This window comes from Pantoea sp. NPDC088449 (assembly GCF_044753225.1).
Lineage (GTDB): Bacteria > Pseudomonadota > Gammaproteobacteria > Enterobacterales > Enterobacteriaceae > Pantoea > Pantoea floridensis.
In genome coordinates this window covers 1-57,671 of sequence record NZ_JBIVMT010000004.1, presented here as the reverse complement: position 1 = coordinate 57,671, position 57,671 = coordinate 1, and the positions used below count along the sequence as shown (strand labels likewise).

The following is a 57,671-nucleotide window of genomic DNA, read 5'->3' as shown; positions in this document are numbered from 1 at the left end:
AACCATAATCGGTAAAACTTGTTAGCTGCACATATACCTCAGTGAATCATCGGTCGTTATGACTATGCGCCGGTCGGCGTGATGTTTAAGTATGATGATAAACCAGAGCGTGGTGGCCGGTGCGTTTTTTTCCGGCAAGTATCGATATTTGCAAGAAAAAATAGAGTGAGTGGAGTCAAAGATTAGAAATACAAAGGCCGGGCGATACCCGGCCTTGAGAGATTATGCGTCGAATGGATCGCGCAGAATCATCGTCTCACTACGGTCTGGGCCGGTAGAAATAATATCAATCGGCACACCGGTGACTTCTTCTACACGTTTGATGTAATCACGTGCAGCCTGCGGCAGACCTTCCAGCGTCTTCACGCCAAATGTCGTTTCGCTCCAGCCTGGCATCGTTTCATAGATCGGCTCAATGCCTTCCCAGCCTTCAGCGGCCAGCGGCGTGGTGGTCATTTCGCGGCCATCAGGCATGCGATAAGCTACACAGATTTTTACTTCTTTCAGCCCATCCAGCACGTCCAGTTTGGTCATGCAGAAACCAGACAATGAGTTGATCTGCACTGCACGGCGAACGGCAACCGCATCCAGCCAGCCGGTACGACGACGACGACCGGTTGTCGCGCCAAACTCGTGGCCTTGCGCACACAGGAACTCACCCGTTTCGTCAAACAGTTCGGTCGGGAATGGACCTGCACCTACGCGGGTTGAATAAGCTTTAACGATACCCAGCACGTAATCAACGTAGCGCGGACCAATACCTGACCCGGTTGCCACGCCACCTGCGGTGGTGTTGGATGAGGTGACGTACGGATAAGTACCGTGGTCGATATCCAGCAGCGTACCCTGTGCACCTTCGAACATGATCAGGTCGCCACGCTTGCGCGCGCCGTCCAGCAGATCAGAGACGTCAACCACCATGCTAGTGATAATATCGGCAACCGCCAGCGTATCACTCAGCACTTTTTCGTAGTCGACAGCATCCGTTTTGTAATAGTTAACCAGCTGGAAGTTGTAGAAATCGACGATCTCTTTCAGCTTCACGGCGAAGGTTTCTTTATTGAAGAGATCGCTCACGCGCAGACCGCGACGGGCAACTTTATCTTCATAGGCTGGACCGATACCACGACCGGTAGTGCCGATAGCTTTGGCGCCGCGCGCTTTTTCGCGCGCTACATCCATGGCTACGTGGTATTGCAGAATCAATGGGCAGGCTTCAGAAATCAGCAGACGTTCACGTACCGGCACACCGCGCTCTTCCAGACCTTTCATCTCTTTCATCAGCGCTTCAGGCGACAGTACAACGCCGTTACCGATGATGCTGGTGACGTTTTCACGCAGGATGCCAGATGGAATTAAGTGGAGGACGGTTTTTTCACCGTTGATGACAAGTGTGTGGCCTGCATTGTGGCCACCTTGGTAACGCACGACGTAATTCGCGCGCTCTGTCAGAAGGTCTACGATCTTGCCTTTACCTTCGTCACCCCATTGGGTGCCCAGTACGACGACGTTCTTACCCATTTTTTCAAAATCACCGATTGCTTAAAAATGGATTCTACCACCTGACTTTTACTCTTTCAGCACTTTTAGCATACGATTGCGCTGTTTTTTGCCTGAGTTTTGATCATCACAACATGTTGGGGGGAACAATGGCCACCAGACACAATTGGGTTGCGAGATATCACGCAAATTTGTGTTTATCAACCTGCGTGCATACTGATCATGGCGTAAATCACCACGCCCGCTACCACCAGTCCGCCACCAAAACGGTGCAGCAGACGATCGGGCAGTTGGGTCATCGCCAGAATCATGCGACGCCAGACGCGTGGCATAAACATGGGGCCAAGTCCTTCCAGCACCAAAACCAAAGCCAGCGCCATCCAGATGGTTGTGTTCATGTTTTTTTCCCAAAAAAAAGGCCGACAACATTGTCGGCCTGGACTTTATATCAGTTCTTAACGCGTGGCGTTAGTCGGCGCTTTCATATAGCGGAAGAAATCGCTATCCGGGCTCAGCACTAACACATCCTGATTGTCAGAGAAGCTATTCTCATAAGCGCGCAGGCTGCGGATAAAGGCATAGAAATCCGGATCCTGACTGAAGGCATCAGCAAACAGTTTTGCTGCTTCACCATCACCTTCACCGCGTGAGATCAGCGCCTCACGCTGAGCTTCTGCCAGAGTACGCGTAACCTGATAATCGGCTTGCGCGCGCAGTTTTTCTGCCTCTTCCTGACCTTGTGAACGCTGACTACGGGCAACCGCTTCACGCTCGGCGCGCATACGGTTGTAGATAGCGTCAGACACTTCTGTTGGCAGGTTGATCTGCTTAATGCGCACGTCGACAACCTGAATACCTAAAGCAGCCATACTGTTCGGGTTGGGTGCCGGTTCGCTGCTATTGGTTTCACGCTCTACGCGTGCCGCTGCATTGGCAATCGCATCATCTGCTGCTGGCGTCTGCACTTCATCGTCATTGCCCGCGCTGCCGGTATTCAAAGCATCTCGAACATCGGTGGTTAAGCGGCCACGTGAATCGGTCACGATGTCTTTCACATCCAGACGACCCATTTCAGAACGCAGACGGTCACTGAACTTACGTTTCAGCAACACTTCGGCCTGAGAAACGTCGCCACCACCGGTTGCCAGGTAGTAACGGCTGAAATCACTGATGCGCCATTTGATATAGGAATCAACGATCAGGTCTTTCTTCTCTTTGGTAACAAAGCGATCCGCCTGGTTATCCATGGTCTGAATGCGCGCATCCAGAGATTTCATGGTTTCGATAAACGGGATTTTGAAATGCAGACCCGGTGCGTACACCAGCGGTTTGTTTTCATCGTCACGCAGAACTTTGCCAAAGCGCAGCACGATGCCGCGTTGGCCTTCCTGCACCACGAACAGTGACGCGTAAAGCACCACCAACACTACAATAATTACGGCGATGATTGGCTTACGCATCGATTACTCCCTCCCTTGACGCTGGGTATCGTTGCGCAGCGCATTGGCGCGACGCTGATCCATGATGCTGTCTGGACTGTATGATGAGGTATCACCACGGCTCGCATTACTTTCGGAAGACGAAGGTGATTTCATGAGATTCGTCATTTTTTGACCGCTCTGGCCCGAGGCCTGACCACCGCGCATCAGCTGATCCAATGGCAGAACCGTCAAGTTGCTGCCACGATCGCTGATCAAAACTTTGCGAGTATGGCTGAGCACGCGTTCCATCGTTTCAATGTAGAGACGCTCTTTGGTGATTTCAGGTGCGGCCTTATATTCTGGCAGCAGGCGCGCAAAACGAGCCACTTCACCCTGCGCTTCTAGCACCGTACGTTCTTTATAGGCGCGACCTTCTTCAAGGATACGCTGGGCCTGGCCATTAGCGCGCGGCTGAACTTCATTCGCATAAGCTTCGGCTTCACGCACGTACTGCTCGCGGTTTTCACGCGCAGCAATCGCATCATCAAATGAGGCTTTGACCTCTTCCGGTGGACGCGCCGCCTGGAAGTTCACGTCTAGCAGGGTAATACCCATGTTGTACGGACGAATGGTTTCGTCGAGCTCACGCTGCGTTTCGCTACGTACCACGGTACGACCTTCCGTCAGAATGCGATCCATGGTTGAGCGGCCTATGACGCCACGTAAGGCGCTGTCCGTTGCCTGACGCAGACTATCGTCGGCGCTGGTCACCGCATACAGATAACGCTCCGGATCGGTCACGCGGTATTGCACGTTCATTTCAACGCGCACAACGTTTTCATCCGACGTTAACATCACGCCAGACGCCGCCAGTTCGCGCACGGCTTCGACGTTAACGGCGCGAACCTGATCGATAAACGTTGGCTTCCAGTTAAGACCGGGCTCAACCAGATGGCTAAATTTGCCAAAACGCGTTACCACACCGCGTTCTGCTTCTTTGATGGTGTAGAAACCACTAGCCGCCCAGATAACGACCGCTGCTACGGCAACAATGCCCACTATTTTGCCACCGCTGCCGCCGCTGCGTTGGCCATTGTCATTCTGTTTGCCACCGCCCAGTCCACCGAGTTTTTTGCTCAGTTTACGGAAGATATCATCCAGATCAGGTGGTCCCTGATCGCGACCTCCTTTATTTCCCCCAGAGTTGCCGCCTTGATTATTGCTGCTTCCCCACGGGTCGCGGTCCTGTCCGTTATTTCCGGGCTGATTCCACGCCATGTCTCTACTCCATTTATTGTATTTACGGTTTTACCCTTCATCTTTCGGATTGCAGCTGCGTTGGCTGCCTTCACGCACCCCAGTCACTTACAGATGTAAGCTCCTGGGGATTTGCTCAGTTGCCGCCTTGCCGCAATCCGAAATATTCGCGTAAAACCATAATATTTCGGCCTGCAACGATAATTACTACAACCTGAAATCTTTTTTGGGTAAGTGCGATTGGGCAATTTCAAACAATATAACTGGCTAGCGACGGCTCTTGCTTACACAGACGGCGCCAGTCAACGATTGGCATACGCACATGCAAATTCACACAGCCATCCTCTTCATTCCATTCTTTTTCTATTGCATGTAGCTGATAGAAACGGCTGCGTAAACGGCCCGCTTCCGGCGGCAGACGTAAATCATACTGCGCGATCTCTCCGGCCAAACGCTCTGAAAGCGCCTGCCACAGCAGCGGTAAACCTATGCCGCTCTGTGCAGATAACCAAACGCGAATCGGTTGGTTCTCTTCATTGCGATCGATACGCGGCACAAAACCATCCAGCATATCGATTTTATTCATGACCAGCAGAGTCGGAATTTCATCGGCTTCGATTTCTGCCAATACTTCATTTACGGCATCGATGTTGTCATTCACGCGCAAATCAGCAGCATCAATCACATGTAACAACAGCGTTGCCTGGCGGGTTTCCTGCAGCGTGGCTTTAAAGGCCGCCACCAGGTCATGCGGTAAATGGCGAATAAAACCTACCGTATCCGCTAAAACCACTTCACCGACATCGGCGACATTCAGCCGGCGCAAGGTAGGGTCAAGCGTTGCGAAAAGTTGGTCCGCCACGTATACATCCGCAGAGGTAATCGCGTTGAATAGTGTGGATTTTCCGGCGTTGGTGTAACCCACCAGCGAGACCGTTGGCACGTCAGCTTTGGCGCGTGCCTGCCTGCCCTGATCGCGCTGCTTTTCAACGCGTTCAAGACGAGAAAGAATCTGACTGATGCGACCACGCAACAAGCGACGGTCCGTTTCCAGCTGAGTTTCACCTGGACCACGTAAACCGATACCGCCTTTTTGGCGCTCAAGGTGTGTCCATCCGCGAACCAAACGGGTTGCTAAATGGCGTAGTTGTGCCAGCTCGACCTGCAATTTACCCTCATGGGTGCGGGCGCGCTGGGCGAAAATATCGAGAATTAAGCCGGTGCGATCGATTACGCGACATTCGCACAGCCGCTCAAGATTACGTTCCTGAGCAGGAGTTAAGGCATGATCGAATAAAACGACCGATGCTCCACTCGCTTTCACCGCATCGGCAATTTCAACTGCCTTTCCTTCACCGACAAAATATTTGGGATGTGGCGCTTTACGGCTGCCCGTAATAACTTGCAGCGCTTCAACGCCCGCAGAAGAGACAAGAGTTTCGAACTCCTGCAAATCTTCCAGCTCTTTGTCTTGGGAGAACCAGATGTGTACCAGTACGGCCTGCTCACCGGCATCATAACGGTCAAACAAGCTATAACCTCGCTTAAATAAAATAACCAGGACAGGAAAACGTTATCGCTCTCCAGCCCTGGCTTTACGGCAGCGCAAAATTATTCTGCGTTATCGCCGTCTTGTTGTGGCTGCGACTGAGCGCCTTGGTTGCTTCCGCTGTGATGATAGTTGCTGCTACCACCGCTGCCGCCCGCGTTATTGCTATGGTGCGACACTGGACGAGAAGGAACCACTGTAGAGATGGCGTGCTTATACACCATCTGGCTAACCGTGTTTTTTAACAGAATGACGAACTGATCAAAGGATTCAATTTGCCCTTGCAGCTTAATACCATTCACCAAATAGATCGAAACCGGTACACGTTCACGACGCAATGCGTTCAAAAACGGGTCTTGTAAAGATTGCCCCTTAGCCATTCTATCTTTTCCTTATATGCTTGTTGTTTGTTGCTTTAAGAACCGTGGTTCAGAAAAACTGCGTAAAAATTTGCGCACGATAACGAACCAATTGTACACAATCATCCCTGCTACGCACTAACTACCTTGAGCACCGCATTACGCGCTAATTCTGGCTCATCACTGTTTAACCAGTGTACTTCAGGCCAGCCACGTAACCAGGTCATCTGGCGTTTAGCGAGCTGCCGAGTGGCGCAAATTCCCCGATAAACCATTTCGTCATAATCGATTTCGCCTGAAAGATAAGACCACATCTGGCGATAACCGACACAACGAATGGAAGGCATATCCGTATGCAAATCACCTCGTGCAAACAGTGCACGAGCCTCCGCTTCAAATCCTGACGCTAGCATCTGGTCGTAACGCAACGCAATGCGTTGATGTATCAGTTCGCGATTCACAGGTGCAATCGCAAATTGGTACACGTCGTAGGGTAACGCTTCGCCGGAGGTTTTTGTCAGTTCCGTTAAAGTTTTACCCGAAATAAAAAAAACTTCCAGTGCTCGCGAAAGTCTCTGCGGATCATTCGGATGAATACGACTACCGGCGACCGGATCGATTTCACACAGCTGGCGGTGCAGGGCTTCCCACCCTTTCTCCGTCGCCATTTGCTCTATCCGCTGACGCACCTCGGGATCGGCCGAGGGCAACGGTGACAATCCTTCAAGTAACGCCTTGAAATAGAGCATGGTTCCACCAACAAGCAGCGGAATCTTCCCCTTCTGGGTGATTTCCGCCATTTCTGCCAGCGCATCGCGACGAAACTCTGCGGCGGAATACGCTTCCGCCGGATCGCGAATGTCCAGCAAACGATGGGGCGCCAGTGCTAACTCTTCTGCCGACGGTTTCGCCGTGCCAATATCCATCCCGCGATAGATTAAGGCAGAGTCAACGCTAATAAGTTCCACCGGAAGTTGCTGACGCAGCGAAATCGCTAATGCCGTCTTACCGGAGGCGGTAGGCCCCATCAAAAATATTGCCTTTGGCCGGCTAGCCTGGTTTAGTTCACTCATGCTTCAACGCGTTAATCGCGCTCTCAATCTCAATAGTCTGTAATAGACCTGAAGGCGGCGACTTCAGCAGTTGCGGACAAAGCCTTTCCAGCTCTGCCAGCAGCGTAATCGCCTGCGAGTGATTCCAGTGAGCGTCTTCTGCATCATCGCGCCGCGCCAACCATTGGGCTAACGTGGATGCAGAAACTTCTTGCTGCCGGGCCAAGTAGCCTAACAGTTCTGGAATCAAGATTTGTAAATTTTGTGTTCGTAACGGTAAAGGAACGGCACGCAGCGTCACATGCTGTCCTTCTCGTTGTAAATCAATGCCCATTAAACTCAGCAGCGTTGAATGGGAATCGATAACGGCGAGCTCTTGCCCGGCAATTTTCAGGCGAACCGGGATCAGCAACGGCTGCGGTTTTAATCCCTCATCCCCTGGCTGCAGCTGGGCCTGTTTTAGCCAGCGAGCCGCAACCGCCAGGGATAATAATTGCAGTTGGTTACCCCGTTCCAACAGCGCGTAGCGATCCTGCAACACGCTTAACACGCGACCAAAACTTTGTGCGTGAGCACTTAACGGTGCTTCACGTGGCTCGGGCTGACGAACGGGTGCAGGCGCGGCGCGCGGCGCTTCGGCCGCTGGTGTTTTAAGCAGCTGCTTATAGGCAGCGCCTTCGCGCGCACTGTAACTGGGTTCTTTATTCTGCCAATTGGCACTCGCGCCGGCAGCAGATCCGTTGCGCGGCGTGTTGCTCGGCTGGGCAAAGTGATTAGCACCCGCCGCCTGGCGGTTTTCTGGCTGCCATTTGGGTGCGGGCTCTTCAGCGTGTGCAATCGGCAGTTCCGGCGCGCGGCTGGCTTGCAGCGCACTCATCACGCCCTGCCAGATAAAATCATGAACCAGACGCGACTGATGGAAACGCACCTCATGCTTAGCCGGATGGACGTTGACATCCACCTGATGCGGATCGATCTCGAGATACAGCACGTAAGCCGGCTGCTGATCGTCGCCAAGCTGCGTTTGATACGCCTGGCGAATGGCGTGGTTGATCAGCTTATCGCGCATCATACGCCCGTTGACGTAACAATATTGCAGATCGGTAACCTGTCGCGAACCGTTTGGATCGGCCACCCAACCACGCAGTGCTAAATCGTCATGCTGCCAATCAATACGTAACGCATGCTGCATAAACGTGGTGCCACAAATCGCGCCTAAACGCCGCTCGCGCTGCGTCTCCTCGCTGACCGCGCGATACTGACGCATCAACTTGCCGTTATGGCTGAGTGAAATGGCCACATCAAAGCGTGCCAGCGCAATACGACGAATTACCTCATCAATATGAGTAAATTCGGTTTTTTCGGTACGCATAAATTTGCGGCGTGCGGGCGTGTTGTAGAACAGATCGAGCACTTCTAGCGAGGTTCCCACGGGATGCGCCGCGGGTTTCACCGTCACCTCCATATCGCGCCCTTCGGCATAGGCTTGCCACGCTTCAGTTTGATCGGCGGTGCGTGACGTGAGGGTTAAACGAGAAACCGAGCTGATACTGGCGAGCGCTTCACCACGGAAACCGAGGCTGACAATCGCTTCAAGATCATCGAGCGAGGCTATCTTACTGGTGGCATGCCGTGCCAGCGCCATGGCCAGCTCGGCTTTCGCGATGCCGCAGCCGTTGTCACGAATGCGGATAAGTTTGGCGCCACCTTTCTCAATATCAACATCAATACGCGTTGCGCCGGCATCGAGGCTGTTTTCCACCAGCTCTTTTACGACCGATGCCGGACGCTCAACCACTTCGCCTGCGGCAATCTGGTTCGCCAGCTGCGGCGGTAAAATCTGTATTGGCATGGTGGTGATCCTTCTGGCTGGTTGGCTCACGCGGAGCCAACAATCAGGATTGCGGAATTTTTAGGTTTTGCCCCAGCATCACATTGCTCGACTTCATATTATTCGCCTGCATGATCGCTTTTGAGCTCACGCCATAGCGCGCGGCAATCGCCGTTAGCGAATCGCCGCGCACCACTTTGTGCCGCGTAGGACGACTTGCCGCCGCAACGCTGACGCTGGATTTCGCCGGCACTTTCAGGCGCTGTCCCACCCAAACGACATCGCGCTTCAGGCTGTTCAGCTCACGTAACGTTGCCATGCTGACGCCATATTTCGCGGCGATACCTGATAACGTTTCGCCACGCGCAACGGTATGACGCTGCGTCGCGCCGGTGTATTGCACCGTGCCGCTCGCCGGATTGCTGGCGACGCTAACCGCTGGTGCGCTGTCCAGCGGCCGGTTTTCCTCCTTTGGGATCGATTGCAGCGGATGCGTAAGGAAATAATTGCGTAGCCCTTTATAAATCGACTGAGCAATCTTCTCCTGATACGCGCTGCTACCAAGCAGCCGCTCCTCCGCGGCATTACTAATAAAGCCGGTTTCGACCAGTAAAGAAGGGATATCCGGGGAACGTAAGACGCCAAGGCTGGCATGTTCCGGCAGACGTTTATGCAGCGGCGTAATACCGCGCAGCTGCTGCAGGACTTTAACCGCGACGTCATAGCCTACGCGCTGTGAATGACCAAACTGCAGATCCAGCACCGCCTGGCTGAGATAGGGATCGGCCTGGCTGTTTGCCAGCAAATCGCCCGCGCCGCCCAGCAGTTCAGACTGTTTCTCTTTCTGTTCCAGCCAGTTGGCCATTTCGTTGTTGGCACGACGATTAGACAACACCCAAACCGATGCGCCGGTAGCGGAATGGTTGGGCGCGGCGTCGGCGTGGATCGACACTAACAGGTTAGCGTTCTCTTTACGCGCCACTTCGGAGCGGCCCATAACCGAGATGAAATAGTCGCCGCTGCGCGTCAGTACCGGTTTGAACATCGGATCTCTGTCCATTAGCGCCTTCAGCTTACGCGCAATGGAAATGGTGACATTTTTCTCATGCAAACCGTTTTGTCCGGATGCACCTGGATCCTGCCCACCGTGTCCAGCATCAATCGCCACAATCACCACATCATTGCGGCTCAACGATGTGGCTGGACGCACGGTCGTATCGCTGCTGGTAACGGCAGTGACCGGATTGGCGTTGAATGGGTTGCTCGGGCTACTGCTTTGACTCTGACTTTCACGCGCGGTAGTGACTGGCGCAGCGGCAGCGCGTTTTACTGGCTGCGTGCCGCGAATAGTGAACACCACGCGATAATTATTGCCTTCGCGCTGCGTGCTGGCGCGCGTTTGCGCCGGCTGCGTCAACTCAAACACTAAACGCAGGCTTTGCTTATCTTTGGGCTGGCTGTTGCGAATGCGCTGCACAATATTTTCGCCGCTGAAATTCAGCGGCAAGCCTTTAATCGCGCCGCTCTGGCGAATATCCAGCACCACGCGATTGGGATTATGCAGCGGGAAAAAGCCGTAAACCGGCTGGCCGTTGAAACTCAAGGTCACTGTGGCCTGGCTGTCGCCGTTTTCAACTTTAATATCGGATAACGTGGCGGCGAGCGCTGAAGCAGAAAACAGGCACAGCAATGCCACTATCATGATCTTCATCCGTGACATCATGCCGGATTCCTGCCTTGCTGGAATTGGAGTAACAGCGCTTCGCCAGTGGCGGACACCGCGCTGATTTCGGCTTCACGTGCTGCATCGACATAGCGCAACGTCAACGCTAAATCAGGCTCAGGCAGCACGCCGGTGCCCTGCTGCGGCCACTCCACCAGACATAGCGCATCACCGCTGAAATAGTCGCGGATGCCCATAAACTCCAGTTCTTCCGGATCGGCAAGACGATAAAGATCAAAATGATACAGCGTACGCGACCCCAGTTCGTAGGGCTCAACCAAGGTATACGTTGGGCTTTTTACATTGCCTTGATGGCCGAGCGCCTGCAGAAAACCACGGCTGAAGGTGGTTTTACCGGCACCCAAATCGCCATAAAGATAGATCACCAGCGCGCTATTGCAGACGCGCGCCAATTGCGCACCCAGATTCAGGGTTGCCGCCTCATCGGGCAAAGGGATAACACAGCTCTTCATGCTTTATTGTTGGATCATCTCTGGATTAACAAACTGCCACAGCAGCTCGAACAAATCAGTGGCTAACATACCGCGTGTACCGCGCTGATGCGCAACGGCATCGGCTGTTGCCCCATGCGCGACGCAGCCTGCGCAGGCTGCCTCAAGTAATGTCAATTTCTGGCCGATCAGCGCGGCAATAATGCCGCTTAACACATCGCCCATGCCGCCAGATGCCATGCCGGCGTTGCCGACATCCGCAATGGCTAACTCTCCCGCCGCGCTGGCAATCACCGTGCCTGCACCTTTCAGTACCACCACACCGCCGTAGCGTTTCGCCAGGGCGCGTGCTGCATGTAAGCGGTCACTTTCAATCTCACTGGTTTTTACACCCAGCAAGCGCGCCGCTTCGCCGGGATGCGGCGTAATGATGCGATTCTGACGGTTATCCTGCTTGATTGCCAGCAGGTTAAGCGCATCCGCATCCCAAAGCATCGGCTTTTCACTGGCCGCAATCTTTTTCAGTGCCTTCTGAGCCCAGTCCCGCTGGCCAAGCCCCGGTCCAACTGCGATGACATCCGCCCATTCCAGCGCCTGATCGAGGCGTTCGTCACTCAGTGCGTCAACCATCAACTCCGGACGCGCGGTGAGAATCGGGCCAATATTATCTTCATGCGTGAGCACGCGCACAAGTCCGGCACCACTGCGCAATGCTGCTTCTCCCGTCATACGAATGGCTCCCGCCGTGCCGCTATCACCACCGACCACCAGCAGACGCCCCTGATCGCCTTTATGCGATGTGGCACGGCGCGGTTGCAGCCAGCGCGTTAAGTCCGCGGCATCGTAACGTGAAATAGGTGCCTGCTCAGCGGCAAGGTACGGCGACAAGCCCAGCTCATGGTTATGTAAAATACCTACGTGATCACGTGCTTTACCGGTTAATTGCCCGGGTTTCAGTGCAATCATGCTGAGTGTGTGATCGGCGATCACCGTTTCGCCCGGCGCCGTGCCATTAGCCGCGACTAAACCCGAGGGAATATCAATCGCCAGCACCGGTGCGGCATGCATATTGGTCAACTCAATTAAGCGATCGTAAGGTGACGCCGGTGCTCGGTTGAGCCCGGTGCCAAGCAGCGCATCGATAATCACATCAATCTGTTCCGGCCAGACCGCATCTGCGGCATGGATCACGCCTCCCGCCGCCAGCCATGCATCGCGCGCTTGCTGCGCTTCTTCCGGCAAGGCTTTGCTGCCTTCGCAGGCCAGCAGCGTCACGCTCAACCCAGCCGCCTGCGCCAATCGCGCCACCACATAACCATCGCCGCCGTTGTTACCATGCCCGCACAGCACCAACCAGTGTTTCGCCTGCGGCCACAGCTGGCGGGCAAGTTCATAGCTGGCCTGTCCGGCGCGCTGCATCAGCTCATACAGCGTTAAGCCCAGGCTATCAGCAGCATCACGTTCCAGTTGCGCCATCGCCTGCGCAGGCCACACAGAGTGTGTTAAACTGCGTGCGTTTGCTTCAATTGCCTGGTTTCTCATGTCATACCCTCTCGATCTTCATCAGCTCGCTCAACAAATTAAACAGTGGGGACGCGAACTCGGCTTCCAACAGGTGGGTATTTGCGATACCGATCTGAGCGCCGAAGAGCCCAGGCTGCAGGAGTGGCTGGATAAGCAGTACCACGGCGAGATGGATTGGATGGCGCGCCACGGCATGATGCGTGCACGTCCACATGAACTGCTGCCCGGTACGCTGCGCGTGATCAGCGTTCGCATGAACTATCTTCCCGCCAAAGCCGCCTTTGCCAGCACGCTAAAAAACCCCCAGCTGGGTTATGTTAGTCGCTATGCGCTGGGTCGCGACTATCACAAAGTATTGCGCAATCGACTGAAAAAGCTCGGAGAAATGATTCAGGCGCACTGTGGCGAACTCAATTTCCGTCCCTTCGTCGACTCCGCACCCATTCTCGAGCGCCCGATTGCCGTTAAAGCCGGATTGGGCTGGACCGGCAAACACTCGCTCGTCCTGAACCGCGAAGCAGGTTCCTGGTTCTTTCTCGGCGAGCTGCTGATCGATCTGCCGCTGCCGGTCGATCAGCCACAGGAAGAACAGTGCGGGCGCTGCGTGGCCTGCATCACTATCTGCCCCACTGCCGCCATCGTCGAGCCTTACGTGGTCGATGCGCGTCGCTGCATCTCTTATCTCACCATCGAATTGGAAGGCGCTATTCCCGAAGAGTTCCGCCCGCTGATTGGTAATCGGATTTATGGTTGCGATGATTGCCAACTGATTTGCCCGTGGAACCGCTATGGCCAGCTAACCGATGAAGATGACTTTTCACCGCGCGCCGTATTACACGCGCCGCCGCTTACTGAATTATTCAAATGGGATGAAGCAAAATTCCTGCGTATTACGGAAGGTTCAGCGATTCGTCGTATTGGGCACCTGCGTTGGTTACGCAACATTGCCGTGGCTTTAGGCAACGCGCCGTGGGCAGAAGAAAATATGGCGGTATTAGCACTGCGCAGCGGCGAACATCCGATGCTGGATGAGCATATTGCGTGGGCAATGGCTCAGCAGCTAGAAAAACGTGCAGCGCAAGCGGTTGAGGTGCAGCCAGCGAAGAAACAGCGGCTGGTGCGGGCAGTCGAAAAAGGTCTGCCACGTGATGCGTGAATGAGCAGTGGCACAGAATAAAACTCTTTTCCACACGCTGTGAATAAAATTATCCAACTGAATAGTGACAGAGATCGTAATTTTGCCTAAAGGGTAAGATTACAGTCTGAAATAGGTTTAACCACTTATAAATCAAACAATTAAGCGATTATTGTAAATATTTGCGTCGCGTTTAGCAGGCAGGGGTTTGTTCAGAGCCTGTGGATAACTCTGTTCAAAACAGTTTTACAGATGAGGGCAAACGCCGTCAGCAGCATGCGGGCACATTGTGGATAACCTGTAAGATAGCTGCAGCAGACAACCAGCATTATCGGTGCGAGCAAGGCGTGCAAAATTGCCAGAAAAAACGATGTAGCATGCGATCAAAAAAGATCTGCAGCAGTTTTAATTCTGATTGCGCCTGAGGGCAAATAACATTAGTGAATATAAAAATCTGGAGCGGGAAACGAGACTCGAACTCGCGACCCCGACCTTGGCAAGGTCGTGCTCTACCAACTGAGCTATTCCCGCATAATCTTCGTATTTTAGTCTGCTACTTCGTTGGCTGCCTTGTCACAAACTCAAATACTCGATTCTGCATCTTTGTATTTTTGTCACAACAACCACGCTAACGACTAAATCCGTGATTTGGATGGTTTACTACAAACTCTGGAGCGGGAAACGAGACTCGAACTCGCGACCCCGACCTTGGCAAGGTCGTGCTCTACCAACTGAGCTATTCCCGCATTAGAGGTTTACTGCTTAGCGAAATTTGGAGCGGGAAACGAGACTCGAACTCGCGACCCCGACCTTGGCAAGGTCGTGCTCTACCAACTGAGCTATTCCCGCATAATCTTCGCCTGTTTATTTGCTGCTGCGTTAGCTGCCTTCACTCGCACAGGTCACTTACTGAAGTAAGCTCGCTGTGACTCGTTCAGTTGCCGCCTTGCATCAAATGAACATGCTCGATTCTGTATTTCGCTGTACTGCTCCGTGCCACATGAAATTCTTCACCGGTACGGGGTGCGCATTATACGAGAAATCCTTTCAGTCGCAAGAGTCTAAAAGCAAAATTTTGCGCTTTCCGCGCGATCGCTGCTTTAATCGACAACCTGATGATTTCCTGCGCACCCACAGTCGATTAAAGCTGCAGGAAGTGTTCGCGGTAGTACGCCAGCTCTGCGACAGATTCACGAATATCATCCAGCGCCTGATGGCTGCCAGACTTTTTAAAGCCTGGGAGAATGTCTGGCTTCCAGCGGCGCGCCAGCTCTTTCAATGTGCTGACATCGAGATAGCGATAGTGGAAATAGGCTTCGAGTTCAGGCATGTACTTAAACAGGAAGCGACGATCCTGACCGATGCTGTTGCCACAAATCGGTGAGGTATTCGCCGGCACCCACTGTTTCAGAAATTCAATGGTGGCCAACTCCGCCGCGCGGTCGTCGTGCTGGCTGGCCTTCACCCGCGCCACCAAACCACTGTTGGTATGGGTACGCACGTTCCAGTCATCCATCAGCGCGAGCTGCTCGTCAGATTGATGCACGGCGAACACCGGCCCTTCCGCCAGGATATTGAGGTTAGCATCGGTGACGATAGTAGCGATCTCAATAATGCGATCGCGTTCCGGATTCAATCCGGTCATTTCGAGGTCGATCCAAATCAGATTGTTTTCATTGCCAGCTGTCATGCGTTTCCCGCCTGTTGCCAAAGTCGTCATTAAACTCATTTCAGGTGTATCATAGACGTTTTGCCCAACAGGGCGAAGCCTGGCGAAAGCCGTGAGAGGATGCGTGAGTAAAAACAAACTGTCGAAAGGTCAACAACGTCGCGTAAGCGCCAACCATCAGCGTCGTCTGCAGCAACGGAGTGAAAAGCCGGAGCCGGATGATAGCCTGTTTGGAGAAGCGGCTGATGGCGTGGTGATCAGCCGTTTCGGCATGCACGCAGACGTGGAAGATAGCGCGGGCGTTGTTCATCGCTGTAATATCCGCCGCACCATTCGATCGCTGGTCACCGGCGATCGCGTATTGTGGCGCGTGGCGATTGGCGGCGGCAAAGGGATCGTCGAAGCGGTACACGATCGTAAAACGGTACTAACGCGCCCCGACTTCTATGACGGCGTTAAACCGATCGCTGCCAACATCGATCAGATCATCATTGTTTCGGCGATCCTGCCGGAACTGTCGCTCAACATCATCGATCGTTACTTGGTTGCCAGTGAAACTCTCGGCGTTGAGCCGCTGCTGGTGCTCAACAAAATCGATTTGCTCGATGCTGAAGGCCGCGCGTTTGTCGACGAACAGATGGAGATCTATCGCAATATTGGTTATCGCGTATTAATGGTTTCCAGCCATGCCAAAGATGGTTTGGTTGAACTGGAAAGCGCCTTAACCGGCCGCGTAAGTATCTTTGCCGGCCAATCCGGCGTCGGCAAATCGAGCCTGTTGAACAATTTGCTTGGCCTGGAGTTAGCGGGCGATGAGATTCTGACCAACGATGTCTCAAACGTTTCTGGTTTGGGTCAGCACACCACCACCGCTTCCCGTCTCTATCACTTCCCGGCAGGCGGCGATGTGATCGATTCACCGGGCGTGCGAGAGTTCGGCTTGTGGCATCTTGAACCGGAGCAGGTGACGCGCGGATTTGTCGAATTCCGCGAATACCTCGGCAGCTGCCGCTTCCGCGACTGTAAGCATGATACCGATCCTGGCTGCGCCATTCGCGAAGCGGTAGAGGAAGGTAAGATCGATATCTCCCGCTTCGATAACTACCATCGAATTCTGGAGAGCATGGCGCAGGTAAAAACGCGTAAAAACTTTTCCTCAGACCAGGATTAACGCGTACAACGGCACATTCGCCAACGAGCTGGGGCGCTGCTACAATCCGCCCCCTTTTTGTTAACGACACGTAATTAAGCCAGGAGGCAACGGTGTTTGATCGTTTTAAACTCGGCCTGAATCATATTTTGCCTAAAAAAGGGCTCACCGAACTCGCCGGTTGGGGCGCTAGCCGTCGGGGTGGCTGGCTCACTAAAGCGGTCATCGATATCTTTGTCTGGTACTACAAAGTGGATATGGCGGAAGCCAGCAAGCCTCATACCAGCAGCTACCGCACCTTTAATGACTTCTTCGTGCGTCCGTTAAAAGAGGGTGCACGTCCCATCGATCCTGATGCCTCCTTGCTGGCGCTGCCAGCCGATGGCGCAATCAGCCAGCTTGGCCGCATTGCAGGCGATCAGATCTTCCAGGCCAAAGGCCACACTTACAGCCTGCAGGCGCTGCTGGCGGGTAATGACGATCTGGCGGATCAATTCATCGACGGCGAGTTTGTTACTACTTACCTTGCTCCGCGCGATTATCATCGCGTCCACATGCCATGTAACGGCATCCTGCGCGAAATGTTCTATGTGCCAGGCGATCTCTATTCGGTCAATCCGCTGACCGCACGCAATATCCCCAATCTGTTTGCGCGTAATGAGCGCGTGATCTGCGTATTCGATACCGATCACGGCCCAATGGTGCAGATCCTGGTCGGTGCCACCATCGTTGGCAGCATCGAAACCGTGTGGGCAGGTACCATAACGCCGCCGCGCGAGGGTGTGATCAAACGCTGGCGTTATCCTTCTGCCGATCATGACGGTGCGGTGGTGCTGCTAAAAGGCCAGGAAATGGGGCGTTTCAAGTTGGGTTCAACGGTCATCAACCTGTTCGCGCCTAACCGCGTGAAGCTGGCGGAAAGCCTCGAAGCCGAAAGCAAAACTCGCCTCGGTCAGCCGCTGGCCATCGCCATGCCTCAACCGGGCAACAGCGTCCCTCTTAGCGAATAACCCGGAATCTCTCCCGTGCGCGTTTTTCTCCTTCTGCTGCTGAGCCTGGTGCTCAGCAGTTCTGTATTGGCAGCGACCATTCCGCAATCCAGCCAGCTTCAGCAGGAACTGGATGCGGCTAAATCCGCCAAAAACTCCCCCGCGCAAACCGAACAGGTGCAGGCGCTGGAAGCGGCAATCAATTTCCTCAATGAGCGCAATGAGTCTCTGGAGCGCGCAAAGCAATATCAGCAGGTGATTGATGATTTTCCACGCATGGCGCGGGAACTCCGTCAGCAGATCGCCACGCTCACCGACAGCAGCAAGTCGGTGCGTAGCAATATGAGCAGCGCCGAGCTGGATCAGGAGTTACTGCAGGTTAGCAGCCAACTGCTGGAGGAAGGCCGTCAGGCGCAGCAGGAGCAAGACCGCGCGCGCGAAATCAGCGATTCGCTTTCGCAGCTGCCGCAGCAGCAAACGGACGCACGCCGCGCAATGACGGAAAGCGATCGTCGGGCGCAGAACACCTCAGCGGCTACCACGCCGCTGGCGCAGGCGCAGATATACGTGCGTCAGGCAGAAAATGCCGCGAACAAGGCGCGCGTTGATGAATTGGAACTGGCTCAGCTCTCCGCCAATAATCGCCAGGAGCTGGCGCGCATGCGTGCCGAAGTACATCAGCGCAAAGCCACCCAGCTGGATAACTATTTGCAGGCGCTGCGTAATCAGCTAAATAACCAGCGCCAGCGCGAAGCCGAGCTGGCGCTGGAGCGCACCGAGCAACTGGCTGAAAACAGCGGCGATATGCCGAGTTCAATCAGCGATCAGTTCCGCGTTAACCGCGAGTTGTCCGCAGACCTCAATCAGCAAGCGCAGCGCATGGATCTGGTCGCTTCGCAGCAGCGGCTTGCCACCAATCAGACTTTGCAGGTACGTCAGGCGCTCAGCACGCTCCGCGAGCAGTCGCAGTGGTTGGGAGCATCAAACCTGTTAGGCGAGGCGCTGCGTGCGCAGGTGGCGCGTCTGCCAGAGATGCCAAAATCGCAGCAGATCGATAGCGAGATGGGCCAGCTGCGCGTGCAGCGGCTGCATTACGAGGATCTGCTTGAGCGTCAGCAGGAACTGCGTAAAGCAAAGCAGGATGACGGCTCACCGTTCAGCAGTGAACAAACCCGCATTCTTGAAGCCCAGCTAAAAACCCAGCGCGAGTTACTGAATTCACTGATTTCTGGCTGCGATACGCTGATTCTGGAAATCACCAAGCTTAAGGTTTCCAACACACAGTTGCAGGATGCGCTGGCGGAAGTCAAAGATGCCACGCATCGTTACCTGTTCTGGACCGCTGACGTTAACACCATCGGCCTGAATTTCCCGGTTGAGATGGCGCAGGATCTTAAGCGTTTACTGTCGCTGGACACCGCTGGCCAGCTCGGCAAAGCGCTGGCGATGATGTTCACCAACCGCGAAACCGTGTTGCCGATTATTGGTGCGGTGCTACTGGTTGGCTTCAGCATCAGCTCACGCCGTCACTACAACGCCTTTATGCAGCGTTCCGCCAGCCGCGTCGGTAAAGTCACGCAAGACCGCTTCAGCCTGACGCTACGTACCGTATTTTGGTCGATTTTGGTGGCGGTGCCGCTGCCGGTGCTATGGGCGGCACTCGGTTATGGTTTACAGCATGCCTGGCCCTATCCGTTCGCCGTGGCGATTGGCGATGGCATTACCGCCACGCTGCCGTTGCTGTGGGCCTTTATGATCAGCGCCGCCTTTGCCCGTCCGGATGGTTTATTCGTGGTGCATTTCCGCTGGCCACAGGCGCGCGTAGCGCGGGCAATGCGCTATTACTCGCTGTCGGTTGGCTTGATTGTGCCGCTCATCATGCTGCTGATCGCCTTCGCCAATCTCGACGATCCGCAATTCTCAGGCACGCTGGGACGCATCTGTTTCATCCTGATTTGTGGCGCGCTGAGTATTGTTACCGTCAGCCTGAAACGTGCCGGCATTCCGCTTTATCTGGATAAAGAGGGCAACGGCGACAATTTTGTTAACCGCATTCTGTGGAATCTGATGATTGCCTTGCCGCTGGTTGCCGCTTTCGCCTCTTGCATCGGTTATCTCGCCACGGCGCAGGCGCTGCTGGCACGTCTGGAAACGTCGGTGGGCATCTGGTTCTTCCTGCTAGTGATTTATCACATCATCCGCCGCTGGATGCTGATTCAGCGGCGCCGCATCGCCTTTGACCGCGCGCGACAGCGTCGCGCCGATATGCTGGCCAACCGTGCACGCAGTGAAGAAGAGAAAGAGCAGTCAACGCCCGCGAATGCCGACACCATCGAAATTGATGAGCCGAGTATTGACCTGGATGAGATCAGCGCGCAGTCGCTGCGCCTGGTGCGTTCCATTCTCACGCTAATTGCCTTGGTTTCGGTGATTGTGCTGTGGTCTGAAATTCACTCGGCGTTTAGCTTCCTTGATAACATTCCGCTGTGGAACGCCAGCACCACGATTCAAGGTGTTGATAGCGTGCAGGCGATTACGCTGGGCGCGGTGCTGATTGCCATTCTGGTACTGATTATCACCACCCAGCTGGTGCGTAATATGCCTGCTTTGCTCGAGCTGGCGCTGTTACAGCATCTTAGCCTGGCGCCAGGCACCGGCTACGCGATTACCACCCTGACCAAATATGCGCTAATGCTGATTGGTGGCCTGATTGGCTTCTCGATGATGGGGATTGAGTGGTCGAAGCTGCAGTGGCTGGTTGCCGCGTTAGGTCTGGGGTTAGGCTTCGGGATGCAGGAGATATTCGCCAACTTTATCTCCGGCCTGATTATCCTGTTTGAGAAACCGATTCGTATCGGCGATACCGTGACTATTCGCGATCTGACCGGCAGTATTACCCGCATCAACACCCGCGCCACCACCATTACCGACTGGGACCGCAAAGAGATCATTGTGCCGAATAAGGCGTTCATTACTGAGCAATTTGTTAACTGGTCGCTGTCGGATTCGGTCACCCGTGTGGTGCTGACGATTCCGGCTCCTGCCCGCGTAAACAGTGATGAAGTCACCAACATCCTTAAACAGGCAGCCGATCGCTGTACCTATGTGCTTGATATGCCGGCACCAGATGTGTTCCTGGTCGATTTGCAGCAAGGTATCCAGCTGTTTGAACTACGCGTGCATGCTGCGGAGATGGGACATCGCATGCCGCTGCGCCATGAACTGCATCAGCTAATTCTGCGCGGCTTTGAAGAGCACGGCATTGAGATGCCATTCCCACCGTTCCAGGTGCGTATGGAGACGCTGGGAAAGCAAAACCCCGCCAGCAACGGTGCGCCCGCCAATAAGACCTTCAAATCTGGCGGATTATAAAAACCAAACGCCCGGCTAAAACCGGGCGTTTTTTATTGCCGCTCAGCGTGCATCACTTCACAAACTCTTCGCCCTGCGCGATATCTTTCTTCAGCGTTTCCAGCATGCCGTTCAGCGCTTGCTGTTCGAAAGCACTCAGCGTGCCAAGCGGACGACGCTCAACAATGCCGTTTTTACCCAGCAGCAGCGGCTGTGAGAAGAAACGGGCGTATTCGCCATCGCCTTCTACATAGGCGCACTCCACGACATTGGCTTCGCCTTGCAGCGCGCGAATCAGCGACAGACCGAAACGTGCCGCCGCTTGCCCCATCGACAGCGTCGCCGATCCTCCACCGGCTTTGGCTTCCACCACTTCGGTGCCCGCGTTCTGAATACGTTTGGTGAGATCCGCGACTTCCTGCTCGCTGAAGCTTACGCCTTTCACCTGTGACAGCAGCGGCAAAATGGTCACGCCCGAATGCCCGCCCACCACTGGCACGTCAATCTCGTTAGGTTGCTTGCCTTTCAGCGCCGCCACAAAGGTATTGGCGCGGATAATATCAAGGGTCGAAACGCCAAACAGGCGGTTCTTGTCATATACGCCCGCTTTCTTCAACACTTCGGCCGCAATCGCCACCGTGGTGTTGACTGGATTGGTGATGACGCCAATCAGCGCTTTAGGCGCGGTGCTGACAACCTGTTCAATCAGGTTACGTACGATACCGGCGTTAACGTTAAACAGGTCGGCGCGATCCATGCCCGGTTTACGTGCCACACCGGCTGAGATCAGCACTACGTCAGCGCCGTGTAGCGCTGGCGTCGCATCTTCACCGCTGAACCCTTCAACGGTTACGGCAGTAGGAATATGGCTGAGATCCACCGCGACACCCGGGGTTACCGGAGCGATATCATAAAGTGAGAGTGCTGAGCCTGCGGGTAATTGCGTTTTAAGCAGTAGTGCGAGTGCCTGGCCAATACCACCAGCGGCACCGAGAACGGCAACTTTCATCCTGAACTCCTTATTAAGGTGGGGCAGAGATATGCCGAAAATCCATCAGGTTACGAGTTTAATCAACTTCTCAGGCGATAGCGACTAAACCTGTCGCGCACTTAACATCACGCCGCAATCGGCTCCCGAGACATCTCTACTTCAGAAGTCGCCTGAATGATACATTCGCAGCCAGAAGACAATGGACGGCAATGATCATCAATATTTTTGTTACCACCTCAATAATATAACAACATTGCAACCTTCGCTTTGCGCGCCAACCCGCGATTTTGGCGTGCCGAAAAACTCTGGTATGATCTCGCCCCCGCAGGTCATTACCGCGATTCTCTCATCAGACTCATTGCATAAAAATTCATCTAAATGCATAATAATTTATCTGCTGCGGGTCTGTTGCCTGCTGCAACCCTCTTTTTATTGGTAGCTTATGCGAAACCCATCAAAACAAGACGACCTGATTAAGGCGTTCAAAGCCTTATTGAAGGAAGAGAAATTCAGCTCTCAGGGCGAAATCGTGCAGGCGCTGCAGGAAGACGGCTTCGAGAACATCAACCAGTCGAAAGTTTCTCGTATGCTCACCAAGTTCGGTGCAGTGCGTACTCGTAACGCCAAGATGGAAATGGTTTACTGTCTGCCCGCTGAGCTTGGTGTTCCTACTACCACCAGCCCGCTGAAAAATCTGGTGCTTGATATCGACTACAACGATGCGTTGGTGGTCATTCATACCAGCCCGGGCGCTGCGCAGCTGATTGCACGCCTGCTGGATTCGCTCGGCAAAGCCGAAGGCATCCTCGGTACCATCGCCGGTGATGACACCATCTTTATTACGCCCGCACGCACCTTCTCGGTAAAACAGTTGTACGACGCGATTCTGGTTTTATTCGAACAAGAGCTATAAAACCCTGCAGATTACCGGCAGTTCGACTGCCGGTATTATTCCCCTTCTCGCCCCTTTTTTAACCAATCTGTCACAAATCCCTTTGTAAATAATAAGTTATCCATATACCCAGCGGTTATCTGCACCTCCCAAAATTGGTACGACCTTTGCCCCTGCTTAACCTAATGCGCTATTTTACACTGCTTTACATTACGTGCTCAGTGTCATTCCCTTCTCATTGCGTATCAGCCAGCGAGATCAACCACGATCTTTCGCACTAAAAGATAATTTGATGTAGATCATTGTTTTTACTTTGAAATAACCGCCTCTGGTTAAGATCCAGGCGTTTTTTATAACTTCAGGTTCTAAAAAAGTGCCATAAGGATAAAGAATTACAACCAAACATTATTAGCTGGATATTAATTTCATGGGTGATTAGATCTATACTTAGTTTCGTGATGCAAATCACACGAAAGAAAAAGATAAAAATAGACGACGAGGAAAAATATCATGAACGTTAAAACCACTATCGCAACTTTAAGTATTCTCTCTGCTCTGTCATTTGGTGCTTTTGCAGCAGATTCTATCAACGCCGAACAGGCCGCGAATCTGCAACCCGCAGGTACCATCAGCGTCAGCGGCGTGGGCGGTTCTCCAATGGATATCCGTCAGCAGCTTAACGATAAAGCCGATCAGCAGGGCGCGAAAGCTTACCGCGTGATCGAGGCGAACACCGGTGACAACTATCACGCTACCGCTGAATTGTACAAATAAGTTACTGATTCAAGACGCAATGTGAACGGCGACCCGTTTGAGACGCTTTTGCCTCTCAGGTTGCCAGCCCAAATTTCAGGAGAGTGAATCATGAAAACCAAATTAGCTATCGCAGTACTGAGTCTGGCTTCTGTTCTGTCTTTCGGCGCAAGCGCCGCGAGCCTGGTCTCTAACGAGCAAGCTGAACAGCTGCAATCACTGAATCAAACCATCAGCGTGAGCGGTGTAGACGGCGACCAGACCAATGTACGTCAGGAACTGTCACAGAAAGCTGATGCTCAGGGTGCCAGCCATTACCGCATCATTGAGAACAATCGTGGTGATACCTTCCACGTCACTGCTGAACTGTACAAATAATCAATAATCAAACGTCCGGCGCCCAATACGCGCCAGGCAATAGATCGACGACCCGCCTCCCCCTTTTATGCCGCAGGTTGTTGATTAAACGAGGAGAAAATTATGAAAATCAAAACAACCATCGCAACTGCTAGCCTGCTTTCCCTGCTCGCCTTTGGTGCTTCTGCAGCACAACTGGTCACCGAACAACAGGCGCAGAATCTGCAACCTACCGGCAGCACTATTTCAATCAGCGGAACCGGCGGTTCGCCAATGGATTATCGCGCTGAGCTTTCTCAGAAAGCCGATGCGCAAGGCGCCAGCGCTTATAAAGTGATTGAAGCCAAAACCGGCGACAGCTATCACATGACCGCTGAGCTGTATAAGTAATTCCTCGTCAGTTAAGACGAACCCTTTGGCCCCGCTCGCCGGGGCCCTTTTTTACTTTACATTGAAGCGGAGCTGGCCTTCCAGCTCCTCTTCTGCTTCATCAAATAGCAGAATCAAGGCGCCATACCGGCGTTTCTGCCCCTTCCCCAGATTTACAAACTCAATCTCCAGCGGTAGCGGCAGCTGCTCACCGATAATCGCGCCCCAAAGATCGTCGAGATCGTTGATGGCGAGATCGGCAAGAAAAAAACGATCGCTAAACTGTCGGAAGAAATGGGCTTGATCGACAATTTCGTCGAAATCGAAACGCTCGGTTCTCATCATGACGCCCTCATAATTGCAGCGACTAAGCCAGTCCACCCAGATGCAGCGCTTTCACTTCCAGATACTCTTCCATCCCCAGCACCGAACCTTCACGTCCTAGCCCAGACTCTTTCACTCCGCCAAACGGTGCCAGCTCGGTGGAGACCGCACATTCGTTAATACCGATCATGCCCGCCTCCAACGCCGCCGATACGCGGAACACGCGCTGTAAATTCTGCGTGTAGAAATAAGCCGCCAGACCAAATTCAGTATTGTTGGCGCGTTGAATCACCTCTGCTTCATCATCGAAACGGAAGCACGCTGCCACCGGGCCAAACGTCTCTTCCTGGGCCAGCTTCATCTCTTCATGGGCTTCAGTGATAACGGTGGGTTGCCAGAAATTGCCGCCAAGCGGATGGCGTTCACCGCCGACCAGCAGTTTGCCACCTTTACTCAACGCGTCTTTGACGTGTTCCTCGACTTTCTCCAGCGCTGATTTTTCAATCAGCGGCCCGACAATAACGCCCTCTTCCACGCCGTTACCCACTTTGAGTTTGCCAACGGCCTCTGCCAGCTGGTTGACGAAGCGATCGTAGACGGCGTTATGCACATAAAAGCGGTTGACGCTAACGCATACCTGCCCGGCATTACGAAATTTATTGGCAATGGCGCCCTGTACCGCCGCATCAATATCAGCGTCATCAAACACGATGTAAGGCGCATTGCCGCCGAGTTCCATTGAGACTTTTTTCATGGTTTCCGCAGCGTTGCGCATCAGCGTTTTCCCCACGGCAGTTGAACCGGTAAAGGAGATTTTACGCACCACTTTGCTTGCCATAATGGCGTCACTGATCGCATGCGTATCACCCGCGACCGCATTCAGCACGCCATCCGGCACCCCGGCTTTCTGCGCCAGCGCCAGCAGCGCAAAGGCGCTCAGCGGGGTGTTATTGGCAGGTTTGATGATGCCAGTACAACCGGCAGCCAGCGCGGGACCGAGTTTGCGCGTCAGCATCGCCATCGGGAAATTCCACGGCGTGATAGCCGCCACCACGCCAATCGGTTCGCGCGTCGCCAGAATGCGCGAGCCCGCTTTAGCGGGCGGGATAATTTCGCCGTTGGCGCGTTTCGCCTGCTCGGCAAACCACTGAATAAAGCTGGCGGCGTATTCCACTTCGCCTTCGGCTTCTTTGAGCGGTTTGCCCTGCTCGGCCGTCATCAACTGGCCCAGCCAGCTTTTGTTTTCGATAATCAGCTGATACCAGCGATTGAGGATCTCGGCACGCGCCTTGGCGGTTTTATCGCGCCAGGCGGGAAACGCGCGCTGTGCGGCGGCAATCGCCTGTTCGGTTTCCTGTTTACCGGCTTTCGCTACCTGCGCTAAAACGTCGCCGGTGGCAGGATTAGTGACCTCAAAGGTTGCGCTAGCGCTGTGCCATTGGCCATCGGCGAAATAGCCCGTCTTGAACAATTCATGTTGTTGCAGGGAGGTGGACATCAGTTTTCTCCAGTCAGTTTACGTCCTGTCAGGAAAGTATAGATGCCAATAAGGGAGGTTTTTGTGTCAGCGTGGGATCAACAAGGCCGCTGCGCGCTGCAGCGGCCAGTTTCAGATTTGTATTAAGGTGTTCTGATACTTATCCAACATCAGCGCCAACCGCTTCACCGGTTCGGTAACGTTGATGGGAGCAGAATAGTGCTGCAGCTTCTCTTGGTAAACATCTAGCTCCTGCAGCAAACGCTGGAAGTAATAGCGGCGCTTATCATCGCTGGTGGCTGAAATGATGCTATCCGCCGTATGGCGTAACTGACGATGATAGGCCGACAGATCAGCATTCACCGGCACTTCCGCATTGCGCAGGCGTTGATGCCCAATAATCAGCGTCAGCGCAATGCGATACTTATCGATATCGCCTGGGAAAAGATTGAGCAGCAAGAACAGTTGCTGATACAGCGCCGGCAGATGATTTTCACGGCGACGCGCCTGATTAGTCGTCAGCGCCGCGACGGCAGCATACATAAAGCGGTTCAGCAATTTACGTCCGGTACGCGCTTTGGATTTATCGCGAATCAGTAAAATCACCATCATCGCCACAAAGCAGCCAATCACCTGGCCCAGCACGTTATCGAGGAACACGTTGAACTCGAACTTCATCGGGTTATCCAGCACCAGCACATTCAGGGTACCAATCAGGGCACCCAGCGTACCAAGCTGGCGACGCTGCACGAAGATGCCGCCGATAAAGCCCAGCGCGCCGATGGCAATACACAACAGCAGTGCACTTTGCTGCGTGGCTGGCAGAATAAAAACGAAGTAGAGCGCGCCAAGCGGCACGGCTACCGTCATTCCGTAGAGGAAGTCTTTGGCCATCAGCAGCGGATTGGGCATGCGCATCGCTAGCGCGGTAATCACCGCCAGCATGACCATACAACCACTTCCCGAGGTCCAGCCGGTATACAACCAGAAAAGTGAACCCAGCGCGGTCGCCACAAAAGTGCGCACGCCGTTGATCATCGCATGATGGGTTTCAGCTGAACGCGCCTGAATCACCACTTCACGCTGCAAAATATTCTCTTCTAAGGTGGTGATGCGGCTGTTACTTTTTACCCCATTGATCAGTAAAAGATATTCCGTCGCCGCGCCAACCCAACTCGCCAGCGTCACCGGGACAGCTTTACTGCTGACGCCAATTAAACGCCGCATTACCTTCATGCGCTTATGCACATCGTCGACGCTATTGACCTCTTTTTCGATCAATAAACGGTAGTGCGGTGGAATGTATTCCGGGCGCGAGTTCTGAATCAGGAAGGTTTCGGCGGCCTGAGTGATCATCGTCAGCGATAAGGTGTTGAGCATTTGCAGGCGGCGACTGGCATTTTTCCAGCGTGAAGATTCCATCATCAGCTGACTTCGCATGCCGCTAAGTGCCGTGGTGCGACGCACTAACGCGCTCCAGGCTTTATCGACTTCCTCTTTATCCTCATGCGCTACGCACATTTGCAATAGCTTGTAGTGCGCCACTAGCAGCGCATCCACTTCCTGCTCAATCACTTTTTTGATCGATCGCGGTGAGAACAGCATGTCGGCGAGAATGGCACACAAAATACCGATGACGATTTCACTGCAGCGCTCAACCGCATATTGCGGCGCCAATGTTAAGCCACCGCTGGCATCGGCGGTAACCACAATGATCAGCGCGGTGTAACCGGCAAGACCGAGCGCGTAAGAGTTTTCAACTTTGATCAGCGACGAGAGCCAGACGCACATGCCCGCCCACATGCAGCAGATCAGCAACATGACCACCGGCGCACGCACCGTGGCAATCATGATTGTAAGCGCAGCGATACAGCCAATGAAGGTACCGATGATGCGCAGGATGCCGCGATAGCGCAGTGCGCCAGAGTAGGGATCGCCCCCCGCAGCAAAAGCGGTACCGCCGGCCACAATGCCGGCGGTCATTACCGCCCAACGCGGCGTTTCCAGATTGAAGTGAAAGCCAATCATCAACGCTGCAACCAGCGCGAAGGTCAGCTTCACCGGGAAACGCAAAAACTCAATCATAACGCCCTCGCTTAACCAAACTCACGCAGGCGATTGAACAACTGCGCCATCGGGGAGACTTTGGTTTCGCGATCCTGGGCGCCAGTGATCACCACCGTCGCGGTAGTCCCCGCTGGGAAGCGATTACCCGGCTGATCGTCAAGACGAATGCGCACCGGCACACGCTGCGCCAGGCGCACCCACTCCAGATTCGAGTCGATGGTCGCCATGCCTTTGCTGTCGCTGGTGCTGCTGCTGTTGGTGACGCCCGCAGCAATACTGTCGACGGTGCCGCGCAACACGACATTGCTGCCCAGCGGCGTAATTTGCGCGCGGAAGCCCGGGCGCACGCCATCCAGCTTGGTCTCTTCCATGTACGCCAGCACATAGAAGGAGTGCTGCTGTACCAGCGCAACAGCGACGGAACCGCGCGTGATGAACTCACCCTGGTAGACATTGAGGTTGGTGACCCAGCCATCAGATGGCGCTTTGATGGTGGTGCGATCGAGGTCGATCACCGCCAAATCGCGGGTTGCCACCGCTTTGGCCAGCTGATGTTCGCTGGTTTGCAGATCGTTGTTGGATTGCTCGATCGCTTCACGCGACATGGCGCTGGTACCCAACTGATTACGGCGGCTGGCTTCGCGACGTTTTTCACTCACCAGCGCTTGGTAATATTCAACATCCGCCTGGGCTTCATCCAGCGCTTTTTGGTAGCGTGGACGATCCACCACAAACAGCGTGTCGCCTTTTTTCACCAGTTGGTTGTCATGCACCGGCACGTCAGTAATGATGCCGGTGACGTCAGGCGAGATCGCCACGACATCGGCGGAGAATTTAGCATCACGCGTCCACGGTGATTCGGTGTAGAACACCCAGGCGCGGAAGATGATCACGATAGCGATGATAACCAGCAGGAGCGTAATCGCGTATCGCGCGATTTTTCTTATTAGCGCTTTCACTTAAAAACCTCAGACGAATAAACGGGATACAAGGTAAAACACACAGCAATACAACGCTGTGTTAAACAGTGCTGGATGCCAAACCAGATCGTAGATCCCGCTCGGTGTTAGCACGCGTTTCACTAGCCAGAACAGCGCCAGCGAAACCAAGAGTTCAACGAAGATGGGCGGAAAAGACAGCCCGAATACGACAAATACCGGAAGCACACTCATTTCGGATCCTTAGTTCGACCTTGCCGGATTGCACCGATACCGACCCACATGCGGTTGAGCACGTTGGCTTTACGATCAGGGGAAGACGGATAAACTGATGGCAACATTCAGGCCGCGTTGAGCTAATCATAGCGTATCATCGGGTTAACACAGCCGTGTTCAGGTGCAGTGAAGAGACCCAGCGCGCGTATAGTAACGCGCTTGACTATACGTTTTCTACATATTGTGAGCTAAATCACTTTTTAGCCAGAGTAAACAATGGATCGACTTAAAAGCATGTCCATTTTCGCCAAAGTGGTTGAATTGGGCTCATTTACCGCCGCAGCACGTCAGCTTCAGCTTAGCGTTTCGTCGATTAGCCAGATTGTTGCCAAACTGGAAGATGAGCTGCAGGTCAAATTGCTCAATCGCAGCACGCGCAGTATTGGCCTGACTGAAGCCGGGAAAATCTACTTTCAAGGCTGCCGCCGCATGCTGGCCGAGGCATCACAGGTGCACGAGCAGCTTTACGCCTTTAATAACACGCCGATTGGCATTCTGCGTATCGGCTGCTCATCCACCATGGCGCAAAATGTTTTATCGGCCATGACCAGCGAAATGTTACGCGAATATCCCGGCTTGAGCGTCAATCTGGTCACCGGCATTCCGGCACCGGATTTGATCGCCAACGGTTTAGATCTGGTGGTACGCGTGGGTGCCTTACAGGATTCAAATCTGTTTTCACGCCGCCTGGGTGCGATGCCGATGGTGGTGTGCGCGGCCAAAAGTTATTTGGCGCAGCACGGTACGCCAGAGAAACCTGGCGAGATTGATAACTTTTCATGGCTTGAATACAGCGTGCGGCCAGATAACACCTTCGAGCTGGTCGCACCGGAAGGGGTGGTTACTCGCCTCACGCCACAGGGCCGTTTCGTGACCAATGATTCGCAAACGCTAATTCGCTGGCTGAAAGCCGGGTGTGGTATCGCTTATGTACCGCTAATGTGGGTGATTGATGAGATTAGCGCCGGCGAAATCGATATTCTGTTCCCGCAATATCATTCGGAGCCGCGCCCGGTGTATGCCCTCTATACCGAGAAGGATAAGCTGCCGCTCAAAGTGCAGGTCTGTATTGATTATCTGACCGAATATTTCAGGCAGGTGGCGCAGCAGTATCAGCAGCATCGCAAGGGGTGATGATGGTTGCCTACCAGGTCGCCATTAATGGCGACCCCGCGGCGTGTGGTGCGCATTTATGCGCACCACATCTCTTTCAGAAGATTAAGCCGTACCACCTACAGTGATTTTATCCAGCTTCAGCGTTGGCTGACCCACGCCCACTGGCACGCTCTGACCTTCTTTACCGCACACGCCGACGCCTTTATCCAGCGCCAAATCGTTGCCGACCATTGAGATCTGCTGCATCGCTTCAATGCCGGAGCCAATCAGCGTTGCGCCTTTAACCGGTTTGGTCACTTTGCCGTTCTCGATCAAATAGGCTTCTGACGTCGAGAACACGAATTTACCGGACGTGATATCCACCTGTCCGCCACCGAAGTTGGGTGCATAAATGCCATATTCCACGCTTTCGATGATCTCTTGCGGCGTCGATTGACCGGCCAGCATGTAGGTATTGGTCATCCGCGGCATCGGCAGATGCGCATAGGATTCGCGACGACCGTTGCCGGTTGGATTCACCCCCATCAGCCGCGCATTCAGCTTGTCCTGCATATAGCCTTTCAGCACACCGTTTTCAATCAGCATATTGTACTGACCCGGCACGCCTTCATCATCGACGGCCAGCGAACCGCGCAAACCTTCTAGGGTGCCATCGTCAACCACAGTACATAGCTCTGACGCCACCAGCTGGCCCATTTTGCCACTAAACACCGAGGTAGCACGGCGGTTGAAGTCACCTTCCAGACCGTGACCCACGGCTTCATGCAGCAGCACACCCGGCCAACCGGCACCCAGTACCACCGGCAACATACCGGCTGGCGCCGCAACGGCAGAAAGATTGACCAGCGCCATACGCACCGCTTCACGCGCCCATGCATCGGCACGCACATCGCCGCTCTCATCGGCGAGGAAGAATTCATAACCGGTACGCGCACCGCCACCGCTTGAGCCGCGCTCGCGTTTGCCCTGGTCTTCCACTTGCACGCTGATGGAAAGTCGCACCAGTGGACGAATATCTGCCGCCAACGTACCGTCGGTTGCCGCGACCAGCACCTGCTCGTAAACCCCGCTCAGGCTGGCATTCACTTCCTGCACGCGTGGATCGGTAGCGCGCGCCACTTTATCGACGCGGTGCAACAACGCAATTTTGTCCTCACGCGTCAGACTATCCAGCGGATTGACCGGCGCATAAAGCGAACGATTCATTACCGCCGACAAGGTATGGGCTTTACCGTTACCTTGCTCGCGTACGATACTGCGCGCGGCCTCGGAAGACTGGCGCAGCGCATTCAGGGAAATCTGGTCTGCATAAGCGAAACCGGTTTTCTCTCCGCTCACGGCGCGCACGCCTACGCCTTGATCGATATGGTAGGAACCATCTTTAATAATTTTGTCTTCCAGCACCCAGGATTCGTGGAAACTGGACTGGAAATAGAGATCGGCATAATCCAGACGACGTTCTGAAAGCTGCCCTAACAGGGAATAAAGGTCCTGCTGATTAATGCTGTTCGCAGTTAGCAACTGCTCACTTACCAGATTCAGAGTCATCGTTTCTCACTCATTATGTGCTCGGATAGTCATAGCCTGCGGCAATTACCCGACGGCGTCAAATTCACTTCTTATCGTCTTCGCGCGGTTTGCGCAGCACTTCATTGATTTCCGGCTTATCCAGCGGTCCGCTAATGTGATAACGCAGCAGTGAAATCTTGTTCCACAGCGGCCCCAGCACTTTACTGGCGGCAAACACTGCAGCACCAATCACCGGATTGACCACGAAGGCGGTTGCCACGCCGACTGAAGCGGAGATTTCGGGTGCGATCACCGCCTCCATATCAATCTGACGCTTCACCAGATCAATATTGCCCTTCATGGCGATATCCGCCTCGAGCCCATCCACCAGCAGGTTATCGGTACGCATCACACCGTTTTCAATCCACGCGGTACCGTTGATTGAATCGAAATAGAAGCCATCATTGAAGGTGTCACTGAAATCGAAACGCAGCTTACGCAGTAAGGCATCAAAACTGAACAGACGTAACAGCTGCCCGGCGCGGCCGGTATTCACATCCGCAATCTGCCCTTTGCCAAAGTGACTTTTCAGCGTACCGCTTAGCGTCTCTTCTGATGGCTGCCACGGCGCAGAACGCCAATGCAGATCGTAATCCACCTTGAACGGCGCATCGCGCAGCGGCGTGTTCATACCAAACCAGTTGGCAGCATCATTAATATTCTTACCGCTCAGGCTACCTTTCAAGGAAGTGCGTTGATCGCCAGGTTTATTCACCCATTCGCCCGCCACATTGAGCTTCGAGCTGCCGGAATCAATTGACCCGTTAGTAAGTGCTAACGTATCTCCCTGTGGCTGTAGCTTCGCCTGCATGTGGCCAAACTTCTGCCCACGCAGCCAGCACTCATCACAATTGAGCTGCAATGCGGGCCAGCTGCTGAAATTGATATTGCTGCTGCCACCGCTAAACGGCGAAGATTTATCGTCGTTTTTATCGGCCCATTCAGGATTGTAGTAAAGATAGCTGAGGTCGATCTGCCAGGGGGCATGCTGCGCTGTCTGCAAGCTGCCGCGCGCTTCACGGCTTTCCAGCTGTAAGCGCGTATTACCGCTTGGGCCCTGGGTAATCGTCGCGTTAACGTCGTGCCACTGCTGGCCACCCAGCATCAGCGCCGGCGTGCGGAGAATGAAATCACCCGGCAACAGCGCGCCGCCCACTTCAGGTTCGCCCTGCGCGTTACGTGAACCGCCCGCACCTGCCAGTAATCCCATCCAGGCTTCACCGTCCAGCGCGGGAAGGTTCAGCTCCATGCCACGATTTTCAGGCAGCTTTGGCGTGCTTTTCGCATCGTTAAGCCAAATACCCCGATCGACACGCAGCTGTGGTTCCAGCAGCCAGCGACTGTTGAAACGATGCTTATCGTGCACGCTACCGCTGAGGGTAAAGCCTTTCAGGTCACCGTTGGCGTTAATGGTAATCGGCATCGCTTCACCGGCGGGTTTATCCAATGGAGCAGGTAAGTGACTGCTTACTGTTTTGCCATCACCTTTCAGTTCCACCTTGTAACTCGCGCCACCTTTATGCGGCAGCGTGATATCGACATTGCCCTGCCACGGCAATGAGCCGCTCAGCTGTCGCGCAATGCCTGCCGGCAGCATTTTTAGTTTGCCTGGCTGCCAGTCGCCCAACAGCTTAACGTTAACGCCAAAGTCGTCCGGATTTTCCTGGGTACTAAAGCTCACGCCCGTTGGCTGCCCGAACCAGGTTGCCTGCATCTCTTCGCTTTCAAGATTGCCGTTGTTATAACGGAATCGTCCGGTAAGGTTGTTCAGCGTGGTATTTAATGGCTTGATATGCAGACTGTTATTGTTCATCACCACGTTACCGCTGGCGTGCACCTCTTCACCATCCAGAGGAATATCAAGGTTCAATGAGCCACGCACATTGCCGCCAATCTGCAGTTGCTGCAGCGCCGCGCCCAATGTCGATTTCAGCGGCGTTTGCTCGAAATAGTCCGCGATCTGTTGACCTTCCCCACTGATATCGCCATCAATAATCAGCTTCTCTTTCAGGTAATCCGGAATCACCGCACTGACGTTACGTGCATCCACGTCGCCGAGCCGGGTTTTCTCCGCCTTCATCCATAACCCGTTGTTGAGGAAATCGAGATTGATATCGAGGTTTTCTAATGCTGGCCAGCCGGGCTGGAACGCGAAGGTGGCGTTGCGCAGCGGCACCCAAACTTCGAACATGCCGTCATTGTGCTTGAACGGGAAGAGCGATGGATCGCCGGCAAACAGCAGCGTGGCGTTATCCACCTGCCCGCCTTTAATCGCGGTACTGAGATAGTGGGTAAGGTCGTGTCCCATTAACTGTTGCGGGAAATAGCGCCAGGCATCGCCAGCATCAGTGACGCGAATTCCAGCGAGAATATCAAGCCGGGGCGCTTTGCCGAGATTTTGCTGATAGCGGAAGTCGCCGCGCGCCCATAGCGAACGCGCCTGCACATCAAGCTGCTGACCGTCCAGCGTTAAGCCGTTAGCATCGCGCTGCCAGTTGAGTTTGCCGGTAATCTGCTTAATCTGCAGCGGCGCCTGGAACATATCACCGTATGGCACGTCGGCCTGGCCCATCGCCACATCCAGCTGGCCATTATTAAGGCTGCCGCTGGCGCTACCGCTGAGGTTACTGATTCCCGGTAGGAGCTCCCACTGTTGCCAGGCAAGGTCGTGCCATTTTACCTGTAAGCGCGTTTGCTCTGGCTGCTGTAAAGGAATATCCAGTGCTAGCGCATCAATGTGCCCGCGCGGCTGCAGCGCACGCCAGTTTTCCAGCAAGGTCGGAGAAAGCGGAGCAAACAGCGGTGCGATAGGCGCCAGACGTTCCAGATCGAGTTGGGTTGCACGCACGCGCACTTCCGGCGAACTGTTAGCGCCGAGCATCTGCTTATCTTCCGGCTTCCAAAGCAGAGAGAAATGCCCTGGCGCCCACGCGATGCCGTCAGTACTCAAACGCGTTTGCGGCACCGAAAGACTCCAGCCGTTCTGGAAGCGCGATAGATGTGCCGTTAAGCCATCAACCTGCAGCTGATGATCGCCCTCCTCGCCGCGCCAGCGTGCGCCGCCTTTATTCAGCAGCAGATCGCCGGCATAAACCTCACCATCACGCAAATTTACCCAAGCGGCGAGACTGAAGCGCGCGCTTTCGAGGCTGGTATTATCGCGCAACCACGGCCCAATCCACGGGCGCACATCGACATCATCGGCTTGCATCCAGATGCGACCATCGCTAAGCAAGCCGTTGTTATCGTTGAGATCGAGCCGTACCTGCACCACGCCATGCTGACCGGTAAAGCTGGAGAGGCTCACTTCGCCTTCGGCACGATGGCGCATATCTTCGTTAAGCCAGGTCAGGCGGGGAATCGCCAGCTCGGCATGTTGGCCGGACGGCGTTAGGAAACGGATGCTGCTATCACGCAGATCGAAGTGGTCAAACTGGCGCAGGAACAGATCGTTAATTTGCCCAGGCTTGAAGCTGTTTTTTTGTTTATCACTGGTGAGCAACGGCTGGTTGGTTGCAAGATGCAGTTGCCAGAAGGTGAGATCGCGGAACTGCCAGCGCCAGTGCAACAGCGATTGCCAGACGTTGAGCGCCAGGTTGACGCGGCCGATGGTAAGTTGGCCATCTTCCTGCATCGAAATGTTGAGATCGCGCACCTGTAGCGTGGGTCCGAAATTCTCCCATTTCCCCTGCAGTTCGCTAGCATCCACCGTAACGCCGCTGACGCGGGAGATCGTCTGCAGAATATCGCTGCGATAACTGTTGAGGTGCGGCATCACGAGGCGCAGCCCGCTGACCAGCAGCGCCACAATAACGATGATTGCGGCGAGCAGCAGTAACAAAATCCTCGGCAACCGCCTCACACACCTCTCCTTGCTGTCCGTTGGCTTACGGAGCGAAACCTCACGATTACATCATAACGACATCAAACTGCTCTTGGGTATAGAGCGGTTCAACATGGACTTTGACCTGCTTGCCGACGAAGATTTCCACTTCCGCCAGCGCGTGTGACTCTTCGCCCTTCAGCGCGTCGCCCACCGCCGGTGAAACGTACACCAGGAAACGGTCAGAATCGTAAGCGTGATGCACACGCACAATTTCACGCATGATCTCATAACACACGGTTTCCACCGTTTTTAGCGTGCCGCGTCCTTTACACACCGGGCAATCCGCGCACAGCACATGTTCAATACTTTCACGCGTGCGTTTGCGCGTCATCTCCACTAAACCGAGCGCAGAGAAGCCATTAATGCCGGTTTTTACCCGATCTTTGCTCAGCGCACTCTCTAACGAATGCAACACGCGACGCCGATGTTCGTCATTACTCATGTCGATGAAATCGATAATGATAATGCCGCCGAGATTACGCAGCCGCAGTTGACGCGCAATAGCTTGCGTCGCTTCAATGTTGGTGTTGAAGATGGTTTCGTCAAGATTGCGGTGTCCGACAAAGGCACCCGTGTTGATATCCACCGTGGTCATCGCTTCGGTTTGATCGATGATCAGATAGCCGCCGGATTTTAACTCTACCTTGCGCTCAAGCGAGCGCTGGATTTCATTCTCAACGTCAAACAGATCAAAAATCGGCTGCTTGCCGCTGTAAAGCTCGAGCTTGCTGGCCATTTCCGGAATGTATTCGCTGGTGAATTCCACCAGCAAATCGCAGGTCAAACGCGAGTCGACGCGAATGCGATCCAGCGCCGCGCCAGCGAAATCACGCAGTACGCGCTGCGCTAACGCCAGTTCACCGTACAGCAGACAGCGCGTCTGATTGCGCTTTTTACGCTCGCTGACTTTGGTCCATAAACGCTTCAGGAAGGCGGCATCCTGCGCCAGCTCTTCGGACCCAATGCCCTCGGCGGCGGTACGAATAATAAAGCCGCCCAGGTCGTCGCAATAAGCCGCGACCACCGCTTTCAGGCGCTCGCGCTCGGCTTCCGTTTCGATACGCTGCGATACGCCAACGTGTGAAGCGCCGGGCATAAACACCAGATAGCGCGAAGGCAAAGTAATGTCGGTGGTAAGACGCGCGCCCTTAGTGCCAAGCGGATCTTTAACCACCTGCACCATCAAGTCCTGGCCGGGCCGCACCAGTTCGCCGATGTCGCGCACCACAAAATTTTTCTTCTCATCACCCGCCACGCATTCGGTGTGCGGCATGATATCGGAGGCGTGTAGAAAGGCGGCTTTTTCCATGCCGATATCGACAAACGCCGCCTGCATACCCGGCAAGACGCGACTGACGCGTCCTTTATAGATGTTTCCCACGATGCCGCGTCGTGCTTCGCGCTCAATGTGGATTTCCTGCAGAATGCCGCCATCAATGTAGGCAACACGGGTTTCCGAAGGTGTCACATTTACCAGCAGTTCAGCCGTCATCTTGTCCCCTTAACGCCCGCAGTGACTGAAAATGGCTCAGCAGCTCGCTGGTTTCAACCAGTGGCAATCCCACTACGGCATGATAACTTCCATTAATCTTGCGGACAAAGTTGCCGCCAAGGCCCTGTATTCCGTACGCGCCGGCTTTATCCATCGGCTCGCCGCTGGCAATATAGTGCGAAATTTCTTCCGCTGACATCTTGCGGAAGGTCACGTCGGTGGTCACCAGGCAGTCCAATTCACGCTGGGTATCGGCCAGTGCCACAGCCGTCATCACCTGATGGGTTTGCCCCGACAGCTTGCTCAGCATTGCGGCGGCATGCGCGGCGTCCTGCGGTTTTTCCAGTACTTCGCCATTTAGCACCACAATGGTATCGGCCCCGAGAACCGGTAGATCCTGCGGCGCCACCGCAACGCCCGCGCGCGCCTTATCGGATGCCAGACGACGCACGTAACCCTCAGCCGCTTCTTCTGGCTGGCGCTGCTCTTCGACATGGGTTATCAGGCGTTCAAATTGCAGACCAAGCTGCGTTAACAGCTCACGTCGACGCGGTGAACCGGATGCGAGGTACAGGGTAATCATAGTATTCCTTACTGAACAGCGAACTGGCGGCGAATCTTTCTCATTAATAAGAATAGCCAAGGCCAGAGGATGCCGTCGACCACGCTACTCCAGAAGATTTCCGGGCGGAAAGAGACGTTGATCACCAGGAATTCTGCCCAGAAAACAATCACATCCACCGCAAGGGACAGCACCATAACCATTAATGCCTGCTGCCACAACGCTAAGTTTCGGAATAACTGAAATTTAAAGGCCACCAAATACGCGATGATGCTGAACGCCAGCGCACGTACGCCCAGCGTTGAGCCCGCCACCAGATCCATGATTGCACCAAGAAAAAAACCGGTACCGACATTAACCCGATGCGGCAGCGCCAGCACCCAGTAAATTAAGATCAGTAAGAGCCATGAAGGCCGAAACATATAGATTTGTTCCGGCCACGGCATGATTTGCAGGATGAGGGCAATCAGGAAGGACAGCCAGATAACCCATCGGCCCTGGCTGCGATATCGACTCAAGGCTGGCCTCCGCGTGTGTTCGCAGAATTCCCTTGCGAACGACTGCTATTAGCGGGTTGCGGCGGCCCCATTTGCTGAGCGGGCTGCATCATATCCGGTGCGGGCGGTCCCATTTCACCAGCAGGCGGGAGAACCTGCGGCATCATCTGCATTAAACGCTCGTTGGCGACGCGGTGGACTTCATCCGGCGCCATCGGCGTTAAGCCGTTACGATCCGCACCCCACAGCAGCAGCAAATAGCGCAGACGTTGCAGACCGGCGGCCGGACGCGCCTGAATCACCGTGTAAGCACGTTGTGTATCCACTTTAACCGAGGAGACCACGCCAACCGGATAACCTTCCGGGAAACGTCCGCCAAGGCCAGAGGTCACCAGCACATCGCCCACACGAATATCGGTATTGCCCGGCAGATGCTCAAGTTGCAGATCTTCACTACAACCGTTACCGGCCGCGATGACACGAATATCATTACGCAGCACTTGAATCGGCAACGCATGGGAAGCATCGCAAATCAGCAATACGCGACTGGTTACCTGACCGACGGCAACGACTTGCCCCACCACGCCTTTATCACTGATCACCGGTTGGCCTTCGTAAACGCCGTTTACGCTGCCTTTGTCGATGACCACCTGATCGGTGTAAGGATCGGTACCGGTTGAGATGACCTGGGTCACCATCTTGTGCTCATCCTGACGCAGCGGCGAGCCGAGCAGTTCGCGCAGACGTGCGTTTTCCTGCTTGTATTGCCCCAGCATCAGCAGGTCACTGTTTTTCAGGAAGAGCTCACGGCGCAGCGCTTTATTTTCCAGCTCTAATTGCTGGCGTGAAGCCAACGTATCAGAGACGCCGTCAAGAAGTTGTCGTGGCCCGTTGGCCAAAAAATAAAATGGACTGACCGACGTGTCCAGGTAGTTGCGAATCTGGGAAAAGGAGCTCACGCGGCTATCGGCGATAATAATCGCGATAGCCACAATGACTGCCAGAAAGAGGCGCAACTGCAGGGAAGGCCCCCTGCTAAAAATCGGCTTCATAAATTCTGCGTATTCCTCGACATCAGGGAAGAAGCGTTAGTTTAAATCACCAACGCCTCCAGGGCTGGACGCATCACGCCGTCGTGCGCAGCGTCAGCGTATATCCCTCATCCTTCAAACTTTAGTCGCGTTCGAATAATTTTGGGTATAGGCGCTATTCCCTGCGCAATTTGATCAGGGTCTCAGCCGTTGAGGAATTACTCCTCGCTGAACAAATCGCCGCCATGCATGTCGATCATTTCTAACGCTTTACCGCCGCCACGCGCTACGCAAGTCAGCGGATCTTCTGCAACGACCACCGGAATACCGGTCTCTTCCATCAGCAGACGATCAAGGTTGCGCAGCAGCGCACCGCCGCCCGTCAGCACCATTCCGCGCTCGGAGATGTCTGAAGCCAGCTCTGGCGGGCACTGTTCCAGTGCAACCATCACCGCGCTCACGATACCGGTCAGCGGCTCCTGCAGGGCTTCCAGAATCTCATTTGAGTTCAGCGTAAAGCCGCGCGGCACACCTTCGGCGAGGTTACGACCGCGCACTTCAATCTCGTGCACTTCATCACCAGGATAGGCCGAACCAATACCATGTTTAATGCGTTCCGCAGTGGCTTCACCAATCAGTGAACCGTAGTTGCGACGCACATAATTAATGATAGCTTCATCGAAGCGGTCACCACCAATGCGTACAGAAGAGGAGTAAACCACGCCGTTCAGTGAGATCACCGCCACTTCAGTGGTACCACCACCGATATCGACAACCATTGAACCGGTCGCTTCAGAAACGGGCAGACCCGCACCAATCGCCGCAGCCATTGGTTCTTCAATCAGGAAGACTTCGCGCGCGCCTGCACCCTGTGCAGATTCGCGGATGGCACGACGCTCTACCTGGGTCGCGCCAACGGGTACGCAGACCAACACCCGTGGGCTTGGACGCATAAAGCTGTTGCTATGCACTTGCTTAATGAAGTGCTGCAGCATTTTTTCAGTGACGAAGAAGTCGGCGATAACGCCATCTTTCATAGGACGGATAGCAGCGATATTGCCCGGCGTACGGCCAAGCATCTGCTTAGCGTCATGACCGACAGCCGCTACGCTCTTTGGGGAGCCGGCACGATCCTGACGAATAGCAACCACTGAAGGCTCGTTTAACACGATGCCTTGTCCTTTCACGTAAATCAGGGTATTTGCGGTACCCAGGTCAATGGACAAGTCATTGGAAAACATGCCACGAAATTTTTTAAACATACTAAGGGATAATCCTGCAAGCTGGGGGCGGAAAATAAAATCCGCCTACTTTACCAACCACGCGAAGCCGCTACAAGGCGCAAAAACGTTCTGCTTCGGTGAAAAAATACGCTGATTAATTTTTTGGCCTGATAGTCTCGTCTTTCGCCGCCGTTAAATGGCGTTAACACGCCACATTAACCCAAATTACCTCAGTAATTGCGGGGTAATTTCGACATAAAATCTAACATTTCCAGCCGCCAGGATCGCGCGTTCCGGCACAAATAAGCGAGATAAACAGCCTTCAGCCTGCACGTCGCAGGCTGAAGGTTTAAATCCGATAACGTTGTGAGTGTTTTTTCACATTACTGTTGACCGGCAGTGAAGGGGCAAAGAAATCGCCCTGCCCGCCTGAAACGCCCAAGCCTGACAGCATTTGCCACTCCGCGCTGGTACGTACGCCCGCCGCGAAAACCTGCGTCGGCGACGACTTACACACTTCCAGCAGACTCTGCACGAACAGCTGGTTCTCAGTGCGCCGTTCAATATTTCGCACTAAACCCGGCGCGAGCTTGATCACCTCAATTGGGAACTGCTTGATGTAAGCGCTGCTCACCACCGTCAAACCCGCCTGATCCACCGCAATACGACAGCCAAATGCGGTTAACATATGGAAAACCGGTACTAAACGGTTGAGGTGTTGACAAACGTCGGCCTCTGCAAGTTCAAATAAAAAACGTTTTCTTTGCGATTTGCTGCACTGCAACAGCAGTTTTTGCAGCCAGCGCTGGAAAGGCCGCTGCAAAAGTGAATCGAGATTGACCGGCAAGGCCAGCGTTTCATCGGGCCACATCTCAGAGAGGGCAGCAATACGCGTAACAAGTTGGCGATCCCAGCTATCGGTCATGCCTAGCTGCAGCACCAGCGGCATGAATTCGGCCGAAACCACTTCTTTATCGCCGTCATACACCCGCGCCAGCAACTCTCTATGATGGACTTTCCCATCCAATAGCAGTGCTGGTTTCTGATATAACCTCGGGCCGCCGCGATTCAGCGTATTCTCCAGCAAGGTGCGCCAGCGCACGCTGCCGCGTCCCATATCCAGCGTATTCCCTTCACCGACCGACCAGCTATTGCCACCTTGCAATGCCGCGCGTCGCGTTGCCATTTCTACATTTTCCATCACCTGCGCCACGCTTTGTCCGCTGCGCCACGCGCTGATGCCAATGTGAATTAAATCGTCGCGGTCAACCATGCGCATCGGTGGCAGCGAGTCGACGGCATTGATCAGCTGATCGGCGATGCTGTTGGCTTCTTTCAGGGTACGATGCGGCAGCAATACGGCGAAATCGCTACGAAAATATCTAGCCAACAATGCCCCCGGATACCTGAGCACAAACGTAGAGAGCATATTGATGAGATCAAACAGGTACTCTTCCACCAGCGTGGGGCCGAGCGTTTCGTGCAGCGTATCGAGATCCGGCAGGCGTACCATCATGACAACCCCATGAGTACCGACATCTTCCTGATCTTCAAGCAAGGTCGCGAGCTGGTTATCAAAGAACAAACGATTGTTCAGACCCGTGCGCGAATCTTGCGCCGCGAAAGTACGAATTAAGGTATCAATACGTAACCGCTGTTCGCCTGCTTCTTTTAAATCACCCAGTAATGCATCCATAGCGCGGCTGGCTTTTGGCGGCCACTCATCAATAGCGTCGCTGCGCGTTGTGCGCTCACCGGCCAGAATACGTTCGGCCCGCGCTTCTAACTGCTCCATATTATGCCAGCGACGATTTAGCCAACGATGGGTCATCACCAGCAGCGCAGACATGATGCCCACCACGGTGAGTAGCACAATCAGCGTGTAAGCACCCGTAAAAGAACGGAACCAGGTTTTTGCGGGATCAAGCACTACGATACGAAGTTCGAGCCCGGGCGAATGCTTTAGCGGCAAATCGAACTGAACAAAGCGATTAGGCTCATCTTCCAGCATCGGATTTTCATGGCGGGCTAAACTGAACACGAGTGTCTCGCCATTGATCAATTGCATCTGTTCGGCATTCACCACGGGCATCATGCGCGTCAGCCACTGCGTTAATTCTTGCGGCGATTGTGTCGCCAGCGCTTTATCAACTTCAACCGCTAGCGTATGCATGCGCGTTTCCACGCGTTGCTGCGATAGCCAAATAAAACTAAAAGCGCAGCCCACCAGCATCAGAAGCATTGCCAGTAAGCTTAATAATGTAATAAACGCAGAAAATTTAGTTGTTAATCGCATCCCTGTGCCTGCATTACTGCGGTTATGAACGGTGTTAATCCGTCGACGCCACTCTTACCATTGGCGCAAACCTGAGCAAAATAACACAGATCACTGTGTGATTCAGCGCCAGACTCGCATCAAAATAGCGCTGAACTGAGCTCGATAAGCGCTTCGGCGCGAGTATAGCGTCAATCCTCGATGACCTGACTTTGACGTGGGCCTTTTCGTCTTATTCTCAAAGGCGTGGCAGAACCAGGAAATTTCACATTTTGACCAGTAAGTTAGCGCCCAACGCTGAAGTTAAGCATGCTAACCACAATTCATTATTCGCAGGAGAGCGTCATGAACCTGAAGCACTTGCTCACAGAAGCCGACGTCACGCCAGAAAGCGTCTTTAATATGCGCCGCCGTCAGGTGCTGAAAGCACTAGGATTAGGTGCCGCGGCAGCCAGTTTGCCAGGTACAGCACACGCCGATGTGCTGGGCTGGTTTAAAGGTAACGATCGCCCGCCGGCGCCAGCAGGCAAAGATTTGCAGTTTACTAAACCGGCTGAATGGCAGGCGGATTTGCCGCTGACGCCGTTTGATAAGGTCTCAGGTTATAACAACTTCTACGAATTTGGTCTGGATAAAGCCGATCCTGCGGCCAACGCCGGTACGCTGAAAACCGATCCCTGGCAGCTACGCATTGAAGGCGAAGTCGCCAAACCGATGACGCTGGATATGGATGACATCTTCAAGCGCTTCGCCATGGAACAGCGCATTTATCGTATGCGCTGTGTTGAAGCCTGGTCGATGGTGATTCCGTGGGTTGGCTTCGAATTGAACAAATTATTGAAGCTGGTTGAGCCGAACAGTAACGCGCGCTACGTCGCGTTTGAAACGCTGTATGCGCCAGACCAAATGCCGGGGCAGAAAGATCGCTTTATCGGCGGTGGGCTGGATTATCCCTACGTTGAAGGTTTACGTCTGGATGAAGCGATGCATCCGTTGACGCTGCTCAGCACCGGCGTGTATGGCAAGGCGCTGCCGCCGCAGAATGGCGCACCGATTCGTCTGACGGTGCCGTGGAAATATGGTTTCAAAGGCATTAAATCGATCGTGAAAATCACGCTGACGCACGATCGTCCACCTACCACATGGAGCCAGATCGCTGCCAATGAGTACGGTTTCTATGCCAACGTGAACCCGCATGTTAATCATCCGCGCTGGTCGCAGGCCACTGAACGCTTCATCGGTGCGGGCGGGATTTTGAAGGTCGATCGCCAACCGACGCTGCTGTTTAACGGCTATGCGAAAGAGGTGGCTTCGTTGTATCGCGGCCTGGACCTACGGGAGAACTATTAAGTGCGCCTCACTTTACGCCACATCACAGCGTTAAAAGTCGTGCTGCATCTGGCCGCTTTTCTGCCGTTTGTTTACCTTTTTATGGCCGCGAGCCAGGGATGGCTAAGCGCCGATCCGGCGAAAGACATCCAACATTTTACCGGCAGAATGGCGCTGAAATTACTGTTAGCCACGCTGCTGGTCAGCCCGCTCACGCGCTATCTTAAACAGCCGTTATTGATTCGTACCCGGCGCTTACTCGGGGTGTGGTGTTTTGCCTGGGCGAGCTTGCATCTAACCAGCTATTACTTGCTGGAACTGGGCTACGATCATCTGCGTCTACTCGGTAGCGAGATCGTTTCACGCCCTTATCTGTTACTGGGCATGATCAGCTGGGTGATGTTATTTGCCCTCGCAGTCACTTCATTTCAACGCATGCAACGCAAGCTCGGCCGTCGCTGGCAAACGCTGCACAATGGCATCTATCTTGTCGCGATCCTCGCCCCCATTCACTATTTATGGTCCGTGAAAGTGCTGTCGCCACAGCCCGTGATTTACGCCGTACTGGCTATGGGGCTGTTAGCGTGGCGTTACAATAAGTTGCGTAAACTTCTCCACAGATAGTCCCCGCAAGGTTGTGTTCCTCCCGCGATATCTGTTAAAACGTGTGGCCTTCGGGCCACATCCGATCAACTTCGCAGATAAGACCAGTATTTTGCTGCGAATGTCGACGAAACGGATATAATGCCCGGCTTTATTGCAGGCGAAGTCTTCTTTTTCATCCGTAAGGGTGACAAACGAAAGATGTCGCGGTATTTTACGCGATGCCTTACTGATTGCAGGAGATAGCAGCAAGATGGCGCACAAATTTCACATACTGCTTTTGAACGGTCCCAATCTTAACTTACTGGGAACGCGTGAGCCTGATAAGTATGGTCATACTACGCTGACGCAAATCGTCGACGATCTGACGCAGCAGGCCGATCAGCACCATGTGAAATTGAGTCATTTGCAATCGAACGCAGAGTTTCAGTTGATTGATCGTATCCACGAAGCACGCGGTAATGTGGATTACATCATCATCAACCCTGCTGCGTTCACGCATACCAGTGTTGCACTGCGTGATGCCCTGTTGGCGGTTAGTATTCCTTTTATTGAGGTGCATCTCTCTAACGTGCATGCACGCGAGCCGTTCCGACATCACTCCTATCTTTCCGATGTATCTGCCGGCGTCATCTGTGGACTTGGCGCTGATGGATACTCTTGGGCTTTACAAACGGCAGTAAAACGCCTGTCACATTCCAATTAAACAGAGTACGGAACCACACTCATGGATATTCGTAAAATTAAGAAACTGATCGAACTGGTTGAAGAGTCTGGCATCTCCGAGCTGGAAATCTCCGAGGGCGAAGAGTCCGTTCGTATCAGCCGTTCACCTGCAAATACCGGCTACCCGATGATGCAGCAGGCTTACGCTGCGCCAATGATGCAGCAACCTGCGCTGGCGACTGCCGTTGCACCAGCAGCACCGGTTGCCGCTGAAGCCGCTAAACCAGAAATCAGTGGCCACATCGTGCGTTCACCGATGGTTGGCACCTTCTATCGCACCCCAAGCCCGGATGCGAAAGCCTTTATCGAAGTCGGCCAGAAAGTGAATGCTGGCGACACCCTGTGCATCGTTGAAGCGATGAAAATGATGAACCAGATCGAAGCCGACAAATCCGGCGTTGTGAAGGCGATCCTGGTCGAAAGCGGCCAACCGGTTGAATTTGACGAGCCGCTGGTCATCATCGAATAACGAGGCGAAGCATGCTGGATAAAATTGTCATTGCTAACCGTGGTGAGATCGCGTTGCGCATTCTGCGTGCCTGTAAAGAGCTGGGCATCAAGACTGTTGCCGTCCACTCAACCGCGGACCGTGACCTGAAGCACGTGCTGCTGGCAGATGAAACCGTCTGCATCGGCCCGCCACCTTCGGTCAAAAGCTACCTGAACATCCCGGCACTGATCTCTGCCGCCGAAATTACCGGCGCGGTTGCTATCCACCCGGGTTACGGCTTCCTTTCTGAGAACGCCGATTTCGCCGAGCAGGTTGAGCGCTCTGGCTTTATCTTCATTGGTCCAAAAGCCGACACCATTCGCCTGATGGGCGACAAAGTGTCTGCTATCACCGCCATGAAGAAAGCTGGCGTACCTACCGTACCAGGATCGGATGGCTCGCTGACCGACGACATGGAAAAAAACCGTGCCTTCGCTAAGCGCATCGGCTATCCGGTGATCATCAAAGCCTCTGGCGGCGGCGGCGGTCGCGGTATGCGCGTAGTGCGCAGCGACAAGGATCTTGAGCAATCCATCAACATGACGAAAGCGGAAGCCAAAGCGGCTTTCAACAACGACATGGTTTATATGGAGAAGTATCTCGAGAATCCGCGCCATATCGAAATTCAGGTGCTGGCCGACGGCCAGGGCAACGCTATCTATCTGGCTGAACGCGACTGCTCAATGCAGCGTCGTCACCAGAAAGTCGTCGAAGAAGCACCAGCGCCGGGCATCACGCCGGAACTGCGTCGCTATATCGGCGAGCGCTGCTCCAAAGCCTGTATTGATATCGGCTATCGCGGTGCGGGTACCTTTGAGTTCCTGTACGAAAACGGTGAGTTCTACTTCATCGAGATGAACACCCGTATTCAGGTTGAACATCCGGTGACCGAGATGATCACCGGCGTGGATCTGATCAAAGAGCAGCTGCGCATTGCTGCTGGCCAGCCACTGTCGATTAAACAGGAAGATGTGATCATTCGCGGTCATGCGGTGGAGTGCCGTATCAACGCCGAAGATCCCAACACCTTCCTGCCAAGTCCGGGCAAGATCACCCGTTTCCACGCGCCGGGCGGCTTTGGCGTACGTTGGGAATCGCACATCTATGCCGGTTACAGCGTGCCACCGTACTACGATTCCATGATTGGTAAGCTGATTACCTACGGTGAAAATCGTGACGTGGCAATCTCGCGCATGAAGAATGCACTGGCGGAACTGATCATCGACGGCATCAAGACCAACATTGAGCTGCAGATGAAAATCATGTCCGATGAAAACTTCCAGCAAGGTGGGACGAACATCCACTATCTGGAGAAGAAACTCGGCCTGCAAGAGAAGTAATTGCAGCGCAGAGCAAAGCAGAGGCCGGTTAACTCCGGCCTTTTTCATTTTTGTTGCCTTTGAGGTTGCATAATGGATTGGCGTTTTTTGCAAGCGAACAAAGAGGCGCGCTGGTCGTTTTATCTGACGCTGGCCTACCTCGCCGTATGGGGATTGTCTGCCTGGCTGGGCGGCAATGACATTGGCTTCTTTGGCTTACCGCGGTGGTTCGAGCTCTCCTGCATGTTTGCTCCCCTGCTATTTATCGTGTTGTGTTGGCTAATGGTGCGCGTGTTATTCCGCGACATGTCGCTGGAGGATAACGATGGACTCTGAAATCATCCTTCCACTTCTGGCCTATCTGGTGCTGATTGCCGCGCTGTCGGTATTTGCCATGCGCAAACAGCGTCAGGGCAACTTCCTGAGTGAATACTTCCTCGGCAGCCGTTCAATGGGCGGCTTTGTGCTGGCCATGACCATCACCACCACCTACATTAGCGCCAGTTCATTCATTGGCGGCCCAGGTGCTGCCTATAAATATGGCCTTGGTTGGGTCCTGTTGGCGATGATTCAGGTGCCCGCCGTCTGGCTTTCGCTCGGCGTGCTGGGGAAGAAGTTCGCGATTCTGGCGCGACGCTATAATGCCGTCACGCTCAACGATATGTTGTATGGCCGCTATGGCAGTACGCTGCTGATCTGGCTCTCTAGCCTGAGTTTGCTGGTGGCGTTTATCGGCGCGATGACCGTGCAGTTCATCGGCGGTGCACGTCTGCTGGAGACGGCGGCGGGCATTCCTTACGACACTGGCCTGCTGATCTTTGGCGGCACCATCGCGCTCTATACGGCTTTCGGCGGCTTCCGCGCCAGCGTATTGAATGATGCCATGCAAGGCCTGGTGATGCTGATTGGTACCTTCCTGCTGCTTTTTGCGGTGATCCACCATGCAGGTGGGCTGGAAAGCGCGGTAACCAAACTGCACAACATCGATCCGCAGTTAACTTCGCCGGAAGGCGTCGGCAATGTCATCAACCCTACCTTCCTCAGCTCCTTTGCTGTGCTGGTGTGTTTTGGTGTGATTGGCCTGCCGCATACCGCCGTGCGCTGTATCTCTTATAAAGACAGCAAAGCCATGCATCGCGGCATTGTGCTTGGCACCATCGTGGTGGTGATCCTGATGTTCGGCATGCATCTGGCTGGTGCGCTGGGACGTGTGATTTTGCCCGATCTCACCATTCCCGATCGCGTGATACCCACACTGATGATCACCGTGCTACCGCCGATGGCTGCAGGCGTCTTTCTGGCAGCACCGATGGCGGCTATTATGTCGACCATTAATGCGCAGCTGCTGCAATCCTCCGCTACGCTAATCAAAGATCTCTACCTGCGTATTGCGCCGCAACACAGTGAAAACGAGGCGCGGCTGCGCATGTTATCAGGCACCATCACGTTTGTGCTCGGCGTTCTGCTGCTGCTGGCGGCGTGGAATCCACCGGATATGATTATCTGGTTAAATCTGCTGGCATTTGGTGGACTTGAAGCGGTATTCCTGTGGCCGCTGGTGCTGGGCTTGTACTGGGAACGAGCCAACTCAACCGGCGCGATCAGCGGCATGCTGATCGGTGCCAGTTGCTACACGCTGTTAGCTAGCCTGAATATTGAATGGTGGGGTTTCCATCCGATCGTTCCTTCCCTGATCTTAAGCCTGCTGGCCTTCCTGGTAGGTAATCTGTTTGGCCGCACGCCCGAAGCACGCGCTGCGGCACTGGAATAAAGAGAAACGCTATGCCTTGGATTCAAATCAAAATTAACAGCACCGGCGCTAACGCCGAAACCTTAAGCGATGCGCTGATGGATGTGGGTGCCGTATCGGTCACTTTCCAGGACACGCATGACAATCCGGTTTATGAGCCGCTGCCAGGTGAAACGCTCTTGTGGGGTGATACCGATGTCATCGGCCTGTTCGACGCCGAAACCGAGATGAGCGATGTAGTGGCTGAGCTGAGCCAGCACCCGCTGCTGGGATCCGCGTTCCGTCACAAGATCGAGCAGATCGAAGATAAAGACTGGGAGCGCGAATGGATGGATAACTTCCACCCAATGCGCTTCGGTGAGCGTTTATGGATCTGCCCAAGCTGGCGCGATGTACCCGATCCTAATGCCGTCAATGTTATGCTGGATCCGGGCCTGGCGTTCGGTACGGGCACCCATCCCACTACCTCGCTGTGTTTAACCTGGCTCGACGGGCTCGATCTGCAAGGCAAGACGGTGATCGATTTTGGCTGTGGCTCCGGCATTCTTGCCATCGCCGCACTGAAATTAGGTGCCGCGCAGGCGATTGGTATCGATATCGATCCACAGGCCATTCAGGCCAGCCGCGATAACGCCGAGCGTAATGGTGTATCTGAGCGTTTGGCACTGTATCTGCCGCACCAGCAACCGGATAATCTACAAGCGGATGTCGTGGTCGCCAACATCCTTGCAGGCCCGCTACGTGAGTTGGCACCGCTGATTAGCGTGCTGCCGAAAACGGGTGGTCATCTTGGTTTATCGGGCGTGCTAGCCAGCCAGGCGGCAGGCGTGTGCGAAGCCTACGAGGAACAGTTCGATCTTGATCCGGTAGCGGAGAAAGAAGAGTGGTGCCGCATTACCGGCATACGTCGCTAGATCCCAGCGTCAGGCATGCCAGACGCATACGCTGGCATGCGTGTAACCAATTGATAGTTTAAGGATTAAGCCTCGTCTGGTTTTTGCCTTAATCCGCTTTGCAAGGTTTTTATTCTCGTAGTGCTACGTATTATCTACTGCACGCCGCTTGCCGGTACCCTTTGTTAGAGATTGAGAATGAAAACCACCCCTTTCTTTGCCGCAGTACTGTTTTTCAGTATGGCTACTCATGCCGCTGTGCCTCACTCTGTTCCACACTGGAGCTATGAAGGCCAAGCGGGCCCGCAACATTGGGGCGATCTGAGCCTGGATTACCAAACCTGCCATAAGGGTAAGTTTCAGTCACCGATTAATATCCGCGATACCGTTGCAGGCCACCTGCCACCACTGAGTCTGGAGTTTCACACCGCAGCAGAAAAACTGGTGAACAACGGCCATACTTTGCAGGTGAACGTTAAAGATGAAGATGACTTCACACTGGACGGGGAAACCTTCCATCTCATGCAGTATCACTTTCACACCCCGAGTGAAAACCAGATCGATGGCCATTCTTACCCGCTCGAAGCGCATTTCGTCCATGCCAATGATGAAGGTGAGTTGGCTGTCATTGCCGTGGTGTTTGAGGTTGGTAAAGAGAATACGGCCCTGAATCCGATTCTCGCAGCCATGCCTATGCAGGAAAATCAGGAAGTGGCGGTGAAAGAGCGTATGGATTTAAAGCCGCTTTTCCCGGAAGATCGCCACTATTATCGCTTCAGCGGATCGCTTACCACGCCACCTTGTACCGAGGGTTTGCGCTGGCTAGTAATGAAGCAGCCAGTGATGCTGTCTCAATCTCAGCTCGACGCCTTTAAGCGGGCTTTGAAGCACAGTAACAATCGCCCCCTGCAACCATTACATGGCCGTCAGATTGTAGAATGAGAGTTGATGTACTCAATCCCCCTTTAAATTAGCTCAATTAATAATCACATTACCGTCATTTCTTTGGCTAATTACCAGAAGTGGCGGTTTTTATGTTGTGATTTTCCTCATGTTTTTAGAAAAACTTTTGTTCACAATTTCAGCATATTTTTTTAAGTACATGAATTAAAGGTATTTATAAGCGCTAAGCAGCCTATAAGCCCGATTTCCTTGATCTTTAACGGCGAATTGTTCAAAGTTTGGCCTTTCATCTTCCTGAAAAAATGCGTAATATACGCCGCCTTGCGAACAGTTAGGGTCACTTCTTTTTCATGCGCATTGGACATCATCAGCTACGTAATCGACTCATTGCTGCGCCTATGGCCGGAGTATCCGATAAGCCATTTCGCACCCTGTGTTATGAGAACGGTGCCGGTATGACTGTCTCCGAGATGCTGTCATCTAACCCGGAAGTTTGGGCCAGTGACAAATCCCGTTTGCGTATGGTGCATAGTGACGAGCCCGGTATTCGTGCCGTGCAGATTGCCGGTTGCGATCCTGATGAGATGGCTGCTGCCGCGCGCATTAATGTGGCGTCAGGCGCGCAGGTTATCGATATCAACATGGGCTGCCCGGCCAAAAAAGTGAATCGTAAGATGGCAGGTTCAGCGCTGCTGCAACATCCGCAACTGGTGGAGTCGATTCTCACCGCGGTAGTGAATGCAGTGGATGTACCGGTTACGCTGAAGATTCGCACCGGCTGGGACAAAGAAAATCGTAATTGTGTAGAGATTGCCCAATTGGCTGAACGCTGTGGCATTCAGGCTCTCACCATTCATGGCCGCACACGCGCCTGTTTGTTTGAGGGATTTGCTGAATACGACAGCATTCGGACAGTTAAGCAGAGCGTCTCCATTCCAATTATCGCGAATGGTGACATTACTGACCCGCATAAAGCCAGAGCGGTGCTCGACTATACCGGAGCCGATGCTCTTATGGTTGGCCGTGCCGCTCAGGGAAGACCGTGGATCTTCCGGGAAATCCAGCATTATCTGGACACAGGGGAGCTGCTGGCACCGAAGCCGATGGCTGAAGTCAAGCAAATGCTGATTGGACATATACGGGAGCTGCACGACTTTTACGGTCAGCGCAAAGGATACCGTATTGCCCGAAAACACGTTTCCTGGTATTTGCAGGAAAGTGCTCCTGATGACCAGTTTCGGCGCACATTCAACGCCATAGAGGATGCCAGCGAACAGCTGGAGGCGTTGGAGGCATACTTCGAAAATCTTGCGTAAACGAAATAAAGAGCTGATAGAACTATGTTCGAACAACGCGTAAATTCTGACGTACTCACCGTTTCTACCGTTAACTCTCAGGATCAGGTGACACAAAAGCCACTGCGTGATTCGGTAAAACAGTCATTAAAGAACTACTTTGCTCAACTGAATGGTCAGGATGTGAGTGATCTGTATGAGCTGGTATTGGCTGAAGTTGAGCAGCCTCTGTTGGACATGGTGATGCAGTACACCCGTGGCAACCAGACCCGTGCAGCTCTGATGATGGGTATCAACCGTGGTACTCTGCGTAAGAAGCTGAAAAAATACGGCATGAACTAATCTGTTCGTTGCTGCGATAACGCCAGCCTTAGGGCTGGCGTTTTTGTTTGCGCTGAATGATGATTGCGTAACGTTAACAACGCATGAAACAATTGTCACCATAATGGTAACGATAGTTGCAATCGCATCGGTGATATTCCCTCCCTCTCAGCAACTCATCATTCGTTCATCGTCACCCGCATATTCCTGCTCTTCTTGCTCTGCAGGCCGCTTTCCCTGTGATCATCAACCGGTTCAACCGTAAGCGCGCCAACGTATACATTCTCTCCTGAGCGTTAGCTCACACTGCTTCCACATAGTGAAACTTTTTGCACTATTTGTGATCGTGTCGTCTCGTCATGCTGCCTTTTGGTGCGCCATATTAGCCAGAATATTCTGAGTGCTTCAGTTTATTAAAAGATCTTTCCAGAGAATTCAGGATTCTGCAAACCTGGCATCAGGTTTGCAGAGTTGTGGATGGCTAACCACCACAGACATAAAAAAGCGCACAGTAAAGTGCGTGCAAACATAACAACACACGATATCGCCACACAGGATGCTTTATGAAAAAGATGATGCTTTCCACCCTGGTCGCTGCAGCTTCGCTATTCGCTGTTGCTCAACAAGCGCACGCTGGCACCACGTTGGATGCCATTAAGAAAAAAGGTTTTGTACAATGCGGCATCAGCGATGGCCTGCCGGGCTTCTCTTACGCTGACTCCAACGGCAAATTCACCGGTATCGATGTGGATGTATGTCGAGCGGCCGCCGCTGCCGTATTTGGTGACGCAACCAAAGTGAAATATACTCCGCTGACCGCTAAAGAGCGCTTTACTGCACTGCAGTCTGGTGAAGTGGATATCCTGTCGCGCAACACCACCTGGACGTCTTCCCGCGATGGCGGTATGGGCTTCCTGTTTGCTGGCGTGAACTATTACGACGGCATCGGTTTCCTGACCCACAAGAAAGCCGGCCTGAAAAGTGCTAAAGAGTTGGATGGTGCAACCGTATGTATTCAGGCTGGTACCGATACCGAGCTCAACGTGGCTGACTACTTCAAAGCCAACAAAATGCAATATACGCCAGTAACCTTTGATCGTTCTGACGAATCCGCTAAGGCGCTCGACAGCGGTCGCTGCGATACCCTCTCTTCTGACCAGTCACAGCTGTATGCGCTGCGCATCAAACTCGGCAAGCCAGACGATTTCGTGGTACTGCCCGAAGTTATCTCTAAAGAACCGCTGGGCCCAGTCGTTCGCCGCGGTGATGACGATTGGTTCACCATCGTGAAATGGTCGCTGTACGCGATGTTGAACGCTGAAGAGATGGGCATCAGCTCGAAAAATGTTGATGACATGGCCGCTAAACCTACCACTCCTGATATGGCTCACCTGTTAGGTGCAGAAGGCGACTTCGGTAAAGACCTGAAGCTCGATAATAAGTGGGCTTACAACATCATTAAACAAGTCGGCAACTATCAGGAAGTGTTCGATCGTAACGTTGGTAAAGACAGCGCACTGAAAATCGCGCGTGGCCAGAATGCGCTCTGGAATCAGGGCGGCATCCAGTACGCTCCTCCCGTTCGCTAATTCAGTCCTGCCAGTCGGGCGCCGCATCCTGCGGTGCCCACGCGTAATCTTCACTGAGGTTTTAACATGTCGCAACGCCCAACCGTAAAGAGGGATTTTTCGTTCGGTAATCCTACGGTTCGCGCCTGGCTTTACCAGATCATCGCGATTGTGGCCGTGCTTGCTGTGGTGGGATATTTAATTCACAACACGGTAATCAATCTGGCCAATCGTGGCATTACTTCCGGCTTCGGATTTCTTGATCGCAGTGCCGGTTTTGGCATTGTCCAACACCTGATCGATTACTCTGAAGGCGACACCTACGCCCGCGTATTTATGGTGGGGTTAACCAATACCCTGCTGGTTTCCGCGCTTTGTATTGTGTTTGCCTCTATCCTGGGCTTTGCTATCGGCCTTGCACGTCTGTCCGAGAACTGGCTGCTGCGTAAGCTTTCCAACATTTATATCGAGACGTTCCGTAATATCCCACCGCTACTGCAAATCTTTTTCTGGTACTTTGCGGTGTTGCGTAATCTGCCCGGCCCCCGTCAGGCATTGAATGCCTTTGATGTCGCATTCGTCAGTAATCGAGGTTTGTATATTCCCTGGCCCGAATACGCGCCCGGTACCTGGCCGTTCCTGATCGCGCTAGCGCTGGCGGTACTGTGTTGCGTAGCTCTGTTCCGCTTCAACCGTAAACATCAGCTTAAAACCGGGCAACTTCGCCGTACCTGGCCAGCTGCGGTGGGGTTAATTGTTTTGCTGCCGCTGATTGCGCATACCTTGTTCGGCGCTGCGATGCATTGGGATGTACCGGAACTGCGCGGATTTAATTTCCGCGGTGGCTTCGTGATGATCCCCGAACTCGCCGCATTAACGTTGGCGCTGTCGGTCTATACCTCTTCGTTTATCGCCGAAGTGATTCGCTCAGGGATTCAGTCGGTACCACATGGTCAAAATGAAGCGGCACGTTCACTTGGCTTGCCTAATCCCGTCACCATGCGTCAGGTTATTATTCCGCAGGCGATGCGGGTGATCATTCCTCCCCTCACCAGTCAGTATCTCAATATTGTGAAAAACTCATCATTGGCGGCCGCCATCGGTTATCCAGATATGGTCTCGCTGTTTGCCGGCACCGTGCTGAACCAAACCGGGCAGGCGATTGAGACCATCGCGATTACCATGGCGGTTTACCTGATTATCAGCCTGATCATTTCGCTGCTGATGAACCTCTACAATCGCAAAATTGCGCTGGTTGAGCGTTAAGAGAACGGGATCATTATGTCTATAACCACACACGAAACCCCACCGATTCCGACCAATCCGCTCAGCAAGGGTTGGCTTTGGGCGCGCAAAAATCTGTTCTCCAGCTGGCTGAATACGCTGCTGACGCTGTTCAGCATCTGGCTCATCTGGAATGTGATCCCACCGGCATTGAACTGGCTGGTTTTTCAAGCCAACTGGATTGGCGAGACGCGCGCGGACTGCACCAAAGAAGGCGCTTGTTGGGTATTCATCCATGCGCGTTTTGGCCAGTTTATGTATGGGCTGTATCCGCATGAGCTACGCTGGCGCATCAATTTATCGCTGGTGCTCGGTTTGCTATCCATTATTCCGATGTTTATCAAAGCAATGCCGCGCCGCGGCCGTTATATCGCCTGTTGGGCAGTGGTATATCCGATCGTGGTTTGGTTCTTGATGTACGGCGGATACTTCGGTTTAGAGCGTGTAGAAACCCGCCAGTGGGGCGGCTTAACGTTAACGCTGATAATCGCTTCAGTAGGAATCGCTGGCGCATTGCCGTTAGGTATTTTACTGGCGCTGGGACGCCGTTCCGAAATGCCGGTAGTGCGCACATTATCAGTCATTTTTATTGAGTTCTGGCGCGGCGTACCGCTGATTACCGTGCTGTTTATGTCTTCGGTGATGCTACCGCTGTTTATGGCGGAGGGCACCACTATCGACAAACTGGTGCGCGCGTTGGTTGGTGTCATTTTGTTCCAGTCCGCTTATGTCGCGGAGGTGGTGCGTGGCGGTTTGCAGGCATTGCCTAAGGGCCAGTATGAAGCGGCTGAATCGCTTTCATTAGGATATTGGAAAATGCAGGCGTTGGTGATTTTACCGCAGGCGCTCAAGCTCACCATTCCTGGGCTGGTGAATACCATCATTGCGCTGTTTAAAGATACCAGCTTAGTGATCATTATCGGCCTATTCGATCTCTTCAGTAGTGTGCAGCAAGCCACCGTCGACCCAACCTGGCTGGGGATGTCGACGGAAGGCTATGTCTTTGCTGCCATGGTTTACTGGATTTTCTGTTTTAGCATGTCGCGCTATAGCCAGTATCTGGAGAAGCGTTTTCACACCGGGCGTGCATCGCACTGAGGTTTAACATGACACAAACTATGACTAATGCGGCTGATGCCATGATGATTACACTTGAAAACGTGAATAAATGGTACGGCCAATTCCATGTACTAAAAGATATTAATCTGCAGGTAAAACCTCGCGAACGTATCGTGCTGTGCGGACCTTCTGGGTCGGGCAAATCGACCACCATCCGCTGCATTAACCATCTGGAAGAGCATCAGCAAGGGCGCATCGTGGTTGATGGTATCCATCTGAATCAGGATGTGCGCAATATTGAACGTGTTCGTACCGAAGTGGGTATGGTGTTCCAGCATTTCAATCTTTTTCCGCATCTTACCGTGCTGCAAAACTGTACGCTGGCACCAATTTGGGTGCGTAAAATGCCGAAGAAAGAAGCCGAAGAGTTAGCCATGCACTACTTGCAGCGGGTGCGCATCGCTGAGCATGCGCATAAGTTTCCTGGCCAACTTTCTGGTGGTCAGCAGCAACGTGTGGCAATTGCCCGTTCACTCTGTATGAAACCGAAAATTATGTTGTTTGATGAGCCAACATCTGCGCTCGATCCAGAGATGGTAAAAGAAGTGCTCGATACGATGATTGGCTTAGCAGAAGATGGCATGACCATGCTATGCGTTACCCATGAAATGGGTTTTGCGCGCACCGTGGCGGATCGGGTGATCTTTATGGATCGCGGTGAAATAGTGGAAGAGGCGCCGCCGCTGGAGTTCTTTGCAAACCCACGTTCCGAGCGCACACGGGCGTTTTTATCTCAGGTTATTCATTAATATTTAACGAGTTAGACACGAATAAGCCTCTGCCTGGTGCAGAGGCTTTTTTATGTTCAGTACCAGCGTTTTCGCCACTGTGAAATCGCTACATTACACGTCACACGTCGTTCACGTTGATTTGCGCATACAAAAAAGCCCTGAACAAATGTTCAGGGCTTCTGTGTTTGATGCCTGGCAGTTCCCTACTCTCGCATGGGGAGACCCCACACTACCATCGGCGCTACGGCGTTTCACTTCTGAGTTCGGCATGGGGTCAGGTGGG

Annotated in this window: 51 protein-coding genes, 3 tRNA genes and 1 rRNA gene (1 of these 55 running past the window's edge); 24 read left to right on the top strand and 31 right to left on the bottom strand. The window is 53.7% G+C overall.

All coding sequences use genetic code 11. The features are described 5' to 3' along the window. The 12 genes from nsrR to nnr form a co-directional block, all read right to left on the bottom strand. A protein-coding gene (nsrR, locus tag ACIP6T_RS17580) for a nitric oxide-sensing transcriptional repressor NsrR (protein WP_097095889.1) crosses the window boundary here: on the bottom strand, positions 1-31 show its beginning. Its footprint begins 413 nt before the window's first position; the window shows 31 of its 444 coding nt (coding positions 1-31); its start codon is at positions 29-31; its stop codon lies off the left edge, out of view. 191 nt (positions 32-222) lie between these two features. Continuing rightward, a complete protein-coding gene (locus ACIP6T_RS17575) occupies positions 223-1,521 on the bottom strand; it encodes an adenylosuccinate synthase (RefSeq protein ID WP_007892015.1) in 1,299 nt (432 codons plus the stop codon). A gap of 179 nt (positions 1,522-1,700) precedes the next feature. Beyond that, the gene (locus tag ACIP6T_RS17570; protein ID WP_097095888.1) at positions 1,701-1,898 is read right to left on the bottom strand and encodes a DUF2065 family protein; all 198 of its coding nucleotides are present in this window, start codon (positions 1,896-1,898) and stop codon (positions 1,701-1,703) included. Between the two features lie 57 nt (positions 1,899-1,955). Next, positions 1,956-2,960 carry a protease modulator HflC gene (hflC, locus tag ACIP6T_RS17565; RefSeq protein ID WP_097095887.1) on the bottom strand — a complete coding sequence of 335 codons (1,005 nt, stop codon included), beginning with the start codon at positions 2,958-2,960 and terminating at the stop codon, positions 1,956-1,958. Between the two features lie 3 nt (positions 2,961-2,963). Beyond that, complete coding sequence (gene hflK / locus ACIP6T_RS17560; RefSeq protein ID WP_097095886.1) at positions 2,964-4,199, bottom strand: FtsH protease activity modulator HflK; 1,236 nt, start codon at positions 4,197-4,199, stop codon at positions 2,964-2,966. Between the two features lie 229 nt (positions 4,200-4,428). Next, entirely contained in the window at positions 4,429-5,709 is a 1,281-nt protein-coding gene (gene hflX / locus ACIP6T_RS17555; RefSeq protein WP_345828146.1) for a ribosome rescue GTPase HflX, read from the bottom strand. Positions 5,710-5,789: 80 nt separating this feature from the next. Then, complete coding sequence (hfq, locus tag ACIP6T_RS17550; RefSeq protein WP_008103618.1) at positions 5,790-6,107, bottom strand: RNA chaperone Hfq; 318 nt, start codon at positions 6,105-6,107, stop codon at positions 5,790-5,792. Between the two features lie 110 nt (positions 6,108-6,217). Next, entirely contained in the window at positions 6,218-7,159 is a 942-nt protein-coding gene (gene miaA, locus ACIP6T_RS17545) for a tRNA (adenosine(37)-N6)-dimethylallyltransferase MiaA (RefSeq protein WP_400458223.1), read from the bottom strand. After that, entirely contained in the window at positions 7,152-8,990 is a 1,839-nt protein-coding gene (gene mutL, locus ACIP6T_RS17540; RefSeq protein ID WP_400458222.1) for a DNA mismatch repair endonuclease MutL, read from the bottom strand. The genes miaA and mutL overlap by 8 nt, the downstream gene beginning before the upstream one ends. A 43-nt stretch (positions 8,991-9,033) precedes the next feature. Next, positions 9,034-10,692: an N-acetylmuramoyl-L-alanine amidase AmiB gene (amiB, locus tag ACIP6T_RS17535; protein WP_400458221.1), complete on the bottom strand. Its 1,659-nt coding sequence runs from the start codon at positions 10,690-10,692 to the stop codon at positions 9,034-9,036. Next, positions 10,689-11,165, bottom strand: a complete 477-nt coding sequence (tsaE, locus tag ACIP6T_RS17530) for a tRNA (adenosine(37)-N6)-threonylcarbamoyltransferase complex ATPase subunit type 1 TsaE (protein WP_097095881.1) — start codon at positions 11,163-11,165, stop codon at positions 10,689-10,691. Before tsaE ends, amiB begins: the two co-directional genes overlap by 4 nt. 3 nt (positions 11,166-11,168) lie before the next feature. Further along, positions 11,169-12,686 carry a bifunctional ADP-dependent NAD(P)H-hydrate dehydratase/NAD(P)H-hydrate epimerase gene (gene nnr / locus ACIP6T_RS17525; RefSeq protein WP_400458219.1) on the bottom strand — a complete coding sequence of 506 codons (1,518 nt, stop codon included), beginning with the start codon at positions 12,684-12,686 and terminating at the stop codon, positions 11,169-11,171. Here nnr and queG point away from each other — a divergent pair. Beyond that, the gene (gene queG, locus ACIP6T_RS17520) at positions 12,685-13,824 is read left to right on the top strand and encodes a tRNA epoxyqueuosine(34) reductase QueG (protein WP_400458218.1); all 1,140 of its coding nucleotides are present in this window, start codon (positions 12,685-12,687) and stop codon (positions 13,822-13,824) included. The two genes, nnr and queG, sit on opposite strands and share 2 nt — an antisense overlap. Before the next feature lie 434 nt (positions 13,825-14,258). Here the strand turns inward: queG and ACIP6T_RS17515 are convergent. From ACIP6T_RS17515 to orn, 4 genes are all read right to left on the bottom strand, one after another. After that, a tRNA-Gly gene (locus ACIP6T_RS17515) sits at positions 14,259-14,334 on the bottom strand. Positions 14,335-14,473: 139 nt separating this feature from the next. Next, positions 14,474-14,549: transfer RNA gene (locus ACIP6T_RS17510), tRNA-Gly, on the bottom strand. Positions 14,550-14,576: 27 nt separating this feature from the next. After that, a tRNA-Gly gene (locus ACIP6T_RS17505) sits at positions 14,577-14,652 on the bottom strand. A 292-nt stretch (positions 14,653-14,944) separates the two neighbouring features. After that, positions 14,945-15,493, bottom strand: coding sequence for an oligoribonuclease (gene orn / locus ACIP6T_RS17500; RefSeq protein ID WP_400458217.1), 549 nt, complete (start codon positions 15,491-15,493; stop codon positions 14,945-14,947). Between the two features lie 103 nt (positions 15,494-15,596). Between orn and rsgA the strand changes: the two genes are divergently transcribed. The 3 genes from rsgA (at position 15,597) to mscM (ending at position 20,983) form a co-directional block, all read left to right on the top strand. Further along, a complete protein-coding gene (gene rsgA, locus ACIP6T_RS17495; protein ID WP_400458216.1) occupies positions 15,597-16,643 on the top strand; it encodes a small ribosomal subunit biogenesis GTPase RsgA in 1,047 nt (348 codons plus the stop codon). 92 nt (positions 16,644-16,735) lie between these two features. Beyond that, the gene (gene asd, locus ACIP6T_RS17490) at positions 16,736-17,632 is read left to right on the top strand and encodes an archaetidylserine decarboxylase (protein WP_400458215.1); all 897 of its coding nucleotides are present in this window, start codon (positions 16,736-16,738) and stop codon (positions 17,630-17,632) included. A 15-nt stretch (positions 17,633-17,647) separates the two neighbouring features. Then, positions 17,648-20,983: a miniconductance mechanosensitive channel MscM gene (gene mscM, locus ACIP6T_RS17485; RefSeq protein ID WP_345828129.1), complete on the top strand. Its 3,336-nt coding sequence runs from the start codon at positions 17,648-17,650 to the stop codon at positions 20,981-20,983. Positions 20,984-21,035: 52 nt separating this feature from the next. Here the strand turns inward: mscM and mdh are convergent, their stop codons facing one another. After that, positions 21,036-21,971, bottom strand: a complete 936-nt coding sequence (mdh, locus tag ACIP6T_RS17480; RefSeq protein ID WP_400458214.1) for a malate dehydrogenase — start codon at positions 21,969-21,971, stop codon at positions 21,036-21,038. A 424-nt stretch (positions 21,972-22,395) separates the two neighbouring features. Between mdh and argR the strand changes: the two genes are divergently transcribed. The 4 genes from argR (at position 22,396) to yhcN (ACIP6T_RS17460) (ending at position 24,345) form a co-directional block, all read left to right on the top strand. Continuing rightward, the gene (gene argR, locus ACIP6T_RS17475; protein WP_008101964.1) at positions 22,396-22,866 is read left to right on the top strand and encodes a transcriptional regulator ArgR; all 471 of its coding nucleotides are present in this window, start codon (positions 22,396-22,398) and stop codon (positions 22,864-22,866) included. A gap of 489 nt (positions 22,867-23,355) precedes the next feature. Then, positions 23,356-23,619, top strand: coding sequence for a peroxide/acid stress response protein YhcN (yhcN, locus tag ACIP6T_RS17470; RefSeq protein WP_400458212.1), 264 nt, complete (start codon positions 23,356-23,358; stop codon positions 23,617-23,619). Positions 23,620-23,709: 90 nt separating this feature from the next. Next, positions 23,710-23,976: a YdgH/BhsA/McbA-like domain containing protein gene (locus ACIP6T_RS17465; protein ID WP_097095871.1), complete on the top strand. Its 267-nt coding sequence runs from the start codon at positions 23,710-23,712 to the stop codon at positions 23,974-23,976. Positions 23,977-24,078: 102 nt separating this feature from the next. Continuing rightward, positions 24,079-24,345 (top strand): peroxide/acid stress response protein YhcN, encoded by a 267-nt coding sequence (yhcN, locus tag ACIP6T_RS17460; protein WP_097095870.1) that lies wholly within the window; start codon positions 24,079-24,081, stop codon positions 24,343-24,345. A 51-nt stretch (positions 24,346-24,396) separates the two neighbouring features. On the opposite strand, the gene ACIP6T_RS17455 is transcribed toward yhcN (ACIP6T_RS17460), so the two are convergent. The 5 genes from ACIP6T_RS17455 to aaeX all read right to left on the bottom strand — a co-directional run bounded on the left by ACIP6T_RS17455 (position 24,397) and on the right by aaeX (position 29,364). Beyond that, positions 24,397-24,666: a hypothetical protein gene (locus tag ACIP6T_RS17455; RefSeq protein ID WP_097097640.1), complete on the bottom strand. Its 270-nt coding sequence runs from the start codon at positions 24,664-24,666 to the stop codon at positions 24,397-24,399. A gap of 25 nt (positions 24,667-24,691) precedes the next feature. Beyond that, positions 24,692-26,146 carry an NAD-dependent succinate-semialdehyde dehydrogenase gene (locus ACIP6T_RS17450; protein ID WP_400458210.1) on the bottom strand — a complete coding sequence of 485 codons (1,455 nt, stop codon included), beginning with the start codon at positions 26,144-26,146 and terminating at the stop codon, positions 24,692-24,694. Between the two features lie 111 nt (positions 26,147-26,257). Beyond that, complete coding sequence (gene aaeB / locus ACIP6T_RS17445; protein ID WP_400458209.1) at positions 26,258-28,210, bottom strand: p-hydroxybenzoic acid efflux pump subunit AaeB; 1,953 nt, start codon at positions 28,208-28,210, stop codon at positions 26,258-26,260. 11 nt (positions 28,211-28,221) lie between these two features. Then, positions 28,222-29,151, bottom strand: a complete 930-nt coding sequence (gene aaeA, locus ACIP6T_RS17440; protein ID WP_097095867.1) for a p-hydroxybenzoic acid efflux pump subunit AaeA — start codon at positions 29,149-29,151, stop codon at positions 28,222-28,224. A gap of 9 nt (positions 29,152-29,160) precedes the next feature. Next, entirely contained in the window at positions 29,161-29,364 is a 204-nt protein-coding gene (aaeX, locus tag ACIP6T_RS17435) for a p-hydroxybenzoic acid efflux pump operon protein AaeX (protein WP_007891984.1), read from the bottom strand. Between the two features lie 258 nt (positions 29,365-29,622). On the opposite strand from aaeX, the gene aaeR reads away from it, so the two are divergent. Continuing rightward, the gene (gene aaeR / locus ACIP6T_RS17430) at positions 29,623-30,540 is read left to right on the top strand and encodes an HTH-type transcriptional activator AaeR (RefSeq protein WP_097095866.1); all 918 of its coding nucleotides are present in this window, start codon (positions 29,623-29,625) and stop codon (positions 30,538-30,540) included. Between the two features lie 84 nt (positions 30,541-30,624). On the opposite strand, the gene tldD is transcribed toward aaeR, so the two are convergent. The 8 genes from tldD to csrD all read right to left on the bottom strand — a co-directional run bounded on the left by tldD (position 30,625) and on the right by csrD (position 43,078). Next, entirely contained in the window at positions 30,625-32,070 is a 1,446-nt protein-coding gene (tldD, locus tag ACIP6T_RS17425) for a metalloprotease TldD (RefSeq protein ID WP_400458207.1), read from the bottom strand. 64 nt (positions 32,071-32,134) lie between these two features. Further along, a complete protein-coding gene (yhdP, locus tag ACIP6T_RS17420; protein ID WP_400458206.1) occupies positions 32,135-35,953 on the bottom strand; it encodes an AsmA2 domain-containing protein YhdP in 3,819 nt (1,272 codons plus the stop codon). A 46-nt stretch (positions 35,954-35,999) separates the two neighbouring features. Then, positions 36,000-37,469 carry a ribonuclease G gene (rng, locus tag ACIP6T_RS17415; protein WP_097095863.1) on the bottom strand — a complete coding sequence of 490 codons (1,470 nt, stop codon included), beginning with the start codon at positions 37,467-37,469 and terminating at the stop codon, positions 36,000-36,002. Then, positions 37,459-38,052 carry a Maf family protein gene (locus tag ACIP6T_RS17410; RefSeq protein WP_400458205.1) on the bottom strand — a complete coding sequence of 198 codons (594 nt, stop codon included), beginning with the start codon at positions 38,050-38,052 and terminating at the stop codon, positions 37,459-37,461. The genes rng and ACIP6T_RS17410 overlap by 11 nt, the downstream gene beginning before the upstream one ends. An 8-nt stretch (positions 38,053-38,060) precedes the next feature. Next, entirely contained in the window at positions 38,061-38,549 is a 489-nt protein-coding gene (mreD, locus tag ACIP6T_RS17405) for a rod shape-determining protein MreD (RefSeq protein ID WP_097095861.1), read from the bottom strand. Continuing rightward, positions 38,546-39,580 (bottom strand): rod shape-determining protein MreC, encoded by a 1,035-nt coding sequence (mreC, locus tag ACIP6T_RS17400; protein WP_097095860.1) that lies wholly within the window; start codon positions 39,578-39,580, stop codon positions 38,546-38,548. The genes mreD and mreC overlap by 4 nt, the downstream gene beginning before the upstream one ends. A 197-nt stretch (positions 39,581-39,777) precedes the next feature. After that, a complete protein-coding gene (gene mreB, locus ACIP6T_RS17395) occupies positions 39,778-40,821 on the bottom strand; it encodes a rod shape-determining protein MreB (protein ID WP_007891976.1) in 1,044 nt (347 codons plus the stop codon). A gap of 310 nt (positions 40,822-41,131) precedes the next feature. Next, positions 41,132-43,078: an RNase E specificity factor CsrD gene (csrD, locus tag ACIP6T_RS17390; protein WP_097095859.1), complete on the bottom strand. Its 1,947-nt coding sequence runs from the start codon at positions 43,076-43,078 to the stop codon at positions 41,132-41,134. A 324-nt stretch (positions 43,079-43,402) separates the two neighbouring features. Between csrD and msrP the strand changes: the two genes are divergently transcribed. From msrP to ACIP6T_RS17315, 15 genes are all read left to right on the top strand, one after another. Continuing rightward, positions 43,403-44,407 (top strand): protein-methionine-sulfoxide reductase catalytic subunit MsrP, encoded by a 1,005-nt coding sequence (gene msrP / locus ACIP6T_RS17385; protein ID WP_097095858.1) that lies wholly within the window; start codon positions 43,403-43,405, stop codon positions 44,405-44,407. Next, positions 44,408-45,010 (top strand): protein-methionine-sulfoxide reductase heme-binding subunit MsrQ, encoded by a 603-nt coding sequence (msrQ, locus tag ACIP6T_RS17380; RefSeq protein WP_097095857.1) that lies wholly within the window; start codon positions 44,408-44,410, stop codon positions 45,008-45,010. Between the two features lie 232 nt (positions 45,011-45,242). Then, positions 45,243-45,695, top strand: coding sequence for a type II 3-dehydroquinate dehydratase (gene aroQ / locus ACIP6T_RS17375; protein WP_097095856.1), 453 nt, complete (start codon positions 45,243-45,245; stop codon positions 45,693-45,695). A gap of 21 nt (positions 45,696-45,716) precedes the next feature. Next, positions 45,717-46,184 (top strand): acetyl-CoA carboxylase biotin carboxyl carrier protein, encoded by a 468-nt coding sequence (gene accB, locus ACIP6T_RS17370; RefSeq protein WP_097095855.1) that lies wholly within the window; start codon positions 45,717-45,719, stop codon positions 46,182-46,184. An 11-nt stretch (positions 46,185-46,195) separates the two neighbouring features. After that, positions 46,196-47,545: an acetyl-CoA carboxylase biotin carboxylase subunit gene (gene accC, locus ACIP6T_RS17365; protein WP_007891966.1), complete on the top strand. Its 1,350-nt coding sequence runs from the start codon at positions 46,196-46,198 to the stop codon at positions 47,543-47,545. Positions 47,546-47,617: 72 nt separating this feature from the next. Beyond that, a complete protein-coding gene (locus ACIP6T_RS17360) occupies positions 47,618-47,860 on the top strand; it encodes a YhdT family protein (RefSeq protein ID WP_097095854.1) in 243 nt (80 codons plus the stop codon). Beyond that, positions 47,850-49,295: a sodium/pantothenate symporter gene (gene panF / locus ACIP6T_RS17355; RefSeq protein ID WP_400458203.1), complete on the top strand. Its 1,446-nt coding sequence runs from the start codon at positions 47,850-47,852 to the stop codon at positions 49,293-49,295. Before ACIP6T_RS17360 ends, panF begins: the two co-directional genes overlap by 11 nt. An 11-nt stretch (positions 49,296-49,306) precedes the next feature. Further along, positions 49,307-50,188, top strand: coding sequence for a 50S ribosomal protein L11 methyltransferase (gene prmA / locus ACIP6T_RS17350; protein WP_400458202.1), 882 nt, complete (start codon positions 49,307-49,309; stop codon positions 50,186-50,188). 219 nt (positions 50,189-50,407) lie between these two features. Further along, complete coding sequence (locus ACIP6T_RS17345) at positions 50,408-51,109, top strand: carbonic anhydrase (protein ID WP_400458559.1); 702 nt, start codon at positions 50,408-50,410, stop codon at positions 51,107-51,109. 311 nt (positions 51,110-51,420) lie between these two features. Continuing rightward, positions 51,421-52,386 carry a tRNA dihydrouridine synthase DusB gene (gene dusB / locus ACIP6T_RS17340; protein WP_097095851.1) on the top strand — a complete coding sequence of 322 codons (966 nt, stop codon included), beginning with the start codon at positions 51,421-51,423 and terminating at the stop codon, positions 52,384-52,386. 24 nt (positions 52,387-52,410) lie between these two features. Further along, the gene (gene fis / locus ACIP6T_RS17335) at positions 52,411-52,707 is read left to right on the top strand and encodes a DNA-binding transcriptional regulator Fis (RefSeq protein ID WP_007891954.1); all 297 of its coding nucleotides are present in this window, start codon (positions 52,411-52,413) and stop codon (positions 52,705-52,707) included. Positions 52,708-53,249: 542 nt separating this feature from the next. After that, positions 53,250-54,275: an amino acid ABC transporter substrate-binding protein gene (locus ACIP6T_RS17330; RefSeq protein WP_097095850.1), complete on the top strand. Its 1,026-nt coding sequence runs from the start codon at positions 53,250-53,252 to the stop codon at positions 54,273-54,275. 66 nt (positions 54,276-54,341) lie between these two features. Further along, on the top strand, positions 54,342-55,520 hold the full coding sequence (locus ACIP6T_RS17325; protein WP_400458201.1) for an amino acid ABC transporter permease: 1,179 nt from the start codon (positions 54,342-54,344) through the stop codon (positions 55,518-55,520). A 15-nt stretch (positions 55,521-55,535) separates the two neighbouring features. After that, positions 55,536-56,636, top strand: a complete 1,101-nt coding sequence (locus ACIP6T_RS17320) for an amino acid ABC transporter permease (protein WP_097095848.1) — start codon at positions 55,536-55,538, stop codon at positions 56,634-56,636. Between the two features lie 8 nt (positions 56,637-56,644). Continuing rightward, positions 56,645-57,406 (top strand): amino acid ABC transporter ATP-binding protein, encoded by a 762-nt coding sequence (locus tag ACIP6T_RS17315; protein WP_097095847.1) that lies wholly within the window; start codon positions 56,645-56,647, stop codon positions 57,404-57,406. Positions 57,407-57,578: 172 nt separating this feature from the next. Here the strand turns inward: ACIP6T_RS17315 and rrf are convergent. Then, positions 57,579-57,671 (bottom strand): 5S ribosomal RNA (gene rrf, locus ACIP6T_RS17310); the annotation flags it as partial.

Coding starts and splice junctions, on each gene's coding strand:
- ACIP6T_RS17465 (WP_097095871.1), top strand. CDS start 23,710: ATGAAAACCAAATTAGCTATCGCAGTACTGAGTCTGGCTTCTGTTCTG.
- hflK (WP_097095886.1), bottom strand. CDS start 4,199: ATGGCGTGGAATCAGCCCGGAAATAACGGACAGGACCGCGACCCGTGG.
- ACIP6T_RS17570 (WP_097095888.1), bottom strand. CDS start 1,898: ATGAACACAACCATCTGGATGGCGCTGGCTTTGGTTTTGGTGCTGGAA.
- ACIP6T_RS17455 (WP_097097640.1), bottom strand. CDS start 24,666: ATGAGAACCGAGCGTTTCGATTTCGACGAAATTGTCGATCAAGCCCAT.
- queG (WP_400458218.1), top strand. CDS start 12,685: ATGTCATACCCTCTCGATCTTCATCAGCTCGCTCAACAAATTAAACAG.
- argR (WP_008101964.1), top strand. CDS start 22,396: ATGCGAAACCCATCAAAACAAGACGACCTGATTAAGGCGTTCAAAGCC.
- ACIP6T_RS17315 (WP_097095847.1), top strand. CDS start 56,645: ATGACACAAACTATGACTAATGCGGCTGATGCCATGATGATTACACTT.
- accB (WP_097095855.1), top strand. CDS start 45,717: ATGGATATTCGTAAAATTAAGAAACTGATCGAACTGGTTGAAGAGTCT.
- hflC (WP_097095887.1), bottom strand. CDS start 2,960: ATGCGTAAGCCAATCATCGCCGTAATTATTGTAGTGTTGGTGGTGCTT.
- dusB (WP_097095851.1), top strand. CDS start 51,421: ATGCGCATTGGACATCATCAGCTACGTAATCGACTCATTGCTGCGCCT.
- nnr (WP_400458219.1), bottom strand. CDS start 12,686: ATGAGAAACCAGGCAATTGAAGCAAACGCACGCAGTTTAACACACTCT.
- msrP (WP_097095858.1), top strand. CDS start 43,403: ATGAACCTGAAGCACTTGCTCACAGAAGCCGACGTCACGCCAGAAAGC.
- yhcN (WP_097095870.1), top strand. CDS start 24,079: ATGAAAATCAAAACAACCATCGCAACTGCTAGCCTGCTTTCCCTGCTC.
- ACIP6T_RS17325 (WP_400458201.1), top strand. CDS start 54,342: ATGTCGCAACGCCCAACCGTAAAGAGGGATTTTTCGTTCGGTAATCCT.
- ACIP6T_RS17450 (WP_400458210.1), bottom strand. CDS start 26,146: ATGTCCACCTCCCTGCAACAACATGAATTGTTCAAGACGGGCTATTTC.
- mutL (WP_400458222.1), bottom strand. CDS start 8,990: ATGCCAATACAGATTTTACCGCCGCAGCTGGCGAACCAGATTGCCGCA.
- amiB (WP_400458221.1), bottom strand. CDS start 10,692: ATGATGTCACGGATGAAGATCATGATAGTGGCATTGCTGTGCCTGTTT.
- prmA (WP_400458202.1), top strand. CDS start 49,307: ATGCCTTGGATTCAAATCAAAATTAACAGCACCGGCGCTAACGCCGAA.
- ACIP6T_RS17360 (WP_097095854.1), top strand. CDS start 47,618: ATGGATTGGCGTTTTTTGCAAGCGAACAAAGAGGCGCGCTGGTCGTTT.
- ACIP6T_RS17330 (WP_097095850.1), top strand. CDS start 53,250: ATGAAAAAGATGATGCTTTCCACCCTGGTCGCTGCAGCTTCGCTATTC.
- ACIP6T_RS17320 (WP_097095848.1), top strand. CDS start 55,536: ATGTCTATAACCACACACGAAACCCCACCGATTCCGACCAATCCGCTC.
- tsaE (WP_097095881.1), bottom strand. CDS start 11,165: ATGAAGAGCTGTGTTATCCCTTTGCCCGATGAGGCGGCAACCCTGAAT.
- miaA (WP_400458223.1), bottom strand. CDS start 7,159: ATGAGTGAACTAAACCAGGCTAGCCGGCCAAAGGCAATATTTTTGATG.
- mreC (WP_097095860.1), bottom strand. CDS start 39,580: ATGAAGCCGATTTTTAGCAGGGGGCCTTCCCTGCAGTTGCGCCTCTTT.
- hfq (WP_008103618.1), bottom strand. CDS start 6,107: ATGGCTAAGGGGCAATCTTTACAAGACCCGTTTTTGAACGCATTGCGT.
- accC (WP_007891966.1), top strand. CDS start 46,196: ATGCTGGATAAAATTGTCATTGCTAACCGTGGTGAGATCGCGTTGCGC.
- tldD (WP_400458207.1), bottom strand. CDS start 32,070: ATGACTCTGAATCTGGTAAGTGAGCAGTTGCTAACTGCGAACAGCATT.
- yhcN (WP_400458212.1), top strand. CDS start 23,356: ATGAACGTTAAAACCACTATCGCAACTTTAAGTATTCTCTCTGCTCTG.
- mreB (WP_007891976.1), bottom strand. CDS start 40,821: ATGTTTAAAAAATTTCGTGGCATGTTTTCCAATGACTTGTCCATTGAC.
- ACIP6T_RS17410 (WP_400458205.1), bottom strand. CDS start 38,052: ATGATTACCCTGTACCTCGCATCCGGTTCACCGCGTCGACGTGAGCTG.
- aroQ (WP_097095856.1), top strand. CDS start 45,243: ATGGCGCACAAATTTCACATACTGCTTTTGAACGGTCCCAATCTTAAC.
- panF (WP_400458203.1), top strand. CDS start 47,850: ATGGACTCTGAAATCATCCTTCCACTTCTGGCCTATCTGGTGCTGATT.
- mdh (WP_400458214.1), bottom strand. CDS start 21,971: ATGAAAGTTGCCGTTCTCGGTGCCGCTGGTGGTATTGGCCAGGCACTC.
- rng (WP_097095863.1), bottom strand. CDS start 37,469: ATGACGGCTGAACTGCTGGTAAATGTGACACCTTCGGAAACCCGTGTT.
- ACIP6T_RS17345 (WP_400458559.1), top strand. CDS start 50,408: ATGGCTACTCATGCCGCTGTGCCTCACTCTGTTCCACACTGGAGCTAT.
- ACIP6T_RS17575 (WP_007892015.1), bottom strand. CDS start 1,521: ATGGGTAAGAACGTCGTCGTACTGGGCACCCAATGGGGTGACGAAGGT.
- aaeR (WP_097095866.1), top strand. CDS start 29,623: ATGGATCGACTTAAAAGCATGTCCATTTTCGCCAAAGTGGTTGAATTG.
- aaeB (WP_400458209.1), bottom strand. CDS start 28,210: ATGATTGAGTTTTTGCGTTTCCCGGTGAAGCTGACCTTCGCGCTGGTT.
- orn (WP_400458217.1), bottom strand. CDS start 15,493: ATGACAGCTGGCAATGAAAACAATCTGATTTGGATCGACCTCGAAATG.
- csrD (WP_097095859.1), bottom strand. CDS start 43,078: ATGCGATTAACAACTAAATTTTCTGCGTTTATTACATTATTAAGCTTA.
- fis (WP_007891954.1), top strand. CDS start 52,411: ATGTTCGAACAACGCGTAAATTCTGACGTACTCACCGTTTCTACCGTT.
- aaeX (WP_007891984.1), bottom strand. CDS start 29,364: ATGAGTGTGCTTCCGGTATTTGTCGTATTCGGGCTGTCTTTTCCGCCC.